The 57,671-nt window shown below is 45.3% G+C and carries 38 protein-coding genes and 3 pseudogenes (2 of these 41 only partly in view); all 41 read left to right on the plus strand.

The genetic code is table 11. The features are described from left to right. On the plus strand, window positions 1-257 hold the end of the coding sequence (locus PUR_RS07820) for an anti-phage-associated DUF3780 domain-containing protein (RefSeq protein ID WP_179034755.1). Its footprint begins 331 nt before the window's first position; 257 of the gene's 588 nt are visible here — the last part of the coding sequence; its start codon lies off the left edge, out of view; it ends in the stop codon at window positions 255-257. Continuing rightward, window positions 257-3,094 (plus strand): anti-phage-associated DUF1156 domain-containing protein, encoded by a 2,838-nt coding sequence (locus PUR_RS07825; RefSeq protein ID WP_179034756.1) that lies wholly within the window; start codon window positions 257-259, stop codon window positions 3,092-3,094. Before PUR_RS07820 ends, PUR_RS07825 begins: the two co-directional genes overlap by 1 nt. 3 nt (window positions 3,095-3,097) lie before the next feature. Then, complete coding sequence (locus PUR_RS07830) at window positions 3,098-5,815, plus strand: phospholipase D-like domain-containing anti-phage protein (protein ID WP_179034757.1); 2,718 nt, start codon at window positions 3,098-3,100, stop codon at window positions 5,813-5,815. Between the two features lie 131 nt (window positions 5,816-5,946). Next, window positions 5,947-6,156, plus strand: a pseudogene (locus PUR_RS07835) (IS256 family transposase); the annotation flags it as partial. Between the two features lie 304 nt (window positions 6,157-6,460). Further along, window positions 6,461-7,657 carry an exonuclease SbcCD subunit D gene (locus tag PUR_RS07840; RefSeq protein WP_179034758.1) on the plus strand — a complete coding sequence of 399 codons (1,197 nt, stop codon included), beginning with the start codon at window positions 6,461-6,463 and terminating at the stop codon, window positions 7,655-7,657. Next, entirely contained in the window at window positions 7,614-10,706 is a 3,093-nt protein-coding gene (locus PUR_RS07845; RefSeq protein WP_179034759.1) for an AAA family ATPase, read from the plus strand. Before PUR_RS07840 ends, PUR_RS07845 begins: the two co-directional genes overlap by 44 nt. A 1,067-nt stretch (window positions 10,707-11,773) precedes the next feature. Continuing rightward, window positions 11,774-15,340 (plus strand): annotated as a pseudogene (locus PUR_RS07850) (AAA domain-containing protein); the annotation flags it as partial. Window positions 15,341-15,709: 369 nt separating this feature from the next. Further along, window positions 15,710-15,934 (plus strand): YdbC family protein, encoded by a 225-nt coding sequence (locus PUR_RS25995; RefSeq protein WP_232101859.1) that lies wholly within the window; start codon window positions 15,710-15,712, stop codon window positions 15,932-15,934. Between the two features lie 156 nt (window positions 15,935-16,090). Continuing rightward, window positions 16,091-17,704: a hypothetical protein gene (locus PUR_RS07855; RefSeq protein WP_179034761.1), complete on the plus strand. Its 1,614-nt coding sequence runs from the start codon at window positions 16,091-16,093 to the stop codon at window positions 17,702-17,704. A gap of 62 nt (window positions 17,705-17,766) precedes the next feature. After that, window positions 17,767-20,010: an McrB family protein gene (locus PUR_RS07860; protein WP_179034762.1), complete on the plus strand. Its 2,244-nt coding sequence runs from the start codon at window positions 17,767-17,769 to the stop codon at window positions 20,008-20,010. Further along, window positions 19,985-21,469, plus strand: a complete 1,485-nt coding sequence (locus tag PUR_RS07865) for a DUF2357 domain-containing protein (protein WP_179034763.1) — start codon at window positions 19,985-19,987, stop codon at window positions 21,467-21,469. The genes PUR_RS07860 and PUR_RS07865 overlap by 26 nt, the downstream gene beginning before the upstream one ends. Window positions 21,470-21,518: 49 nt before the next feature. Continuing rightward, window positions 21,519-21,938 (plus strand): hypothetical protein, encoded by a 420-nt coding sequence (locus tag PUR_RS07870; protein WP_179034764.1) that lies wholly within the window; start codon window positions 21,519-21,521, stop codon window positions 21,936-21,938. Between the two features lie 144 nt (window positions 21,939-22,082). Further along, entirely contained in the window at window positions 22,083-23,144 is a 1,062-nt protein-coding gene (locus PUR_RS07875) for a restriction endonuclease-related protein (protein ID WP_179034765.1), read from the plus strand. Continuing rightward, on the plus strand, window positions 23,141-26,224 hold the full coding sequence (locus tag PUR_RS07880) for a pPIWI_RE_Z domain-containing protein (RefSeq protein ID WP_179034766.1): 3,084 nt from the start codon (window positions 23,141-23,143) through the stop codon (window positions 26,222-26,224). The genes PUR_RS07875 and PUR_RS07880 overlap by 4 nt, the downstream gene beginning before the upstream one ends. Beyond that, complete coding sequence (locus PUR_RS07885) at window positions 26,221-28,716, plus strand: pPIWI_RE module domain-containing protein (protein ID WP_179034767.1); 2,496 nt, start codon at window positions 26,221-26,223, stop codon at window positions 28,714-28,716. The genes PUR_RS07880 and PUR_RS07885 overlap by 4 nt, the downstream gene beginning before the upstream one ends. Before the next feature lie 158 nt (window positions 28,717-28,874). After that, window positions 28,875-30,737, plus strand: coding sequence for a DUF262 domain-containing protein (locus PUR_RS07890; protein ID WP_179034768.1), 1,863 nt, complete (start codon window positions 28,875-28,877; stop codon window positions 30,735-30,737). A 20-nt stretch (window positions 30,738-30,757) separates the two neighbouring features. Continuing rightward, window positions 30,758-31,420: a hypothetical protein gene (locus tag PUR_RS07895; protein ID WP_179034769.1), complete on the plus strand. Its 663-nt coding sequence runs from the start codon at window positions 30,758-30,760 to the stop codon at window positions 31,418-31,420. 433 nt (window positions 31,421-31,853) lie between these two features. Beyond that, window positions 31,854-33,347, plus strand: coding sequence for a dynamin family protein (locus PUR_RS07900; RefSeq protein ID WP_179034770.1), 1,494 nt, complete (start codon window positions 31,854-31,856; stop codon window positions 33,345-33,347). Between the two features lie 15 nt (window positions 33,348-33,362). Then, window positions 33,363-35,612, plus strand: a complete 2,250-nt coding sequence (locus PUR_RS07905; RefSeq protein WP_179034771.1) for a dynamin family protein — start codon at window positions 33,363-33,365, stop codon at window positions 35,610-35,612. 19 nt (window positions 35,613-35,631) lie between these two features. After that, the gene (locus PUR_RS07910; protein WP_179034772.1) at window positions 35,632-36,156 is read left to right on the plus strand and encodes a hypothetical protein; all 525 of its coding nucleotides are present in this window, start codon (window positions 35,632-35,634) and stop codon (window positions 36,154-36,156) included. Between the two features lie 59 nt (window positions 36,157-36,215). After that, window positions 36,216-36,473 carry a hypothetical protein gene (locus PUR_RS07915; RefSeq protein WP_179034773.1) on the plus strand — a complete coding sequence of 86 codons (258 nt, stop codon included), beginning with the start codon at window positions 36,216-36,218 and terminating at the stop codon, window positions 36,471-36,473. Between the two features lie 13 nt (window positions 36,474-36,486). Then, window positions 36,487-39,747 carry an ATP-binding protein gene (locus tag PUR_RS07920; RefSeq protein WP_232101759.1) on the plus strand — a complete coding sequence of 1,087 codons (3,261 nt, stop codon included), beginning with the start codon at window positions 36,487-36,489 and terminating at the stop codon, window positions 39,745-39,747. Further along, complete coding sequence (locus PUR_RS07925) at window positions 39,741-40,298, plus strand: HNH endonuclease (protein WP_179034774.1); 558 nt, start codon at window positions 39,741-39,743, stop codon at window positions 40,296-40,298. The genes PUR_RS07920 and PUR_RS07925 overlap by 7 nt, the downstream gene beginning before the upstream one ends. 20 nt (window positions 40,299-40,318) lie before the next feature. Beyond that, the gene (locus tag PUR_RS07930) at window positions 40,319-40,768 is read left to right on the plus strand and encodes an SMI1/KNR4 family protein (protein WP_179034775.1); all 450 of its coding nucleotides are present in this window, start codon (window positions 40,319-40,321) and stop codon (window positions 40,766-40,768) included. 617 nt (window positions 40,769-41,385) lie between these two features. Next, the gene (locus PUR_RS07935) at window positions 41,386-42,891 is read left to right on the plus strand and encodes a recombinase family protein (protein WP_179034776.1); all 1,506 of its coding nucleotides are present in this window, start codon (window positions 41,386-41,388) and stop codon (window positions 42,889-42,891) included. A gap of 18 nt (window positions 42,892-42,909) precedes the next feature. Further along, window positions 42,910-43,283, plus strand: a pseudogene (locus PUR_RS07940) (sigma-70 family RNA polymerase sigma factor); the annotation flags it as partial. A gap of 479 nt (window positions 43,284-43,762) precedes the next feature. Further along, window positions 43,763-45,154 carry a CpaE/TadZ family protein gene (locus PUR_RS07945; protein ID WP_179034777.1) on the plus strand — a complete coding sequence of 464 codons (1,392 nt, stop codon included), beginning with the start codon at window positions 43,763-43,765 and terminating at the stop codon, window positions 45,152-45,154. Further along, complete coding sequence (locus tag PUR_RS07950) at window positions 45,155-46,036, plus strand: CpaB family protein (protein ID WP_179034778.1); 882 nt, start codon at window positions 45,155-45,157, stop codon at window positions 46,034-46,036. Then, window positions 46,015-46,842, plus strand: a complete 828-nt coding sequence (locus PUR_RS07955) for a CpaE/TadZ family protein (RefSeq protein ID WP_179034779.1) — start codon at window positions 46,015-46,017, stop codon at window positions 46,840-46,842. The genes PUR_RS07950 and PUR_RS07955 overlap by 22 nt, the downstream gene beginning before the upstream one ends. Before the next feature lie 14 nt (window positions 46,843-46,856). After that, complete coding sequence (locus tag PUR_RS07960; RefSeq protein WP_179034780.1) at window positions 46,857-48,329, plus strand: TadA family conjugal transfer-associated ATPase; 1,473 nt, start codon at window positions 46,857-46,859, stop codon at window positions 48,327-48,329. Beyond that, complete coding sequence (locus PUR_RS07965; protein WP_179034781.1) at window positions 48,307-49,290, plus strand: hypothetical protein; 984 nt, start codon at window positions 48,307-48,309, stop codon at window positions 49,288-49,290. Before PUR_RS07960 ends, PUR_RS07965 begins: the two co-directional genes overlap by 23 nt. Then, the gene (locus PUR_RS07970) at window positions 49,287-50,168 is read left to right on the plus strand and encodes a hypothetical protein (protein ID WP_179034782.1); all 882 of its coding nucleotides are present in this window, start codon (window positions 49,287-49,289) and stop codon (window positions 50,166-50,168) included. Before PUR_RS07965 ends, PUR_RS07970 begins: the two co-directional genes overlap by 4 nt. 51 nt (window positions 50,169-50,219) lie before the next feature. Further along, entirely contained in the window at window positions 50,220-50,480 is a 261-nt protein-coding gene (locus tag PUR_RS07975; protein WP_179034783.1) for a hypothetical protein, read from the plus strand. Between the two features lie 15 nt (window positions 50,481-50,495). Beyond that, entirely contained in the window at window positions 50,496-50,975 is a 480-nt protein-coding gene (locus PUR_RS07980; RefSeq protein WP_179034784.1) for a hypothetical protein, read from the plus strand. Window positions 50,976-50,990: 15 nt separating this feature from the next. After that, the gene (locus tag PUR_RS07985) at window positions 50,991-51,485 is read left to right on the plus strand and encodes a hypothetical protein (protein ID WP_179034785.1); all 495 of its coding nucleotides are present in this window, start codon (window positions 50,991-50,993) and stop codon (window positions 51,483-51,485) included. 20 nt (window positions 51,486-51,505) lie between these two features. Further along, on the plus strand, window positions 51,506-51,736 hold the full coding sequence (locus PUR_RS07990; RefSeq protein WP_179034786.1) for an EsaB/YukD family protein: 231 nt from the start codon (window positions 51,506-51,508) through the stop codon (window positions 51,734-51,736). 15 nt (window positions 51,737-51,751) lie between these two features. Then, window positions 51,752-52,591: a DUF5050 domain-containing protein gene (locus PUR_RS07995; protein ID WP_179034787.1), complete on the plus strand. Its 840-nt coding sequence runs from the start codon at window positions 51,752-51,754 to the stop codon at window positions 52,589-52,591. Continuing rightward, complete coding sequence (gene essC, locus PUR_RS08000; RefSeq protein WP_179034788.1) at window positions 52,581-56,438, plus strand: type VII secretion protein EssC; 3,858 nt, start codon at window positions 52,581-52,583, stop codon at window positions 56,436-56,438. The genes PUR_RS07995 and essC overlap by 11 nt, the downstream gene beginning before the upstream one ends. Window positions 56,439-56,479: 41 nt before the next feature. Continuing rightward, window positions 56,480-56,815, plus strand: coding sequence for a WXG100 family type VII secretion target (locus tag PUR_RS08005; RefSeq protein ID WP_179034789.1), 336 nt, complete (start codon window positions 56,480-56,482; stop codon window positions 56,813-56,815). A gap of 66 nt (window positions 56,816-56,881) precedes the next feature. Beyond that, window positions 56,882-57,181, plus strand: a complete 300-nt coding sequence (locus PUR_RS08010) for a WXG100 family type VII secretion target (RefSeq protein ID WP_179034790.1) — start codon at window positions 56,882-56,884, stop codon at window positions 57,179-57,181. Window positions 57,182-57,286: 105 nt separating this feature from the next. Further along, window positions 57,287-57,671: the 5' end (the start) of a hypothetical protein gene (locus PUR_RS08015; protein WP_179034791.1), read on the plus strand. It continues 860 nt past the right edge of the window; 385 of the gene's 1,245 nt are visible here — the first part of the coding sequence; it begins with the start codon at window positions 57,287-57,289; the stop codon falls past the right edge of the window.

Raw genomic sequence — 57,671 nt, forward strand, 5'->3', positions numbered from 1 at the left:
CTGATGAGTGCCTTGTCATATGCCAAAAGTGGCTAGCATTGCGTCCCGAGGAACGCTGGTGGCTTTACAGCAAAACTGCCTCAGAGGCAGGGCATGAAAATCAATCAGGGCACGGCTGGCGCAAAGCACTCTACTGCGCATTGTCTGACGGTTCGAATATTAAGCTTGAACCCAAAAAGAAGCCAAAGAAAAAACAGAAACCAGAAGAACAGGAGCCCCTGACTCTTTTTGATTTCATAGAAAAGGGAGATATCTAATGGCACTAGCACCATTTGAATGGAAAGACAGACCGTCACTGATTGAACATCTGTTTCCAGTTCAGAAAATATCTGCTGAAAGTTTTAAGGAACAGGAAGCTCGTCAAAGTAAAACACTAACTCCGCTCGGCAGTTATTGGAAGGGCAGAAAACCTCTTGTACTGAATAAAGCGTGTATTTTGGGGTCACTACTTCCTGCCACAGAAGATCGTCTTAAAGATCTAGAAATCTTTGAACTATTGATGGGGATGGATTCTAGATCCATGCAAAAACGTATTGTAGCAGCTCTGCCAACTTCAAAACAAAGTACTGTCGGTGAATATTTAGTTTTACCGTACAATGAACAGGTGAAGAACGCAAAAAGACCTGAAGAGATAGGGGATTCACTTTTCACCCATGTTTGGACAAAAGTGAACAACTACCTTGGCACTTCGGCTACCTCCTTTCCAGAATTAATAGAACAAATCGGGATAGCACGCTTTGGGCGACGCCCGAGAGTTGCAGATGTTTTTAGTGGTAGTGGTCAAATCCCTTTTGAAGCTGCCCGTCTTGGTTGTGATGTTTATGCTTCGGATTTAAACCCTTTAGCATGTATGTTGACTTGGGGGGCTCTGAACATTGTTGGAGGACGATCTATAGATACAAATCGTGACTTTCGTCAAGAGCAGTTAACAGTATTGGAAAAAGTCCGTTGTGATTTGGATGCGTTAGGTGTTGAGAATGACGGAAACGGGTGGTATGCCAAAGCATTTTTATACTGTGTAGAGGTCAAGTGTCCTGAAACAGGTTGGCTAGTCCCTCTTTTACCTAACCTCGTAAGTTTAGGGCATTCTGTTATTGCTCGATTAATACCCGACCCAACTAATAAGCGGTATGATATTGCCATTGAGTATGTTGATGAATTGGATTCAGAATATATAAGCACAGGAAGTATTCGTTCAGATGGTCCAAGGCAAGATTCATATGTATATCACATTGTGGATGGTAAAGAGTACCGAATCAAAATTCCAACAATTCGAGGAGATAATAGAGACGGCACAAATAATTTAAGGCTTTGGGAGAAAAATGACATTATTCCTAGAGAAGATGATGTTTTCGGGGAACGACTGTATGCTATTCTATGGACTAACTCGAAAAATAACTCTCGAAGCGCTAGGCAGGAATTTCGTTCGGTCACTGGTGAAGATTTGGTAAGAGAGCAAAAGGTTGTTAATTATGTTGCCGAACATCTGAAAGAGTGGCAAGAAAAGGGCTACATCCCCGATATGGTAATTGAAAAGGGATATAATACTGATCAGCCAATTCGTGAGAGAGGCTGGACCCATTGGCACCATTTGTTTAATCCAAGACAGCTGTTGGTTAATGGATTAATCAACAAACATACTTCAGCTAATTTCAAATTTGCTTTTACACAAGTCTTAAATAATAATTCGAGACTTAGTCGATGGAATTCCAGAAGTGGTGTAGGTCAAACCGCAAGTGTATTTGACAATCAGGCCTTAAACACCCTCTATAATTACGGTTGCCGTGGTTTCTCCTTTTTAGATAGCCTTTTATCGCCAGCATATAAGTCTTACAGGGTTCCAGATGAAATAAGTATAAGCATCAACTCTCAGCCTGCCCAGAATATTGATAGTGTTAATGATCTCTATATCACTGATCCGCCCTATGGAGATGCGGTGAAATATGAAGAAATCACCGAATTCTTTATCGCATGGCTTCGTAAGAATCCTCCTCAGGAGTTTGCCCACTGGACTTGGGATAGTCGACGTTCAATCGCAATCAAAGGCGAGGACGAAAGTTTCCGCCAAGGGATGGTGGCAGCATATAGGAAAATGGCTCAATACATGCCGGATAATGGAATTCAAATTTTAATGTTTACCCACCAAAGCGGTACTATTTGGGCTGATATGGCGAATATTGTATGGGCGAGTGGTCTGCAGGTAACCGCCGCTTGGTATGTGGTCACAGAAACGGATTCAACCTTACGTGATGGTGCCTATGTAACTGGCACAATCATGCTTGTCCTACGAAAGCGAAAAGAAAATCTCGAAACATTTCGGGACGACCTCGGTTGGGAAATAGAGGATGCCGTTAGAGAACAAGTTGAATCCCTTGTTGGATTAGATAGATCTATTAGAGCTCAAGGATCAGAAGGACTCTACAATGATGCTGACTTACAGATGGCTGGATATGCAGCCGCTTTGAAAGTTCTAACAGCTTACTCCCTTATTGACGGTAAGGACATGGTCACCGAGGCAGAAGCGCCTCGTCAAAAAGGTAAAAAGACCTTTGTGGATGAATTGATCGAATTTGCAGTTCAGACAGCCGTCCAATTCCTTGTCCCGTTGGGCTTTGAAAAAGGGGAATGGCAGAAGCTGCAAGCCGTAGAGCGGTTTTATCTTAAGATGGTGGAAATGGAGCATCAGGGTGCCAATACTCTGGATAATTACCAGAACTTTGCCAAGGCCTTTAAAGTCCATCACTTTGATCAGTTGATGAGTGACGGATCCAAAGCCAATTCCGCACGTTTGAAACTCTCGGCTCAGTTCAAAGGCGCGATGATGTCTGAAGACACTGAATTTGGGAAGACGCCATTGCGGGCTTTACTTTACGCTCTCTATGAACTCTACAAAGAGGTGGAAGTAGAAGACGTGCTCTTGCACCTGATGGACAATTGTCCTAATTATTTACCCAACAAGACCTTACTCTCCAAAATGGCAGATTATTTGGCGGAAAAACGTGAAGGTCTGAAAGGCACAAAAACCTTCAAACCCGATGTTGAGGCGAGCTGTGCACGCATACTTTCGGAGGCAATAAGAAACCAGAGGTTATAAGATATGACGTTAAAGCGGTTTTCATCACGAACGGAACGGTTGGATACAGATTTTTTGGCCGAAACTCTTAGAGGCGCATCTAAGTACTTCCGAATTGCGGGCTATTTTAGGAGTTCAATCTTTGAGCTGGTTGGCGAGGAAATCTCTAAAATTCCTGAAGTAAAGATTATTTGTAATTCTGAACTGGACCTGGCTGATTTTCAGATGGCAACAAGGCGGAGTACGGCCCTTAAAGAGCATTGGAACGAAATAGATGTTGAAGCGGAAGCGCTCCTAAAAAAGGAGCGCTATCAAATCCTAGATAAGCTATTGCAGTCTGGAAATGTGGAAATAAGGGTTGTGCCGCGAGAGCGCCTGTTCCTTCATGGAAAAGCAGGATCTATACATTATCCTGATGGTAGTCGCAAGTCTTTCATTGGTTCTGTTAATGAGTCGAAAAGTGCCTTTGCCCATAACTATGAACTGGTATGGCAGGATGACGATGAGGAAAGCGCTGATTGGGTAGAGAGGGAGTTCGGGGCCTTGTGGAACGACGGTGTTCCTCTGCCGGAAGCCATACTTGCAGAAATCAATCGTGTGGCTAATCGTCGGGAGGTCACGGTAGAAGTATTGAAGCCGTCTGAGGTCCCGGCTGCTGCAATGGCTGAAGCTCCGATATATCGGGGCGGAGAACAATTGCAGCCCTGGCAGCGCTCCTTTGTAACCATGTTTTTGGAGCATCGAGAGACTTACGGTAAAGCCCGCTTACTTTTAGCTGACGAGGTCGGGGTTGGTAAAACGCTCTCCATGGCTACTAGTGCTCTGGTGAGTGCTCTTCTTGAAGATGGTCCCGTTCTCATTCTTGCTCCGTCCACGTTAACAATTCAATGGCAAATTGAGATGATGGATAAGCTGGGGGTTCCCGCGGCTGTCTGGTCTTCTCAAAAAAAGGTGTGGCTTGGTGCTGAAGGGCAAATTTTATCTCCCCGCGGAGATGCATCTTCAATAAAAAAGTGTCCTTATAAAATTGCTATCATATCGACTGGATTAATCATGCACCAGCGGGAGAGGTCTGAGTTCGTCAAAGAAGCAGGAATGCTCCTTAAGAATCGATTCGGGACAGTCATTCTGGATGAAGCACACAAAGCACGGGCAAGAGGTGGGCTGGGCGATAAAGCAGCTGAACCGAATAATCTTCTTGCTTTCATGCATCAAATTGGAAAGCGTACTCGGCATTTGATTCTCGGTACTGCAACCCCTATCCAGACAGACGTGCGGGAGTTATGGGATCTTTTGGGGATATTAAATAGTGGAGCAGAGTTTGTTCTTGGTGATTCATTATCCCCTTGGCGAGACCATGAACAAGCGATCCCGTTAGTAACTGGGAAAAGTCTGGTCGCTTCCGAGAGAGAGGCTTGGCAGTGGTTGAGCAATCCACTGCCTCCATCTAATGAACATCATATAGTCCAGCAGATTCGAGACCATTTATCAATAGATACCCATTCTTTCTTTAGCGCTCACCGGTTTGAAGACCTGGACTACATGATTCAGAACATTTGGCTTTCTGAATGTTTGGACCCCAGATTTTTCAAAGAAAATAACCCTGTATTGCGTCACACCGTTTTAAGAAAGCGAAAACAGCTTGAAGACGATGGCCTGTTAGAAAAAGTCGGCGTTAATACGCATCCGATAACCCGAAACCTGGCACAATATCAGTCTCGCTTTGTCGGCTTGGGGATTCCAACAAACACACCCTTTCAGGTAGCATATGAAAAAGCCGAAGAGTTTTGCAAGCTTCTTCAATCCAGAACCAAAGCTGGCGGCTTCATGAAATCCCTGATGCTACAGCGTATTTGTTCGAGCTTTGCATCTGGGTTGAAAACTGCACAGAAAATGCTTAAGCATTCTATTTCGAATGAAGATGAGGACCATACTGAAGAGGTAGAACATATTCTTTCTGAAATGACGCCTGCAGAAGTTGCCTGTCTCAAAGCAATAGAAACACAGCTATCACGTGCTGAAGCAGTAGATTCTAAACTCAATACCGTGAAGTGGTTCTTAACTGAATTCAGGACAGACGGGAAGACATGGCTTGAACATGGATGTATTATTTTCAGCCAGTACTACGATACGGCGGAATGGATTGCCAAAGAACTTGCCAAATCTTTCAAAGGTGAAGTTGTGGCCGTATATGCAGGGGTAGGGAAGAGTGGACTTTTTCGGGGCGAGCAATTTAACAATGTTGAACGTGAAGTCATTAAGGCTGCTGTTAGAACCCGCGAAATTCGGTTGGTAATAGCAACCGATGCGGCATGTGAGGGTTTGAACCTTCAAACATTAGGTACCTTGATTAACATCGATCTTCCGTGGAATCCATCTCGACTGGAACAGCGACTGGGTAGAATCAAGAGGTTCGGACAGGCTCGTAAGTTCGTTGACATGCTCAATCTTGTTTACAGTGAAACACAGGATGAGAAGGTCTATAATGTTTTATCTGAACGGCTGCGCGACACCTACGACATATTTGGCAGCCTTCCTGACACCATCTATGATGAATGGATTGAGAACGAAGAAGAGCTTAAGGAACGAATGAACGAATACTTGCACGAAAGAAAAAAGGCTCAGGATGCTTTTTCAGTAAAGTATCGTGGAACCTTAGATCCTGCGGCACATTTATGGGAACGATGTGCTTCTGTTTTATCTCGTCGGGACATTGTAAATAAACTTAGTGAGCCTTGGTGATAAGATCCGTATCCGCACGTTCTGTGCTCAGGAGGTGGGACACTGGAATTTTCAAAAAACTGAAACGAAACGGGCGCGGTACTGCCTATAATAGCAAGTAAATGCTCCACTTCGTTTCACTCAAATTGGGAATGAACAAGGAAATCCGGAAGCGACTGAAGCCGATGAATAGCCTCACCAATATGGACGCTGTAGAGAAAATTGTCTACCTCGACTTCACAGACTACAACGAGCGTTTTGCCGAACGAGTCACTCGCGACTTTGGTGATGCTGAAGTCAAAAAGAAACTGAACGCGATGTTTGAAGCACGATATCCCGTTTCGCCCATGCAAGAAGAGTAACTTTTGCTCTGGGTTCTTTAGGGTGGGGCCCTCCACCCAAAGAACCTTCATACCAATGCATGACACCAAAGAAATATGTATAAAGAATTTGATCATATATTTCCTTATTATGCTATAAGATTAAAGGAGCACATGGGAACTAAACAACTATCAGCATAATTTTCACAAATAAATACACCATAAGAACAAAAGTTCGCTGACAACCCTTTGTCAGCGAACTTTTGCTAATAATAGAGTTACATTATAACAAGGAAACTAGTCACGGCTAAGTTTGGTATAAGACTATCCGAAAGGACGAGAAACGATGAAAATTTTCCACACGGCAGACTGGCATCTCGGCAAGCTGGTACAAGGCATCTATATGACGGAGGACCAGCAATATATCCTTGAACAGTTTATCATGGATATTGAAACAGAGCAGCCCGATGTCATCATTATCGCAGGGGATCTATACGATCGTGCGGTTCCGCCGACGGAGGCAGTACAACTGCTTGATAAGGTACTGGAAACTATCATATTACAGTTGAAAATCCCTGTGCTGGCGGTCGCGGGTAATCACGATAGTCCGAGTCGGCTTGATTTCGGCAGCAGCATTATGAAAGCATCGGGGCTACATATCGCAGGAGAACTTACCAATCCTATGGAGTCCGTGGTCTTAAGTGATGAGAATGGTGAAGTTCACTTCCATCTCATTCCTTATGCAGAGCCGGGGAAAGTACGTTTTTTACTTGGTGATGAGAGTATTAGAACTCATAATGATGCCATGCAGAAGATCACGGACAATATTAAAAGAACGATGGATCCGAGCGCACGCCATATTTTTGTTGGACATGCTTTTGTAACGCCTGGGGGTGTAGCTCAGGATAATACAAGTGACTCTGAACGGCCGCTGTCAATTGGTGGGGCTGAGCATGTGAGCTCCGAATATTTTAACGGATTCCACTACACAGCATTAGGTCACTTGCACCAAGCTCATTATGTAGGCAACGAAACGGTACGATATGCCGGCTCGCCTCTGAAGTATTCCATTTCGGAAGAAACTCATAACAAGGGATATTTGATTGTTCATCTGGATGAACACGGAAACACAACGATTGAGAAAAGATTGCTGACACCGCGACGCGACATGCGGACAGTCGAAGGCCTGATCGCAGATATTGAGCGGCATGCAATCAATGAAGATTTTGTGTTCGTTCGCTTGCTGGATGAAGTATTGGTGTCATCGCCAATGGAACGGGTACGCTCGGTCTATCCAAATGCAATGCATGTTGAACGGAAGATGACTATCTCAGGGTTGATTAGGGAGTCACAGGCGGTTGATGGACGAGCAAAGATGGATGGACTGTCGCTGTTCAAAGCTTTTTATCAAGACGTAAAAGGAACAGAACTATCGTCAGAAACAGAGAAGTTGTTTATCGAAACGCTGCAGGAAATCCTGGAGAAAGAAGGTGAGCGTTATGAGACCGTTGAAGCTGACAATGACGGCGTTCGGGCCGTATAAAGATACAGAGGTTATTGATTTCTCCGAGCTTAAAGAGCACCGCTTGTTTGTGGTATCTGGAAATACGGGTGCAGGGAAAACTTCTATTTTTGATGCAATCTGTTTTGCTCTGTATGGAGATGCAAGTGGTGAAGATAGAAATGATAACAAGATGCTCCGCAGTCATTTTGCCGATGATCAGACACACACTTCTGTTGATTTGGAATTTGAACTAAAAGGTCGGATATATCGTGTATTTCGGCAGTTGGCCCATGTGAAGTCCGGAAACAAAGGTGCGACAGGCGATAGCTATGAATTATACGAAATCAACAGTGGACAGGCTGTCCCGATTGTCGATCGCTTTATTGTATCGCAGGTGGATGAGAAGATTCGCGGACTCATAGGACTCACCAAGGAGCAGTTTAGCCAGATCGTTATGCTGCCACAGGGTGAATTCCGCAAGCTGCTCACCTCAGAGACTGAGAATAAGGAGGAGATCTTGCGCCGGATTTTCAAAACCGGATTATATAAACAGGTCACCGACCATTTAAATGAACAACGTAAGGAGATGCAGCAAATCTGCTCGGAGCAGGCAAAAATGTTGGAATATCATATCGGCAATGTGAAGGGTTCTCTTGGCGGACGTGAAGACTCTGACCTGTACAAGGTATTTGAGCAGGAGAACCACAATACTTTTCAAGTACTTGAAGCATTAGATAAAGAGATCGAATATTATACTGTACAACTGAAAGAAAAGAAGCTGCTGCTGCAAGCTGAAATGACCAAGTTCCAAGAACATACGGCAGTCTATCATCAAGCTCAAACCGTGAATGGGCAATTTGATCTTTTGGATCAGAAATCTGAGGCAAAACAACAGCTAGTCGCGCAAGAGGATGTTATCATGCAGCAAACGGTGCAGCTTTCACTCGCAGAGCAAGCGGTTCATCTTCAGGTCTATGAACGGCATAATATTGAAATGACGGATGAACTAAGCCGTAAAAGCCAGTTACTCGAAGCTGCGCTTGCAGAATGTCTTCAGGCTGAAACTGCTCTCAATACGGCTACTGCTCTCTATAAGCAGGAAGAGGGAAAGGAAGAATTACGGAATCAATCTTTACGTGAACTGGATCGGCTTCAAGGATATTTGCCAGTAGTAAAAGAGATTGATCAGAGACAGCAACGAGACACGAAGCTTGCGATAGAAGTGGAGGCCTTGTCTAAGCAGTTGAATAATGCAATTGATGAGCTGGAGATCAAGCAAAACGAACGATCGTCTAAGGCAGCACAAGTTAAGGAATTTGAAGAAAAGGTTCTTCATTTGCCGGCAAAGACAGAGAAGCTTAACCTTTTAAGACAGCAGGCTGTAACTATGCAAGAATATCTGGGCCTTTTAGAAAAACTTACAAAGGAACAAACAGAGGAAAAAGGGAATAAAGAGTCATTTGAACAAGCAGATCAGGCGTATTTTGCAATTGAGGAACGCTGGATTGAAGGACAAGCAGGATTACTCGCAAGCCATCTTCATGACGGTGAGTTATGTCCGGTCTGCGGAAGTCTTGATCATCCCCAAAAAGCGGCAGCCACCGGCGACATTCCTACCAAAGATGAGCTTGAACGGATGCGTATGGAGAAATCTTCATTTGAAAAAAAATACCTCGAGGTAAAAGCGAAACTCACAACTACTGAACAGCAGATTCAAGAGAAGCAGCAACAGTTGCTGGAACAGGGGTATCCTTTAGAAGAGATTCAGGCTATTTACGCCGATCTGCTAATAGAGGTAAAAGTGCTGGCTGAAGAGGAAAAGCAACTGAAGGAATTTAATTCTATTTTGGTTCCACTTAAGCAAGCATTAGATACATTGGATAGCAAATTGGAGGAGTTACGCAAACACAAGGAACATACTCAAAATTTGTTCAATAACAAAAATACGGAACATGTAACTGAGAAAGCGCTATATGATCAATCGTTATCTAACTTGCCAGAAGATGTGCGTAGTCTCGAGAAACTAGAGCAGCATATCAAGATTACAGAGGTTAACAAAAGGCAACTGGAGGGCGCATGGAAGCAAGCACAGAGTCAATACCAGGAGGCGAATGAACGGAACATCAAGGCATCTGCAAGCCGAGTCAATGCTGAGAATATGAAGAGAGAAGCAATTGCCAACAAGGAAAAAGCTCTTCAAAGTTACCTCGGAGCGTTAGAACAGGCCGGGTTCGCTTCAGAAGAAAGCTATAAAGCAGCGAAGATGAGCGATGAAGCTCAAGCTGAGCTGAGGAAACAAATTGAAATGCACAAGGCCTCCTTGGCATCGGTAACCAAGCAAATTGAGGAATTAACTTTAATATTGGAAGGGAAAGAACGTCAAGATCTTGCCGTACTGCTGCAGAGCCTTAAAGAGCTGGAGCAATCTATTGATATCGTGCGTGGAGAGTATTTACAAGCTGAGAATAACTTTGATAAAGGTACGGAATTTAAGACGAATATTCTTATGGCCGAGCGTAGCTGTCAGAATGCAGAACGTGAACACCAACTCGTGAAAGATTTGTATGATGTTGTGCGAGGAGAGAATAGTAGAAAGATCTCTTTTGAGCGCTATCTGCAAATTGAGTTTTTGGACAAGATTATATACAATGCAAACCATCGCTTACAGAAGATGTCGGGAGGACAATACTACCTTATCCGCAGTGACCGTATGGAGAAACGCGGCAAGCAAAGTGGTCTAGGATTTGATGTGTATGACAATTACACCGCTCAGCTGAGGGATGTGAAGACATTATCCGGCGGAGAGAAATTTAATGCTTCGCTGTGTCTAGCGCTAGGAATGGCAGATGTTATTCAAGCCTATGATGGCGGTGTTTCACTAGAAACCATGTTTATCGACGAGGGTTTTGGTTCGCTGGACGAAGAGTCCCTGAACAAGGCCATTGATACTCTGATTGACTTGCAACAGTCCGGCCGAATGATTGGTGTGATTTCACATGTCCAGGAGCTGAAGCAAGCGATACCGGCGATCTTAGAGGTTAAGAAGACAAGAGAAGGGTATAGTTATACTAATTTTTATGTGAGTTAGATGCTATTAATGTATTTGCAGTATTATATCTACCTCCCTCATCCTCCCCATCAGGAGGATTTTTTATGCGAACATACACTCGCTGACAGATTATTGCTTTTTCAATGATGTACAATAGTGGAAAATAAGTGTCGAAAAAAGGGATATTTATCCGAATTATTGAATAAGTCTATTAGACTATATATTGAGATTCCTCAACATCGGAGGTGTTTATCATTCTGGAGCAAACCGGTCAACAAGAGCTCATTAGAGATCGCTCAATTCGATTATTTAGCTATTTGAAAGAGCTAACTCTTCTACGCACACCTGTTATTTACGATGTTCGGTCCTATGAGAAAGTGTTTTGGTTTCATGAAATTCCCGAGGAGCCCGAATGTTTACTATTTTTACGCGGCAAAGAATACCGGGAAGATGATACGTGGCTTGAAATTCGGAAGCCGAATATTCCTGAACTTCCCCATGTACCTAAGGAGATGGGAAATTGGGTCATACCGCATGAGTTGAAGAAACCCAGTGGTGAGGTACCTAATCTTAAAGAACAGTTGCCTAATCCTGAATATCAGAATGATACGAAACTAGAAGATACTGAAGAAGAGAATGATGAAGAGGTTGATGAAGAGATTAAAGATGTACCCCCATTGATCTATTTCATTGATCAGATAGAACTTCAGAACATATGGACGGATTACATTGAGCAAGTATGGAAGCCTTGGTTCACTGAATATAAACGTAGCAAAAAAGTCCAAGAACAGTATGAAAAGTTATTCTCAATTTACCAACTGCAGAAGAAGCTGGGTGAGCAGTATGAGCTTGTTGTAGCAAGTGGCTTCCTCAGCTGGAAGGGACCCATTGTTAATTCTATTACTCGTCATTTACTTACAGGCAGAGCAGAATTAACGATGGATACAAACACAGGGACCTTTACACTTCGAGCTTCTTCAGAAGGAACTAAGCCTTTCTTAGAGCAGGATATGTTGGAAGTTGACCAGAGACCTAATCGCGATGCGATACAATCCATCGAATTATCATTAGAGAGCTTGGAAGATGATTTTTGGAATGAAGAGCAAATGGGGTACATACTTAGGACATGGGTGAATTCTGTATCAGCAGAAGGGAACTTCGAGAACACGCTGGAGGTTTCTTTTGATCCCAAGCCGAATCCTGTCGTCTCCTTCAGTCCCGCACTGATATTACGAAAGAGAACTGAACGGGGATATATACAAGCTTACTCTACGATCATTGAACAGCTTAAACTGAAAGATAACTTGGTTCCTAAAGGTATTCACCGGGTAGTAGAAACAGTGGATGAGGACTATCGAGATACTTATGTAGACCAAGAAGACTCCTCTCGTTTCCGGAATGCTACTGATTATGAAGTTCAAGAAATCTATTTTCCCAAGCCAGCTAACGAAGCACAGCGAAAAATTGTTGAGACACTAAATAGACAAGATGGTGTCATTGTTCAAGGCCCACCAGGCACAGGGAAAAGCCATACCATTGCAAATCTGATTTCTCATTTACTGGCCTCAGGTCAAAAAATCTTAGTTACCAGTCAAACTCCAAGGGCGTTAAAAGTATTGAAGGGAAAACTACCCAGCGAAATACAAGCTCTATGCGTAAATCTTCTGGGAAGCGATGATGGTACTTTTCAAGATCTTGAAAAAGTTGTTCAAGGGATGACTTATCGCAGAGATTTATGGAGCTCTTCTGAAAGTAAATTGAGAATTAAGGAATTCGAGACAGAACTTTTTGAACTTCGCAAGAAAAAAGCAGAAACTGAGAAGATACTGCGTTCAGTGCGTGAACAGGAAACTTACACACACTATTTGCTCAATGGGGAATATCAAGGAACTGCTTCCAAACTGGCGAACCGAATTCGTTCAGAGCAAGAGTCTTATGGTTGGGTGAAGGATCAAGTTGCACTTGAGGATAAAATACCACTAACCAGCGATGAGGCATTGGAATTACACTCTTTGCTTCATGTCATTACTAATGAAATGACTCAGGAATTGGGGCAAAGTTTCCCGCAAACATTTGATTTGATGGAAGTGAAGTCATTTCATAATCTGGTGGAGGAGGAAGAGCGACTCCATTCTGATCTAGGAAAGTATACGGATGCTCACGGGTCTGAGCTACACTTAAGTCTTTCGGTCTTGGGTGAAGAAGCTATTACTGTTTTTAAAATTTGCTTGGAGAAAATCGAGCGCATTTACTATGTGTTATTGGAAAGCGGTGAAGAATGGATCGAAAAGACCCTTATGGATATTCATTGCAACCAAGATGTCACTTGGAGAGAATTGCTTCAGGTGATTACAGGACAGACTGAACGGTTGCTAGAAGATGCAAGAAGATATGATATCTTGGATGTTCAAATCCCAGATACTTTATTTGTAAGACAACTTCTACAAGACAGTAAGGTTCTGAGGAGTTATTTAGAGAACGGGGGTTCATTGCGATTCCCTTTGTTACTGAAGAAAAACATTCGTGATGTATTGTACATTACGAAGTCAGTAGCATTAAATGGACAATTATGCAGTAATATAGACGAACTCCAGACCGTTATTCAATATCTTGAATTTGTGCTGCGAATAGATAAGATATCTGACTTAATGAAATCATATATGAATCTACCTAATAGGTCCGGTAGCTATTCGATTTATACAGCTCAGCTTCTTAGAAATATTAAGATGCTAGAACAGTGCATTCAATACTCAGATCATCTAAAAGAAGTTCATGAACTCTTAAGAAGCTCCGGAATTTCGTATTCAATACGTCAATCTGATCAGCTTGATGAGCTTGCGTATGTTGTGGATTCTTGCTTAATATTGGGGCGGAAGAAGAAGCTTGTTAAGGAATTTGATTCATTACGACTTATGGTAACTCAGCCAGATCAAAATAAGCAGGACGGTAAGTCTTTTCACCCGATATGTGTAGATTTTATCCAGGCGATTGAATCGAGAGATGTTCAGAAATATGAGTCTTTACTGACCGAACTACAATCACTTCACCAACGCAACTTGAAATATGCAAGGTTTCAGGAGCTGCAAGAAAAATTCAAACAGCTTTCTCTTACTTACCAAGACTTATTGGAAAGTCAACATAATGGAGCATGGCCAGAGCTGTTTAAGAAGATGGATCAGGCCTTTCAATGGGCACAAGCCAATACATGGTTGAAAGAATATTTAAGCCATTCAGAAGAAGATTTAAATGAAGTATTAGAGGGTCTGGATAAACGGATTCAAGAAATATTAGGCGAAATTGGTGCCTTGAAAGCATGGGAATATTGTTTTATGCGATTAACTGCATCTGAACAACAGCATCTTGTTGCCTGGAGCCTTGCGATTCGGAATGTGGGGAAGGATACAGGTAAACATGCTGAAAAACATAAGCGAGATGCAAAATACCATATGGAACATTGCAGATCTGCAATACCTGCTTGGATTATGCCACTTTACCGAGTTGTAGAGTCGTTCGATCCCTCACAAGGTTTATTTGACGTAGTCATCATAGATGAAGCCAGCCAATCCGGGCCTGAGGCTGTCCTTCTTAAGTACATAACCAAAAAAGTCATTGTTGTAGGAGACGACAAGCAAATAAGCCCCGAACATGTGGGGATTTCTCGTGAGCATGTGGATCAGCTGCGTAGACTTCACTTATATGATTTTCCGCATGGTGAATTGCTCGGACTGGATAATTCATTTTTCGATTTAGCGAATGTACTGTTCGGAGGACGAATCGTGCTTCGGGAGCATTTCAGATGTATGCCCGAAATTATCCAATTCAGTAATCAACTTTGTTATTCCAACACGCCGTTGATTCCGCTTCGTCAGTATCCACCCAATAGGCTCGAGCCTGTTAAATCAGTTTATGTTACGGGTGGATTCAGACAGGGGATGGGTCAGAAAGTGCAAAATCGCCCAGAAGCGATAGCAATCGTTGATACTATCAAACAATGTATGCAAGATTCCCGCTATGATGGATTGTCGATGGGGGTTATAACCCTTCTTGGAGGTTTTCAACATCAGTTAATTGAATCATTGCTTTTAACGGAGATTGGACCGGAAGAAATGGAACGTAGGAACCTTGTCTGCGGTGATGCCTATGCATTTCAAGGGGATGAACGCGATGTAATCTTCTTAAGCTTAGTGGCTTCACCGGGCGAGACGACTATGAGGGCTTTAGCTAGTGAGAAAGACAAACGGAGGTTTAATGTAGCTGCCAGTCGCTCTAGGGATCAGTTATGGCTCTTCCATAGTTCGACGTTAAACGATATTAAGAATCAAAGCTGCCTTCGCTATCAGTTAATCTCTTATTGCCAAAACCCTACCTTGCAAGAACTTGAAGGATCACGAGATAAATGTGAATCGGAGTTCGAAAAGCATGTTTACGATAGAATCGTTGCACGAGGATTTCGCGTCATAACACAGTATGAGTTTGGCGGCAATCGGATCGATATGGTAATCCAAGGAATGAATGGTCAACTTGCTGTAGAATGCGACGGGGATTATTGGCATGGGCCTGAGCAATATGAAGATGACATGGCAAGACAGCGTGTACTGGAGCGGTGCGGCTGGAGCTTCTGGCGAGTTCGAGGCAGCGAATTTTATTATGATCCAGAAAAAGCAATGCAATCTCTTTGGGATCTGCTAAAGTTATACCAGATCTCCCCGAATGAATTGAAAGTGATAACTAACAATAATTTCATTCAACAAGAACTGCAGGAACCCGTCGCACCAGAAAAGACTACAATTATAACTGAAAAGAATGAGAAGAAAGACTCGGAAGAACAAATGGATATAAGCTCTTATGAAGGTATTGAAGATGGGCAGCAGGAATTTGACTTCTGGGGTGCTGGAAGGTCAGAACTTGATGAGAAGCCTGAACCTGAAGAGCTTTTAGGTTATGAAGATAGCATTAAATCAGTAATCGTTAGCGTCGTTAAGGATAAACAGTTGGAAAAATCACTGAAACAAAACGAGCAGTCGGGAAAGGAGAAACGGGAGATGTCGGATTCATTAAAGTTTGAAATTCGTCAAAACCTAGGAAGTATATCAGAAACCACTACAGGCTGGAAGAAAGAGTTAAATCTGATCAGTTGGAACGGCCGGGAGCCAAAATACGATCTAAGAGACTGGTCAGCCGATCACAAAAAGATGGGCAAAGGAGTAACCTTGTCCTTAGAAGAATTAAGAGAATTAAAGAAACTGTTGAATACAATGGGTATCTGATGCTGTGGTAGAGGATAACATCTGATAATGCAAACTTATCGGATGTTATTTTTATATAGCTGAATACAGAAAGTTAAACTACTATGCATATTTTTCATCCGCTTTTATAACGATGACTAAAGGGGTATCAATTTTTTCTATTTTATGGAGGCGCCCATGAATGATTTTGAAAATAAAGCGAACTTCTATCTAGGCCTTAACTCAGTCCGCAGCACTTTTATACAGTTGGAAGAATGGTACGGGAAAGTGGAATCTGAAAATAAGATTCTGTGGGAGGTTATTCTTGAGAGAGGAAACGAGGTTATATGGGAGAAGCTGTTCAATGAGCTGACGGATGAATATAATGATAGTGCTGCGATTGTCATCAGAAAAATTGGAGAATTACTTGAACACAACAAATATTCATTGGCTATGCTAGGTTTAAATCACCTTTTGATAATACCAAATAATGAAGAATCCTTGGAATTCGTTGGATTTTCTATTTCACCTATTCTTGATCTAATGTTTTTAATAAACATATCCGACCTCGATGAAATGGATAGAGTGCTCATTGATATCATGGTATGGATGAAAAAGGCGTCAAGGTCAAAATTACGAGATAATGTTCATGAATATCTGAGTGACAATCATGTTAAATTGAACCAATTGATCGCCGATACGAATTCTCCCGATCTTATTTTAGCTTATTTGTACGCCTTACTGGCCTTCGATTGCTACTCTACTATGAGAGACATGATGGAGTATCTTTTGGATAAAGAGTGGCCTTTTCTAGATGCGAAACTTCAGGAGGAGCAGTTTGCTCATTTTTTATGGGTGACTTTTTATCTTTCTTTGGATGATGTTTTATTAGAAACCTCGAAGCTAAGTGGTCGTTTCATCGAGCAAGCACAGCTTCCAGAAATCATCCTTTATAAAAAGTATAATGCGGCAAAAATCAATAGGGAGCATGATAATCAGATATTGGAGGATATTTTTGCTTTAATGTCTCAAAGCCTAATATTTGAGGAGCAAGAGAAAGCAAAGCTGTGGGAAGAAGTCATTAGGTTTTTGCAAACTAGAATTGAAGCCTCACCTACTCTAGAATTACAAACCAATATTAAGAAAGCAAATCATATTTGGCAGATAAAGAATAAAACTGATCATTGTCCTCATTGCAGCCAGATCAAATTGGTTAAGGAACAGGTCTTAGTGGATGGATTCAAAAAACACTCGGATCAAGCACAAAAACAAGTTGTTTTTGAACTGCTTATTTGCGAGCGCTGCGAAAGAGTCTACACGTATGACAGTTTAAATAAGGAACTAAACCGCGCCCTAGAACCTTGTAGATGCAAAGTTAAATTAGATCCACTTGATTATCCTCCAAAAGAGGCAGCATCTAAACTTATGAAGTCCATTTCAAAAAAAGTAGTGATAACGCCAACAGTTCCAACAACGAATGGGTACTTCGTGTGGCCAAGTACGGAAGCAAATGAATCGCAGGGACAATCGGATAGGGAGGGTAATTTTAGAGAGGAAACAGATCTTCATCGTTTAGGTTATAGAATTACTGGTCTCAATCGAAGTCAGCGATGGGACGTATTAATGCGTAAAGCACTTCCTAAATTGACTCTTAAAGAAATCGTTTATACAATCGCGCGTAATGTTCGTCTACGCAAATCTCAGGCAGACGGGAAAACAAAATTTGCTTACGCAATTGCAGAGTGGGAGCATGACCTGAAACGACTAAAACAGGAATATTACAAATCAAATTTTACATGGCCTCAATATTAAGGGGGGAGTTCATTAAGAAAAAAGTAATATAAGAGAAATCGTAAAATCAAAGGAGCCCTGATATGATCAACTTATCTCAATACCAGGAAATATTCGATATTGAAAACACTGCAGAACGATGCAAAAAGGTTAACGATATCATGGATCAACTGTGGAAATCGAATTTGGACCAATTAGCCGGAGAAGTACTTGGGAGCGACTATAGAATTGCTACATATGGTCAAACGCTTGTGACCACTTATCATGACTCACTAAATCCCAAGTATGCGGAACAAAAGAAAGACTCGAGTATTGGAAAAAAATACTTTGCTCAAATAACACACAAAATAGGCGATAAGGAGACTAATCTTCTAACGCTTGAGTTTAACGGTGTTGAGCAAAAGATGTATGTCTATATAGATCTTAGCTTCTATCAAGTCTATGAGTTGATAAAAAATGAGCGTCTGAATGCGATGTTGGGAGAACTGAATTCTGAGATCCGAACGTTCACTAGAACTGGATCATTTACGAGAAACGAAATTGATCGCATTGCTCTCGAACAAACACTCGTTGATATGATCAAGCCGAGAATTAGACCATGGATTTACATAGGACTGGAACTTCCCTTGAAAGGGGAGTATGAAGCAAAAGCAATTATTGATTTATTAAGACAAACCTGGGAGCAGACTTCCGCATTTCGAAAGTATTTGTTGGAGTACAGTGAGCAATGTGCAAGAGCCGCAAATATTATGAATCTGCTCGGATCCGTTGAATCAACTTATTCAGCAACACTGTTCGGGAGGCCCTACCAGATTCAATATGGCGTTATGGGGAATGAGAAGTCAGGCCAACGGGAACAAGAGTTTTCTCTAAAACGGGATGGACAAACCATAGTACAAGGCTGTTTGTATTATAGAGAGTATGAGACGAGAAATGCCTCATCTAGGCCGATGCTTGCTATTGATGTAGAGAAACATAATCACATCTATACGAATGTTGAGGTATTACTTGGTAGTGGCCTTAAAGAATGGTGGTTAGCGAAAGCGTTTCGCACAACTAACCAAAACAATGAAGAATTAAAGCAAGAAGCCATGGACTTTCTTGGTCAGCATGGTATTGAGGTACGTAATAATGAGTATCGGATCGGTACGTATAACAATACTGAACAGCGATTTGAAGAAGAAATAGGAGAAATTAAGGGGAGACTAGCGTGTGCTGCATTATTGTTTGCCCATGTAGCTGGTCGCGGTAAATTCAAATTGCTCGAAGCGGATGCTCCAAGTGATGGATTTGTCATTGATAACATAGATGAAGATTCTAAAGAAACTATGGAATACAACAGCAATTTTGATTTTACAGTTATTTATGAGGCGATTCAGAATAGTTCTTTGACATTTGATAAAGATTTGATCAGAGATTTACATCTGAACTTGACGGCTCTGGATGATAAGCATTTTGTTATCCTAAGCGGTATCTCGGGAACTGGTAAAACTCAACTAGCCAAACTCTATGCAAATGCAGTATATGGTTTATCTTATGAAGCTGAAAATCCATATTTGTCTATTATTCCTGTTCGGCCGGATTGGACGGATGGAACCGCTTTGTTTGGGTACTATAGTTCATTCGAGCACCAATATATGATGACTGAATTTCTGAAGGTACTGATACATGCTCATGAGGAACGCGAGAAGCCTCATTTTATCGTGCTAGACGAAATGAACCTCGCCCGAGTTGAGTATTATTTAAGTGACTATCTTAGCGGAGTAGAGTCACACAAGGACATTCCACTGCATAACCGAGCTGACCTTGATGAAATACCAGCTAAGATCAGTATCCCGCCAAATGTATATCTCATTGGAACAATTAATGTAGACGAAACAACACACAGTATTTCGGACAAAGTACTCGATCGTGCATTCGTTATGACTTTAAGCGATGTGGATCTGGAAACTTTCTGGAGTCGTGTAGATGATGGTATTAGAGAGGGACTTCAAGATGAATTCATCTTTTTGAAGAGATTGCATAGTTTATTAACTCCGTATAATCTGCACTTCGGATATCGGACGATGAAGGAAATGGTTCAGAAGATGAGCCACCACCTTACCTTAGATGTAGAGTATCAGGCATCGAGAACAGATATGCTGGATCGAGTGATTTCAGAAAAAGTCCTTCCTAAACTCAAAGGTGATGATCGGATAGGTGGGCTGCTTGTGGAATTGAAAGAAGATTTCGCCAGACATCTAGGTGAAGGCTCAACAAGTCTCGGACACATTGTTCGAATGGAGAAGGAGCTTCTTAGATATGGAACAACACAATTCTGGAGGTAAGTTCTGGTTGCGATCAGCCGATGAAGCGTGGAATGTTCTGGAGGAGGCTTACCTGACAGAGGCTTCTACCTACGAATGGAAGTACGTAATGGATGGAATAGAGCAGACTCCATTAATCCATTTTTGTGGCTTACTTCATCTTCCGCATCGAGTGGAGGAAGGAGAAGCTTATGGTCAACTGACCACTCCCTTTTTCAGCGGCCAGGTTTCTTTTGATATAAATGGGATGAAACTTGATTCCTATATCTATCCGGATGCTCGCAAAATGACACAGGAGCAATACCACCTCATGTTGAGTGATATTTTGCAGGAAGCTCCGCTTTGCTTCGAGAGCTCGAATATTGAGACTGGGATTACAGCGGACCAGCATTCGCTTGAGCTTTCTTTGGCACAATGGAGCTACATCGAAGTCTCGTTCTCTTCACTTAGAAATATAATACGGCAATTAATAGATCATCCAACTCGAGTGCTTCAAGCACATGAACAGCAAATGCGGCGAGAACAAGTCAAAACGGTGGATATTAAAACATTAGCCTGGATCGAACGAAACAGTCGCAGCACAGCTGAAACCATCCCTGAAACGGTGAAATCTTCGGTCTGTGAGGATAGTTATAACACATATGAAAACAGTCTATTAAAGCGGAGGCTCTTAGAACTGAGGCACCTGTTGAAGCTGTACGGGAAATCCGGCCGGGGAGAATACATGATAAGGGCCGAAGCTTACGCGGACAAAGTTGGGCATTGGCTGAGGGATTCTTTTTTCAGGCAAGTTACTCCCTACCAAGGAGTGATACATATATCGCAAGTATTTCGAAAGCATCCTGTATACCGGCAGTGCTACCAATGGTTTGACCGTTTGTATAAGCATGGGAATGAGCGGATTGGGATGAGCTATAATTATCCCCTGCGGGAAACGTTCGCGCTATATGAAATTTGGTGCTATATGCAGCTTGTGAAGATTTTTCGGGAAAAGGGCCTGCTAAAAGACAGTGGTGGGCTATTTCGAACAACAAGGGAAGGACTCTTTCTTCATTTTGCAGAGCATAAAGAGAGTATTGTGGAATTGAAAAATGGTATGCGTATATCTTATCAGCGGGTGTTTCAAAATGATTCATCGCCCTTTTACACTTTTACACAGAGGATGATACCAGACATTGTGATTGAAGCAGGTGATCGTTTATATATTTTCGATCCCAAATACCGGATTGTAAGCAACTTGGGGACAGCACTTGGAGAAATGCACAAGTACAAGGACGGCATATTGCTTTGCCGTAATGACGAAAGAGCAGTTCAGAATGTATTTATTTTGACACCTGTTCAGAGTGATGAGCTTCGCTATTTCAAGGCGGAGTTTCATGATAGATATAATATGGGGGCTATAGCGCTCACGCCGGGTGAAGACTTGAGTTCATTGAGGGATTGGGTAGATAAACTGATGGCACATGTGGAGGCCAAATAGCTTACTGTTTGAAATCGCAAGAAAATTGAAAAGACCAGGAGGATTGAATATGTCAGTTCCAGATAAGGGTAAAATAATTGAATTTCTGAGTAATAAATACAGTTGTAAATTCACAACCATGGCAAGAAAACAAATCATGTTCGAGGGTAGCACCAATAGGGAACGTATTGTTGTATGTACTCCGAGCTCTAAAATACACAAAAAGGGTAGCGGATGGTTCGATTTAAAAATGGCTCAAGTTGAAATTTTGGATGATGCTAATATTTCGATTTTGGCAGTAAGACTTGAAGGAAATAAAGTTTATTTAATTGATTTCAAAGAGCTTAGAAAATTGATGACTTCTGATTATATTGTATTTACACCTCTTATAGGTGAACACTGGAAATTTTTTGTTTGGGAGTCTCAAATCGAGATTCAAGGAAATCGAAATAAATATTATGTTCAGCCTGAATTGGGTTCTTGGATTTAAAGTGTATGGAAATTAGGCCAGCCCAATGATAAGGCGACTTCACAAATTCGGAAATTCAATTCGAACATACATTCCCTGACAACTTTTAGACACCCCCATAGTTTATCCTATACCTAACCTACTCTTCTAATAGGATGGTGCTCTATGGCTAAAATACATGACACTCTTCTGTCCTTAATAACAGGCATTAACAAATGGCAAGACAACTACGAAAAAATTCCGGATGAGCTTTACAAGGGAATGCTGCTTTTCATTGAGCAGACGGCTACTTCTAAAGCTCAACCTCCGGTTGATCTGTTTCATTTGCTGCAAATTCTTCATCGCCCCTCAAGAGAATGGGGAATCTCTGACCTCCAAGACTATTACCCCGAAGATGCTCCCTTATTAAAAGAATTCATTGGTCTGACGCCAGATGCCGATGAGTTTCTGAATCGCCATATTTCCCCGCAGGATGCTGAGCAACAGTATATGTATGAGATTCTTATGTACTGCAGAGAGGAAGGTCGGCAACTGGGGCAGGAGTATACTCGCATCCGCACATTCCTATCCAATCCACAAAATGCCGTAATTACTTCCTTTCAATTATCCGAGTTTGCCGAGATATTCCCTGATCTTCATTTAACTAACTTGATTAAACAATGCTATGAGGAAATAACGCCTGTAGTGGCTAACTATAGGAAATGCCCGCACTGTGGCTGGACCCTGGAATATATGAATAACCGTTGGCGCTGTAATAAGGAAGACATTTGCCATCTGCTTGCTGATTTTGAGAGTCTAAGTTCCTATGATTTTGGGAAGGAGAGGGTGCTACGTCTACTGCCCGGAATCCAGAGGTTTGTACTGTTACCTGGAATGTCCGAACTGCGAATAGCGCAACATTTGATCCGAAAAGGGTATGAAGTTGAACTCTATCCCAATGTGGATGAATATGATCTCTCGGTATCACAAGACGGCAAAAGGATATTTCTTGACGTTAAGGATTTTAGAGATCCACGCACACTTGCCAATTTTTTTAATCACCAAAACTTTGCCTATTTGGAAAAGTATAAGAACCAGTGTCTGATCGTTGTTCCACAGTATCGCAGCCAGCTCTTTGCTTCTTATCGTGAGAGAAGTATGGCTCTATTGAACGAAACGGCTCGGGAGTATATAGAAATGATCATGGAGAACGAAATTGAATCCACGTTGAAGAAGGTGTTCCTGTGAGACAGACTTACTGGGATCTTTCAGAAGATATGATCAAGGACTTTGAATCACTTCAGCTCCGCAAATCGGAGATTAACGTACTGCTGAGTATGGAGCTATTCATCACAGGCTGCCGTCTGCTCGATTCTAAGCTTTCCATCGATCAGGCATGGGCAGTTCTAATTGGTTATAATGAGCCCTTTCTGAAGAGCATGACCCGTATGGATATTGTAACCAGGCTGAGGATACTATTTCCCGAATTGCGAACCAAGAAGAATCTGCTTAAACGTATCGAAGCATACGGGGAACTAGATCGTGATTATCGGTTATTCGAAATTAGAGAGGACGGTGAGGCTGTCCGAATTGCTCCGCGTTTTGTAACAGACCGAGCTTCTATCTATCAGAGCATTCTCGAACATCCTGTTCCACGTAAGGCGAATACGAGTTCCTTTGCTAGCGAAGAAGAATTTACTTACTCCCGAAGGATTCGGGGCGGACAATCGATCACTTTTCGTGGGACAATACCTGTATCTCTGCTTTCTAACGAACCAAAATTATTACCAGCGTACCGCCCAAAAACAATACACAAGTTCTCGATGCCTTATAGTGGCTCGGAATTAGCAAAAGAAATGGATCAACTCCTTGGAACGTCGACGATGTGGATAAGTAGAGCCAAAGCTGTGATTCTGGAGTCGCTTAATGATATGGATCTGGAATTCGTATATCAAGGGAATAGACATATTGGTGGTGGACTCGGAGCAGGGAAGTCTACCTTTATGATGATGGAGACTTATCGGCTGGTCAAACAACATGGGGCCAGGGTAGGATTCATCGAAGGAAGTGTAGCTCAAGCTCTCGAACGCGTCAAAGAATTGCGTAAGCTTGGCATTCATGCCGTTCCTGTTATTGGTAGATCCTCAAGGGAAGAGCATCTCAATAACTATCTATTTGCCAATAGCAGCAACATTCAAGAGGTTAGCGATTGGCAGAGCGAGCAGTATGAGTCACTCATTCACTTGTCTGATGTCTGTATCATTAAAGCTTTGGCTCAAGACTATGAACGAAATAATCGATATCCATGTATCCAGTTGCAGCAAAACAATACATCTGTGAAATGCCCCCTTGCAAATGCCTGTGGTGTTTTTAAAGATCTATCTACCCTACGGAATGCAGAAGTATGGGTAGCGACTGCGCCAAGTGTTCTGAAGACACGTATTTCAGCGGTCATTGATCCTTTAGAGAGAACCATTTATGAAGCAATGTATGATCTATTGGATGTTGTGTTTGTGGATGAGGCCGATCAGGTGCAGAAGCAGTTCGATGAAACGTTTTTGACGGAATATAATGTGTTCGGAGCAGTAGACGATATCTTCGAGAAGTTAAGATATGAATCCAACGAACTGACTAGAGGGCGCTATGGTCAATATGCCGGTGATCCTGCGATTAATGAATGGAACGACAGACTTCGCATGCTGGATCAGATGATTTGGCGTATTTACAATAAGCTGGAACTGTCCCAAACTTTGCGTAAGAACATCAGGAATAATCTGATCCGGGTGGCAGCACTGGCAGGTACACTTAGTGAAAAACTTTCTGACAGCTCGCAACTGCAGACAAGGATATTTAAAAGATTCAGCGAATATGCTTCAGATCCATACAGGGATCCCTCGCTATCAAGAATTGTCGATGAAATAGTAGAAACTGAGAGCCATGAACAGAAACTGAAACTCATGGATCAAATCATAGCCAGGGTTAATGGAGTCACCAAACCAAGAATCAAAAAAGATCTGCTGCATGCTCAGCTTGAATTCTTCCTGTACTTATGTAGGGCGGAGGAGAGTATCAAATACATTTTAACTACGTTTCCAATGATTCAAGCTAAACTGGGCCTATCGATTGATTTCTCCCCATTGTTTACTATGCAGAAGGATTACCAGGCATTTATGAAAGAAGCGATGACCGGGATAACTCTGGGATATAAATATGACCTACCTGACAATGACAAGACCGGAAAGTTCAAACTTATTGAATACACTGCTGTGGGGCGTTTGTTGTTGCACGATTGGCATAATCTTTACAAAGAATGTGATGGAAAGGAAGGTCCTGCGGTTGTTTTTCTTTCCGGAACTAGTCATGCTCCGAAGTCGGCTCATTACGACCTAAAGACTCCATCTGAATGGCTGCTTAGAGCTGGACGTCAAAGTTCAGTAATTCAAATGAGTTATAAACCCATACTTGATGTGGTCCGTGGAGAATTTTATGCGGTGTCGGGTATTCGTGAATCGGAGCAGAGAGATCAATGTCTACGTGGTATGGTACAGCAATTGAAAGCGGATATTGAATATGAATTGAATCATTGGAGGACTACTGGCAACCACAGGAGAGTATTGCTGGTTGTGAATTCATATGATGATGTCGACACAGTCCGTAGTGTTTTTCAGAATGATCGAGGTTGGAGTGGTAGATATAAATCGCTTTCTAGAGATGCTGCTTCCAATGAAGACCAGTACTCCAGACTGCTGGTTGAATCCTTTTATCAAGATCGGGCGGAAGTGTTAATTGTACCTTTATTGTCTGTTGGGAGGGGTTATAACATATTGGATGAGCGTGGAGAGGCGCTCTTCGGTTCCGTATTCTTTCTGGTTCGCCCCTACCCTATACCGAATGACTTAAATTATCTTGTTCAAATTCTGCATGCTTATTTTCCGGAATATTCGCGCAGGGTTCGAGGGCAGAACCTCTTCTACGATAAGGCGGTAAATAAATTGCGGCAGATCAGCAGTGCAAAGCTTGAGAGTATGTACCTGAAGCCGGACTTCTGGTCTATCTTAAGTCCAAAAGAGCAGGAGATTATGGGCTGGTACACTTTTGTTCCGGTATGGCAGATGATTGGCCGTCTGCTGCGCGGGGGCAGAGATGCTCGAGTTTACTTCTGTGATTCCAAATTTAATGCTAAACCGGCAGGTAATGCAGAAGGCTATTCCATGCTTGAAGTATGGGCGGCGATTATGCGCAAAAACAAAAAGGATGCCTTATTCCAAAGCTTATATGGCCCCTTTAGCGAAGCTATTAATAATTTGAATATGGGAGGTAGTATATGAACAGAATGGAGCTTTTTGCATTGGAAGCAAACGAGGCGGTGTTCTATCATGAGACGATTCATGTGATGCATATGCCTACAAGCTGGCGGAATTTCTTCAATACGCAAACAACAACTCAAAACTATAAGCTCTCTTATAAGGTTGAGCCTCTTGGCAAGAAGCTGAAGAGTATTTTCCCTGAGATTGTATATGCAGATCTGAGTTATAAAATTTTGCAAAAAGATTTACCGTGGATTGTTTCCACTGTTAAGATTCCAGAGGCTCATATTAAGAAGCTCACACTAGGCTGGTTTGCGTATTTGAAAGGATATACAGTGGCGGAACTCCCAGAGGAAATTAGGGATGCCGAGCTAGTATGGGTGACTTCAAATTTTGGTGATCTTCATGAATCTATTGATAAATATCAGTGGCTTCCCGGTTTGGCAGCTCACAAATTTTGCGAAGAATCGAGAACGATTGAGTTAGGTCAAGGCATCGTGGAGGAACTTCAGTTCCATCATACGATTTTTAATAATCAGCATGAATGTGTATCTACTCCGATCAGGAAATCACCGAAACACGATCCATTTTCTTATGTGCTGAAGGTCGAACTGAAGAATCGTGGTGGGGATGCCGAGAGATCACTTATTCTTGTAACTGTAGGTACACGGCGGTATTTGAAGAACGCACAAATTAAGGAAGGTTCCTGTTACTTAAAAGCAGATCATAGCTGTTCAGTCCTGGTGTCAGTCCGTAATCCGTATACATTAGAGGAGAAGCGTTCATTCTCGCAGCTTAAGTTTGAGCGTCGTGCTGGCAGCGGAAGTAATACGACTTCTTTTGCAGTCTGGAAAACAGCTTTGGACGGCTTGTATTGGGATGCTTTGTATGGAGAGTCCTTCGAACCGGACATGCTGCTCTCTAATCCTATTGCATATCTGGACGGGAATGGTGAGATTACTGCATATGTAGTTAATCATCATTCGTTCAATGGCAAAGGTAACTTTGTGAAGTCAGGACTCGGGCTGTCGGAGAAAAGTGGTTTGTTTAGTAAATTCAATGAAGTGCTTGCTAAGTATCATCTAGCGCCGTTATTACATATTCCGGGTATTCCTCGTAAGCGTATGAATGATATTCGGTTTCCAATCGTTGCGCATCAAGCCGAACGAATTATTATAGAGGTCTACAGCGGTGAAGCAATGTTTAATGCAATGAAGGAAGTTTATACAACTGAACAGAAATCATTGGAAAATAAATCGGTAATCTTTAACCGTCAAATCTCAGAGAATGTATTTGGCCTCAATTGCGATAGAGATGTAACTGTAGAATTCGTACGTTGTAGTCCTGATGAGATTGTAAGCGAGCTGGAAGTCGGAACATATCAAGCCGATATTGCCCATACAAAGCGGGTTAATCAAATTAATAAGAAGCTTAAGGGATCGAGTTCTCAGGGGGATAAGCGAACATTGGCATTGATAGAAATTGAGCCCAAAGAATGCTGGAGCAGAGATGGTGATCCCAAGAATGCAGTAAGAGAAGGGATGAAAAAGGCGGGACGTCTTACACAGTTCATACATCCGTTGACTGTTGGTAATGAAGATAACAAGGCAGATACAGCTCGTATGATTAACGCTTTGCTTGATTTGCTTAACGATGCAGGATTCCTAAGTCACAATATAACGAAGGTTGATACGTACGGCCTAATCCTGTCTTTCAATATTTTAAAAGTGGAAAACAAGTATTTACCTGTCATTTCAAAAATGGATGGTACTGAGGTAACTCTTAAGATATTTGGAATAGAGTCCTGGTTGCCTTTAGGGGAGGCGCCTTTTTATCTGGAACAGGCCAAGTTGTTGGATAACCCAAAGGCAGGGAATCAAAGCATGCAGGTTTTTCTGGATTTTATGATCAGAACTATTGAGAATGAGCTTGTTCAAGATGCAAGACAACTAACAGTAATGATAAATGCTACGCTTAGAAATGGTTGGCTTCCTGCTATTCGAAATATAGATCTTCAATACGATAAGATTCCTTATCTGAGTGAGCGTCTGGCCAATGAATCGCGTCTTAAGTTTATCCGTATCAATACGACAAATGAGGTGCCTCAGTATCGGATTATAGAAGATGATGCTGAAGATGAATACAACAAGGCTTCGGGAATATTTAAAGATCCGCTTGGGATTTATTACGGTGTTGGCGGAAGGCCGATGGCGTGGTCTGGTGTAAGAAACGAGGATATTAAGTATGTGTCTCCCAGCAAAATGCTGCTACAGCAAAAAGCGGTTGAGTACATCCCTCTTGGTGCACAGGATGAAGCTGCGCGTGATGATCTGGCTAATCTGGTCGACCAATTACGAAGAATAGGTCTGAATTACGATAAGCATACGATTTATCCGTATACAATGCGAGTCATGAACATTTTGTCCAAATATTTAACTGGGGAAGAGAAAGATTATGATCCAGAATTTGATGAAGAAGTGGAGTTGATGGAGGAGGCTGAGGAGTTGGTTTAGTCTGTATTTATCCAGGAAATATGCTGAGATTATACTAGATGACTTCTTGTGGTCTAATTGTTCCTACAAGGACTTCAGACCTAGGATGTCGAAATATAATGAATAAACAAGAGAATATTTCCAAACAATCAAGTCATTACTAACCGAGGAGGTTCAGGATGCAACATCTTCAATCTGTACAAGATATTTTTCAGCATAAGCTCTTCCGCATTCCCGATTACCAGCGCGGCTATGCTTGGGAAGAGGAGCAGTGGCTCGACCTGCTGGAGGACCTCGAACTGCTTGAGGACGACCAGGAACACTATACTGGAACGCTTGTCATTCATGAAGCTCATGACGAAGGCGATATTAATGACGACGAAGGTAGCACTTTACGGGTATACGATGTCGTGGACGGGCAACAGCGGCTTACGACTTTATCCATTCTTCTATATGAAATTTCCGCTCAATTTAGAACAATTGAGGGTAAGAAAGGCTTTGCCGACGGAATTTACAAGAAATACATTGCCACTACCAAGAATGATGATACGCTACCCAAGTTGTCGCTTAATCGCGATACGAACGTATTTTATAAACAGACTATCATTTCTGCTCAGAGAGCCATAACATCCACCAAGATAGCATCAGAGCAGAGACTGTTTGATGCCAAACACTATTTTGAACAGTATTTTGCACATAAGTCGGAAGATCTGGGGGAGGACTATTCGGCATGGCTGAGCAAGACCTACAACAAGATCAGCAACAAGATGAAACTGACCGTTTATTTAGTCCCCAAGGCAACTGATGTCGGCGTGATCTTCGAAGTCATGAACAATCGCGGCAAGAAGCTGACTGAAATGGAGAAGGCAAAAAACTATTTACTCTACCTGTCATCCAAATTAACGTGCGAAGGCGGCAAGGAGCTAGGTGAAGATATTAATCGGACCTGGACTTATATCTACGAAAGTCTGATGTCGGCGAAGGCCGAGGATTCGGATGAGAACCAGCTGCTCCGAAGCTGCTGGCTGATGTATCATGACTACAACTCTAAGCAATGGGACGGCAGTAATTCGATCAAGAAGGCATTCAATCTGAAGGATTATCAGGGATGGCATCCTCAACTGCGCAATGACCTAAGAGTTTATGTCAATACACTTAAGGAATGCTGCACGGTCTACTGTGATCTGATTCATGCCAATAGGCCTGGAGCTTTCTTTGGCGCGAAGAATGAAGCCATAAGGAAAGCGTTAGTGGAGTATACGAGTAAGCTGCAGCGCATCGGTGTCATGGCCTCGTTCTTTCCGTTGTTAATGGCTACCAGGCTGAGGTACAGCGATAATCTGGACATTTATCTCGATCTTCTAAAATTGTGCGAGAAGTTTGCATTTCGTGTATACCGTTACGAACGCAAACGCTCCAATGCCGGACAATCGAGTTTATTTAAGCTCGGGTTTGATGTGTATCATGAAAAGATAACACATCAGGAGGCTTATATCGATGTCCACAAATTATTATTGCTTTACTCCCCGAATAAGGAATTTATTAAGGATGCAAAAGCAGAAGTCGACTGGTATGGATGGTACGGTCTCAAATATTTATTGTACGAATATGAGCTTTATTTGGCGGCGGGCAAGCCAGTGCTCATGGACTGGGTCTATTTGCAGAAGAAGGACAAGCAGGATTCGGTCGAACATATATTACCGCAGACTCCAACCCAGCCCTACTGGCAGTCTAGATGGACGAAAGAACAGATCGAGGAAGCCACACACGATATTGGTAATCTAGTGATTACCTTTGATAACAGTACATATAGCAATAAGGGCTTTGACAAGAAAAGAGGGGTTGCTGGACAAAAAGGTTGCTATGCCGGATCGAGCTTGTTTGCTGAGCGTGAGTTGGCTTGTTATGACGATTGGTCCTATAAGGAGTTCGTGAAGCGAAAGCAGAAGCTTACAGATTGGATCATACAACGTTGGCACGTGGAGGACATTGGAGCTGCCTTAACGGTCATAGAAGATGAAACAGAGGATGAAGAGATTTAGAAAGAAGGGGGTGATCGTTGATGAGGGAGCCTTATGACGGCATAGTGGAATTAGCCTATCAGAAGATGAAGCTGCGTAATCAGGCTAATGATGATGAGGCAAAAGAGGCTCTTCAACAATTTTATAATCAAATAGAGAAGTGGGATGGAACTGTTAGTCGCTTGTCGTTCATTGAAGACTACTTAGTTGGAGCTCATATGAACAAAATTATTGCTAAGGGGATGGCTCAGGCGAGTCCGGAGGGATTCGTTCGTATAATGACACAGGAACCCTCTATCCTGGAGAAGGTAACCCAGCTGTTGCTGCTCCGAAAATCAGGTCCTGTTGATGAACGGCTGACTAACCGAATTAAGGATGTGCAATTCGAACGCGCCATTAAAATACATCCAAGCCTTCATGGTACGGCACCGGATCAGTATATCCATCGATTTTTATGCTGCTTGTTTATGGAGTTCATGACGCCAGTTGCGAACAAAAATGATTTGAAAAAAATCGCAAAGATTCTTGACGTTGGTGACCCTAATGTATCGTTCATCCATCTGCAGGTCAGAGTCCGGGGAAAAGTTGAGGGCGCACTGCAAAGGCTGAAACTTGACCATGAAGTGAGTAAGCTAGATGTATTCCGAAGAGCAGTAATTGCTTATCATATTCTTGAAGCGAATAAAGAACTAAACGTTAAGTAGCCGAAGCTTGCTTCGGCTTAATTACTTTGTTTTTTTACAAAGGGGATCAAGATTGTTGCTCTGTGTTCTTGCGAAAAAATACAAATTCCCATAAATGGTGCACATCTAAATTGACATAGATGAAACAAGTACAAAAAGAAACCGTTTATTTTAGGAATTATGGTACGTATATTCACATTTAAGAACATACATTCCGTGACAACAAGATGGCTTATTCCTATGATTAAATAGTAACAAGACTATTTTAGGTTAAGATTTTTCAATCTCGGCAATTCGTTGTTATGACTTATTTACTAATAAAGCAGGAAAAAGGAGATATTTAGTCGAAATAATAAGACTAAAGTCTCATTTAGAGGATATGTCTTGATTGTTTTTGGTATCTAGGTCACTTCTTGTAGAATCCTTCGCTTTAAACTGGAGGTAAAGTTCATAAATGAATATAGGTGCTTTTAACTATAAAGTAGAAAAAATTATTGGATTCCTGGATTTGGAGAAGCATCCAGTAATAAGGCGAAGTTATGATTTTAGATTTGCCTATATCTCATTCCTAAGCGCTGCTTTGCGGATGGGAGCAAGGAATAAGGAGCAAGTTAACGATGTATTAAGTACATATAAACAGCGATTACTTATTAAAGACAGTGATTTTTATGATTTGCAAAATATCGGGTTTAACGGGGGGGAAGAACTTTTTGGCACCATACTTCGAATGTTGGACTATTCCAGTAATCCATTAAAAAGCAGGAAATTCAAAGAGTCCTCTTACAGTAAACTTCTATTGGGAGAGATGCTGCTAATTGAATTGAACAGTTCTAATGAATTCAATTCTAATCCTATATTCCGCTTGTATGCTAATTATTTTGAACTTCCGATAACTGTTGAAGATGAAATTAAGTCTGTACTGATTAAAATTGTCTCAAATGAAGACGTTAAAGGCTTGCTCAAATTAAAAAGAATGGAGTTGTTTAAATATTTTCATGATTCCGCGAAAGCATATTGGGTACAGGAAAAGACAAACTCTACTAATGTTACAGTGGTTGCAACAATGAGCTCAGGTAAATCGACACTATTGAATGCACTATTAGGAAAGAAAGTCTTCCCTTCGGAAAACAAAGCATGTACCTCAAAGTATTTGAAGTTTACGAATAAGCCCAAAATACGGAGAGAGACAGGGATAGCCGCCGGTAAGCATTCGGATACCCGCTGGAACCTCACGTATGAGGATATTACAAGATGGAATAATGATTCTGATATTGAGCGGATTGAAATGGAAGGTAAAATGAATTCTTTTTCAATGCTGAAGAAGTTCAACATTTCTTTTATTGATACGCCCGGAACAAATAATTCCAGAAATAGACAGCATGAAACAGTTACGCAAGAGATACTGGAGCAAAAGAACAGCGATGTAATCTTGTATGTACTTAACGCTACAAATCTTGCTTCAGACGATGATAAAACTTTACTAAGACAAGTTGTGAAGAAATTAGGGAATCAAAGAATCATTTTTCTGTTAAATAAGACGGATCAATTGGATCTGGATGCAGATGACAGTATTACTGATTCCTTAACTATTGCAAGAGAATATGTGATGGAGCATGGGATAGTTTCACCAATAATCATCCCTATATCTTCGTATGCAGCCGGATTGTTTAGGTGCATTTTGGATAACAGGCCCTTAACGAAGCGAGAAAAAAGAGATGCTCTTACATTACTAGAGTTGTTCCGAATCCCGCAATACGATATGAACAGATATATCGACAGGAACCTGATTAAGTCTCTGCCGCAATCCGCGATTAATGTAAGATTACATAGAAATATACAGATAGACAATGAATCAATCAGTTCAAGGGAAATATATGAAGCCATGAAGAAGACAGGTATTCATATTTTAGAGCGATTATTACTGCAAAGTACAAAGTATACCCGATAATGGAAGGGGATTTACATGACAGAAGTTTTTATCCGCTATAACCCGTATAAAGTTGAAACACAGATCCTTTATGACAATGAAGAAATCAGTCAAGAGAGTCAATTAGCCAAGTTTAAAAATGAAAGACTGCAGGTCTGGCTGGATCAGTTAATTGATATTTTAATAGATGAGCTTAATGAGACGGAGTTCAAACTTGTGTTTCAAGGTACGCTTCCCGATTATGACGATGTATCCGAGGCTTGTGGAAAATACAATCAGAGCAAGGCTACAAATATTCAACTAGCCCATATTCCAGCTGAAGGAAAAGACGATAAAATCAACGAGCTCACGCAGCTTGTAAATGAAATGCAACACGGCCCGTTCGAAGAGCTCCGAAGTGATGCAATAAAGAAGAACTTTGAAAAAGCACTAAGTTCAGACTTTGAGATCGCTGTGATTGCGACGATGAGCTCAGGGAAATCAACATTGATCAATTCGTTGCTGGGAAAAGAATTTATGCCATCTAAGCAAGCCGCTTGTACCGCAACAATTGCAAGCATAAAAAATGTGCCAAGCCGAAATGAATTTATCGGCCGCTGTTACGATCAAGAGGGCAATGAAATTGAGCCGCTCCAGCCTTTAGACAGTGACCGAATGAAAGAATTTAATAACAATGAAGAGGTTTCACATATTGAAATTGAAGGGAATATTCCTTACATTTCTTCAAAAAGTATGAATCTGATTCTGGTAGATACTCCTGGACCTAACAATTCCAGAAATAGTGCCCATAAAGACCACACCTACCGCGTTATTAAAAATGAATCCAAGCCACTAGTGCTTTATGTACTGAATTCAACCCAGCTCAGCACGGATGATGATAATAATTTGCTGTCAATTGTTGCTGAACAGATGAAAAGCGGGGGGAAACAGTCCAAAGACCGGTTTATTTTTGCGGTTAACAAAATCGATCTTTTCGATCCTGAACGGGAAACCATTGATGATACCTTAAAAGATGTTAAGGAATACCTGCAAGATAAAGGGATTATGAATCCTAATATTTTCCCGGTTTCTGCTGAGACTGCAAAGTTGATCCGGATGGATCGAAATGGGGATACCCTTACCCGCAAGCAGATGCAGACGTTAAATGCTCATGACTTTTTTATTGAAGAACCGCAGATGCACTTAGTTAAATATGCTCCATTGAGTAACACGAAGAAGCGTAAGCTGTTAAATAATATAGAAAAAGCCCGAAGAGAAAACGATACATATGCAGAAGCATTGATACACTCCGGTGTTCCGTCTATTGAAGAAGCCATAAACGAATACCTGGATAAATATGCAGTAACCTCAAAAATTACAGCGGCTGTAAACTCATTCAAAGATATTGTCGAAGGCAAAAAAATGGAACAGCAGCTGCAGGAACAAATGTCGAGCAACGAAGAGCTGCGTAAAAATATTAATTTGCAGATGAAACGTATTCAAGAGGAAATCTCAAAGGGACAGAAAGCAAACGCATTTAAAGAGCGGATCAACAAAAAGAAATATGACGTTCGTTCTGTAATGAGACATGTTGAAGGGAAGGTTCATACCAAGATTGATGATTTTGCGGCTGTTTTTAATAGTGAAGGCAGTATTGAAGTATCCAGGGCAAATAAAATTATATCGAAATTAAAAGAAGACATCTCCTCCTTGCAGAGCGATATTAAGACTGACCTGGAAATCATTATTCTGGCGACAATGCAAAATGATGCCGACCAATTGCTGGAAGAGTACCGCGGTTATGTAAAGGGTCTAATCGAAGTAAGCGGTGATGGCATCCAAAAAGACGAGTTCCGGATTTTTGCCGCCGACATACCCGATGCTGAAACGCTGGTAGACAATTTGAAATATAATAAAGATGTAGCGGATGGAGAGCGGTGGGTGAAAACTTGGAAGTTGTGGAAGCCATCTACTTGGGGAACCGGATATTACGAGACCACATATATTACCAAGACCTTTGTAGATGTCGATAGAATCGCTGAAGAGGTAATCAATCCTGCTAAGCAGAATTTGTTGGATAATGTAAATCAGGCACAGCAATACCTTGACAATGAAGTGACCAAGCTGAAAGAGTTTTTCAATTCGGAAATTAATCGTCTGGAGAAGCTATTATTATTCAAAGTCAATGAAATCGAAAAGCTGTCAGGGGATAATGAAATTCTCAATTCTAAGATAAGAGCAGATCTTGAGAAAAGTAAATGGCTTGATAACTTCGTTGTAGGTCTGGAACGAGTTTTAGAAATTTAAAAAGGATGTGATCGGCATTATGTTTCAACCACAGAATTTCCTAGTAGAAGCTGTAAATAATCGTGATATTGAACAAGTAAGAGTAGCCTTAAGCACGTATCTTTCAAAAAATCCGACAAATGAACAAAATGAAGTAACACAGGCGGCAGAATATGCTGAAAGCCGCTTGTCTGAACCGCTTTGGGTAGAGCATGACGATATGTACATCGAAAAAGACTCCAGTAAGTGGACTACAGATTATCTGGGACAATTGAAGAGCGACCTTAGATATAATTTTTCCAAGGAACGGTTTTTGTTTATCATTGAGGTCGGTAAAAAAGTCCGGCCGTTTAAAGGGAAAATAAATCCGGTACAAACAACCGTACAAACAATTAGAAAGCCGGATACACAATCCTCATCACAAGCAGCAACTAAAGAAACACCTGTATCTACGAGGGTAACTGATCCGGGAAAGCCGAATACAAAATGGCTAGTGATAGCGGGACTGGGAGGACTGGCCATACTGGGGGTAGCTCTGTTTCTGTTGGCAAAAAACCACAAATAGAAACAGCTCAAGAGAAGAATAGTTCACCGTCCGCAGGACCGAAAACAAATAACGAGACTGTGAAAGAGAGTATAGGCATTAAGGGCAGTTCCGATACTACTGGTCATATTGCACCGGATAAGGAAACTGCCCGCCATAATGTTGAACAGAAAATAGCTGCAGAGAAGGATACCGTAAGGAATAAACCTATTAACGGTAGCATTAGTGCAGATGTTCCACCTTACAAAATCATAATCAAAGAGAAAGAAAGATTTACGGATAGATTTAGAAGAGATTACAACGCTCAAAGTAAAAAATCAAAACGCAATTTAAAATAGAAGGTGATTGGGAATGAACAATATTTCTGATATGGTTGAGATAGATGGAAGGGATTTCCGGGATTTGGATGAAGCATTTGAAGCTTCACTTGATTTTGTACAAAAGAATTATTTAGATGAGCTCCATCTCCGCAATGTTGTTCCTGTCCCCAAGCATATCAGCGAACTGACTACGAGGAACAACATTAGGCTTTTTAAGATGAACAAATTGGTTTTTGACAAGAAGGAAAATAATCTTGATAAGATCATGAGTGTATACAACACATTGGGGAATGTATATGGTTCCCTTGTCATGATCATTAATAGTGACGGTAACCGTACTGATCTTTACCTGGGAACCCGGACTAATTCTAAAGAGCACGATGTAAATTCGTCGAAGGAAGCACTGAAAAAAAGCTTTGAAGGGAACTTCCCTGGAAGTGATATCGAGAACTTAACAAACAACGAAATTGAGAAGGTGATATCTTCCATATTCACTTCGGAGCTGTCACAGAATGAAAATAGTGTTTCATCCGTATCCGGAGTACCCTCTCTGAAGGATCAGGATAAAGCAAAATTTGTTCAAGGGTTGGAGAAACTTGTTGATGCGATGAAGGGCGAAGAATTCTCTGCCATTTTTATTGCAGACCCGGTTTCTCATAGGAATATTGAAGAGATAAAGCTCGGCTACGAAAATCTATATTCACAATTGGTGCCATTCGCTAAAAGTGACTTGAGCTTCAATTCCAGTGATAGTATTGCGATTTCAGAAGGGATTACTAAGGGAGTCACAGAGACGATAAACGAGAGCCTGACCAAAACGCAAAGCTATACCCAAGGATCATCTGAAGCGGAAAGTCACACTGAGTCCCATTCAAAAACAACAAATTGGGGAGGTGCACTTGCCGGAATAGGAGCAGCAGGCGGATTTTTGATCGGCGGACCCATGGGTGCTGTTGTTGCGGGTGGGGTTTCTGGTGCTGTTGGATCATTGATAGGCAGTTCGACAGATGGTTCCACTCATGCTCATTCAAAGACAACAAATCAATCAAAAACTGATGGAGAGTCGGAAATGCGTGGAAGATCAGACTCAACATCCACACAAGAAAGTTCATCTGAGGTACAAACTATTGGCAATTCAAGAAATCTTCAAATACAATTTGAAAATAAAACCGTAACTAATTTACTGCAAAAGATCGATGAGCAATTACTTCGTTTGAAGAGCTCCGAAGATTTCGGCATGTGGACCTGTGCCTGCTATTTCATTGCACCAAGTGTTCAAACATCCCGGGTAGCTGCAAGCACCTATAAAGCGATAATGCGCGGTGAGAACTCAGCAATTGAAAATTCATTTATTAATACATGGGACAACAACAATAAAGCAAATTTATTGGAAGTTGGAAAGTATTTAAAGAAATTTAATCATCCGCTAATTGAAATGAAAGTGAATACAGGGCTAAATTTGCCACATATTTCTCCGGGTTCATTGATTAATGGAAAAGAGCTTGCGATTCAACTGGGATTTCCCCAAAAATCGCTAAGCGGGCTCCCCGTTATTGAAACAGCGGAATTTGGCAGAAATATCGTTACCTATGATCTAGCCGAAGGCAATAGGGCTTCCTTTAAGCTTGGCAACGTATTTCATATGGGTAAATCAGAAGATACAAGTGTAGAAATTGATGTTAACAGCCTTGCCATGCATACATTTGTTACCGGGTCTACAGGATCAGGTAAGTCAAATACGATTTATCAGATGATGAATGAGCTTGTTAGAAAAAATATTCATTTCCTTGTTATAGAGCCGGCAAAAGGTGAATATAAAAATATTTTTGGCGGCCGTAAAGATGTATCTGTGTTTGGCACAAATTCGAATTTTACTGATTTACTTCGGATAAATCCATTCCGCTTCCCGCTGCATGTACATGTGTTAGAACACATTGATCGAATAATTGAGATATTTAATGCATGCTGGCCGATGTACGCTGCTATGCCAGCAGTGCTAAAGGAAGCAATCGAAAGAACATACATCTCTATAGGATGGGATATAGAAGACTCTTTTTATTTCGGAGACGAAATTCAATATCCAACATTCTATGATTTGTTGACTATACTACCTGTTGTAATTAAAGAATCCGCATATTCCGAAGAGGTGAAAAGCAATTATATTGGTGCACTTGTTACTAGAGTGAAATCAATGACAAACGGCTTGTTCGGGAAAATATTCACTGATGATGAAATTGAAAGTGAAGTTTTATTCGACAAAAATTGTATTATCGATTTAAGCCGTGTGGGTTCCATTGAGACAAAAGCACTTATTATGGGGATTCTTTTCATGAGGCTACAAGAGTATAGAATGTCAAATGACAATCCTATAAACAGCGATTTGAAGCATGTTACTGTTATTGAAGAGGCGCATCATTTGTTGCGCCGCGTTTCTTCAGAGCAAAGCCAGGAAGGGGCCAATTTACAAGGTAAATCGGTTGAAATGATCGCAAATGCAATTGCTGAAATGAGAACCTATGGAGAAGGTTTCATCATTGCAGACCAAGCACCCAATTTATTGGACCGATCAGTCATTAGAAATACAAATACCAAAATCATACTAAGATTGCCGGATGAATTGGACCGGTCCGAAGTAGGTAAGACTGCAAATTTAAATGAAAATCAAATGAATGAACTCCCTAAATTACGTACTGGCGTTGCTGCAGTATATCAAAACAACTGGCTGCAGCCGGTACTGTGCGAAGTCAATGAATTCAATAACTATCAGCCGTATTCGCTAGAAAAAAAGACAAGAACCATAGTGCAGCCGACGAATAGAGAAATGCTGAGCAATCTGTTGGAACTATTGCTTGTAGAAAGGGTTTCGGAAAAAAACCGGAAAATTTTGAATTCATATGAATCTGATCGTTTGAAAAAATGGCTTTTAGGTTTTCCTGTAAGTCATTCTATTAAACAATCTCTTATACACGATCTGGATTACTTTGAGTCAAATAATAAAATGCAATTATGGGAACAAAAAAACTTTGTTGAATTGTCTAAAATCGTTTCTTCGCTGATACCTCAAAGATTAGGACTCATTCAATATGCTAAAAATGCTGCCAATCTTGAGGAATGGAACAGAAGATTTACTGAAGGTCTCAGAAAGTATATTACGTTCAAAAATCCGGAAGAATACGAGCTTGCTGTTATGCAATGTTTGCTTCAAGATAAAGCACAAGAGGATGCAGGGTTTAGAGATTTCTATTATCTATGGGTCGAAGAGTGTAAAGAGGGGGGGAAGAGCGTATGTTAGAAACGCTTTCATCCTTAAGTGTGAATTTGGATACAGTGAAGGAAGGGTTAAATAACATCTCTTCTGACATTCCTAATTTCGCAAAGGATCTGAGACCGAATTTCATTACCAGTTTTGACGAGGCAAACGAACCGCTGTATATTAAAACCAGGAATGAGGGGTTGGCCGGGGAGTGTCATCCCGAGACCAATGTGCCGTTTCAAGAAAAAACAATACAAACAACGGATGGAACCTTTACTGGTGTTTTTCCTGAGTTCACGGTTACATACGAAATGAAATTAGATGAGTCGTTATATCTGGAATCGGATGCCAAGCAATTTAAAGCAGCTACGCAATCACTAAGCGAAGCCATCAACAATGACCCTGACTTGAAAGCAAAGTTTGATGAAAGGCAAATTGAACAGATCAATAATGGCAAGGTTCCGGAAGGATATGTCTGGCATCACAATGAGGAACCAGGCGTTATGCAGCTTGTTGATCGTTCACTTCACGAAACTACTGCACATACAGGTGGAAGGGCCATTTGGGGCGGAGGTTCGGATAATAGATAAATTTTTGAGGAGGCTTGCAAATGGAACAAGCTAATAATGTAAAGTGGATCCTTGCAAAAGATGAGCTCTCTCGGGAGGACGTATTGAAAGTGGAAGAAGCGCTAGGCGTTTCTTTTCCCTCCGATTATGTGGATTGCGTTGTATTGAATAATGGCGGACAGCCTGTTCCTGATACATTTGATTTTAAAGGAAGAAGTGAAGCCGTTTTTAATTCTTTAATTGATCTTAACGTTAGGGAAAACAGAAATATTATAGGGGTTTATAATAATTTGAAGAACCGCCTTCCGGGCAGTGTTTATCCTTTTGCGGATGATCCCTTTGGTAACTATCTGTGTTTTGATTACCATGAAGGAAATGAGCCTTCAATTGTATTCTGGGATCATGAAAAAGCTAACTTAGATAAAAATTTAGCTATAGATTATATATGTAGTTCATTTAACGTACTAATAGACAAATTACATAAATCATAATTACTTCACTGTGAGCAATGGGGGCGGGGGACTTATGAATCAGGCACATGGATACGATTATAGTCTAATTTTGGATAACCTGCTTTATCAATCTTTGGACATTATGCATTGCTATTAACACTAATGCGATCTTAGACATATTACCTATCTGAGATCGCTTTTATTTTTCAAGTGCCCAAGCTGAGCTAGCATATCATTATGAAAGTAGAGAACACTGGTCGCCTGTAAAGTTAATCTTCTGGAGGAGAAATATGATTACGATAAACACTTCGGTCAGCTGCTACGGAGGTGCATAATGCTCAGAAGCTGGTGGTAGTTCTCAATTGTATTTGTGGTGTAGATGAGCATTCGGCGAGTATTTGAGGGATTCATTTTTCTCATTATCTTCTTTGCTTCCTGATAATAGCCAATCTCTTTAATCCTCATCAGTCATACTCCGGCCTCTTCTGATTGCAGATTTGACGTTCACACTTTTTATCAAGTGTCCAAGCAGAACCCGAATATCCTTCTACAAGGAGGGGATGCCGGGTGCATGTGAAACTTGTGGTAGGCGATTCCAATGACAGAGCACATATTGCCTGTTATGATACCTTCTAGAGAAGTCAGGAGGGAGAAAAGTGATAGCTGTATATGCCAGAGTGAGTACGGAGGAGCAGGCGAAGCACGGGTTCAGCCTGAACGATCAAATTCGTCAATGCCGTCAGAAAGCGGGAACGAATAAGGTGAAGGAATATGTGGATGATGGGGTATCCGGTGAATTTTTGGATAGACCGGCATTAACCAAATTACGGGATGATATTCGAGAAGGAATTATTACTAAGATTATTTGTCTTGACCCGGATAGATTGTCTAGAAAGTTAATGAACCAACTTATCATAACTGATGAATTTGATCGGCGAGGGATAGAACTTGTTTTTGTTAATGGTGAATATTCTAAAACTCCTGAAGGGAATTTGTTTTATTCTATGCGTGGAGCTATAGCGGAGTTTGAGAAGTCAAAGATAACAGAACGTATGAGCCGGGGGAGAAAAGAAAAAGCAAGGCAAGGAAGAGTACTGCGTGATTTTCAAGTTTACGGCTACAGTTATGATAAGGAATCAGAACAGTTTCTTGTTGATGAAGATGAGGCTGCAATAGTCAGACTAATTTTTGATTTGTTTACGCAACCCAATACAATTGTTCAAGGACTGAATGGTATAGCGTTATACTTAACCAGTAAAGGAGTACCCACAAAAAGAGGGGCTTCGATGTGGCATCGCCAAGTAGTAAGACAAATTATTATGAACAGAGCCTATATCGGTGAATTTTATCAAAATCGCTGGAATACAGAAGGTATGTTAGGGAATAAGCACAGGAACGATGAAGAAAAGATTCCTATGAAAGAGAGACCTAAAGCCGAATGGATTCTTCTTCCGTGTCCTCCTCTAATAGACGAAGCTCAATTCGAACATGCACAAATATTATTATCGGAGTCTAGAAGGAGATGGGCTCAAAAAAGCAAACACCCATATTTATTAAGCGGTTTGTTAAGATGTGGGGACTGCGGCAATACCATGACGGGACGATTGTCAAACAATTGGGGAAAGAAAGTACCGGAATACACAGATATTAAGAACACTGCGGGAGCCAAATCAAAGGGATGTGGACGAAGAATTAAGGCTCATCTAATAGAAGAACAGGTTTGGGACCAAGTGACAACCTGGTTAAACAAACCCGATGAAATCGCTGCAGCTTTGCAGGAAGAGAAGACTAAGGAGCCTTTTGAAACTGCTGAGATTATGAGGATTGAAAAGGAAATTGAGAAAACCAAAAATGCACGAAAGAAGCTAATTAAACTCTTTGCTGTTAGTGAAGACGGTATTGCTGAAGAAGATATTCGTCAAGAATTGAAGGAGCTTACGCAGAAAGAAGAAGGTCTAAATGCTCAATTTATTGAACTTAGCCATATGTTAAATACTGCTCAAAATACAGAGTACAACATTCATGTCTTGATGGAAGCTGTTCAACATTACTTATCTAAAGGTCAGGCAGAACTTACTTTTGAAGAGAAGCGTGATTTGATTCGTCAGGTCGTTAGAGAAATCAGGGTCTACGAAGACTCGGTCGAGATATTTACGTTTTAAAATATGCGCACTAATGACATCGAGAAAGAAATTCTGATGCATCTGCGCTCGCTTAAAAAGACCCGCAAGGACGTGTCACTACATGATCCCATCGGGAGCGATAAAGAGGGCAACGAAATCACCTTGATCGATATCCTAGGGTCCGATACGGACGATGTTATCAAGGAAGTCGATCTCAAGATTGAGAAGAGCAAGATCTACCGCAACCTTGACATCCTGGATGATCGGGAAAAGAGGTGGTGGTCGGCCGATTCGGCCTCGACACCGGAGGCGAGGAGCGGACACAGCGCGAAATCGCCAAGGAGCTGGGCATCAGCCGCAGCTACGTGTCGCGGATCGAGAAGCGGGCTCTCATGAAGCTATATCATGAATTTTATAAAGCGAAGAGATAGAGAGCGGGGGATGCCTCGACAACAGATCTCAAGGCTTATCTGATAAGGGGCGTTCTTGCTGCCGTTTTACGGCCGGCGGGAAGCCCCTTGCGTCTGTAATATGACTAGTACAAACAGCCTGCGAGGCTGCATTGCCGGAATGCGGTTTAGGTCTTTTACCTCTCATACGAAAGAACCGGCGTTTTCCAGTTGTACGACGGAAATGCGCAATGGTTCGAAAGCCTTTGAAGCGTCTGTGGAATCGTTTTTTTGCCATGTTAAACGTCCTGATGGTATGGAATTTTTATAACCATAGTCTCAAATCAAAATAATGCTAAAGTAATTTGTTTCCATATAACCAAAGCGGTTTAATATAAGAAGATTCAGCAACTTCCATTATTTCTCAGTCCCGACCTATACATCTCCCGCCTAGGGCCATGAATGTGGTTCCTACAAGTGGACTAGCCGCAGCTTCTTGCCTATTACATAAGGAGGACCCCGTGAGACTGTTATTAATCGCAGGCGGTTACGGAGCCGTCGCACGCCAGTACATAACAAGCATGACCGAAGTGATTAACGACGAGGAGCTTATACTCGGTAGCGCGGCCCGGTATATCACGGAATCCGCACCGGAGCCGGATGGCATCCTGGTCACCGATGAAGCGTTGACTATGAACACAGAGAAGGACAGGCGCGATCTGGAGGCCCTTATATCCGGACTCGCCGCCTATCGGCCGTCTCCCGTACCGGTGGTTCTTGTGACCGCCGACAGCTGGAAGCTCAAGGAATGGGAAGGTCTCTGCGCCAAGTATCCCCAGATTAGGATCGTTGTCAGCGACTACATACGGGTAACGCCGGAGCTGGTCGGTCAAGGAATAAGCCTGGCCGGCTCAGCAGGAGCCCGATCGGCCGGAGCCGCGCGCATGGGAGAGCGCGAGACCACCGCCGGACGGGACGCAGTAAAAGGAAAGGAGCCGGAAGCCTCCCCTTCCCGGAAATCTTTTCTCGACCGCTTCCGGCCAAAGCCGAAAGAACGGAATACGCCGGAGCCGACGGACGCGTTGACGCGGGAAATTAACCGGATCAGCCTGGGCATTAGCCGGGTCGTTGCTGTAATCGGGCATCGCGGCAGCGGGGTGACGAGCACCGCCGTCAACTTGGCCAGCGAAGCTGGCAGGCGGGGATTAACCGCGCTGATCGTCGATCTGGATATCGACTACCGGAGCACGAACATGTACTTCGGAAGCTTCCATGAAACGACGAAGCGGGACGAGGACATCAACGCTTCCCTGATCCGGACGCTGGCCCGGCCGCAGGATTATGCGGCGACGGCTTTTCCGATTAATGCAAACGTTTGGCTGACCGGACTGGGATACGGATTCGACGATTCGAGACTGATCGGCCAGTTTGTGACCGAAGCCCGGTTGACCGGCCTTTTATCCCTGCTGCGGAACCGGTTCAACCTGATCGTGCTTGATCTGCCGCTCGACCTGCTGGGACAGTACAGCGAAATCATGATACATGCCGACAGCTTTGGGTTATGCGTGCCCAATGATTTGTATTCTGTGCTGAGCACGCTGCGAAATGTGGAGAACGGGCTGCACAAGGAACAGGCGGCCTATCTCAATGCGAAGTCGAAGCTCGTGGTCACCAAATATAACGACAGGTCCCGTTTTCAGGGAGGGATTTTTACGCCGGAGTCGGTGTGCCGGGTGCTCACCTCGGGGCTGATGGACAGCTTTACGTATGAGATGAAAGTGGCGGGTCACGTCCCTTACAGCAGCGACTTCGACTCGCAGATCGAGTCCGATGTGCCGCTTGTGTACACCAGTGCCCATTACGAGCGCGCCTACGGAAACATTCTGCTTAGATTACTGGAGGGAACGGGATAAATGGATTTGAGCGGTCTCAAGAATGCGGCTCCGAACAGACAGCTGTTCAAGCGGGGGGCGGCTCTGCTTTTCAGCCTGATCATCATCGTGGTTTCCTATCTTGCCATCACTAAGGCCAGCAAGGACGCCAACGATGTCGTCGCGGTGCTCCGGGTCAAGCCGAGCGAGGGCATTCCCGCCTTTGCCCAGCTGAACGACAACCTGATCGAGAAATACAGCATTATCCGAAAGGAATACACCGACGATATGGTGCTGGCGGAGGATCTAGACGAGGTCAAGGGTAAGCTTACGGCCAATTTTCTCCGGAAAAACACAGTGCTCTACAAGGACCAGCTGATCGACGAGAAGCCGCAAAAGAACGAGTGGCTGTACCAGGTGCAGGACGACAACGAGGTGCTGACCCTGCCGTACAACTTTCTGGAAGTCGGAGGCGACATCCTGATGCCGGGCGACCGGGTGCGGATCCGGGTGACCTATGACGTCGATTCGGCCGGCGGAAGCGGCGGCAATCCGAATGCCGTGTATTCGCAGTCTCCGAACAAGGTGAAGAAGACGGAGGTTCTGTTCGACAGCATCGTCGTCAAGGACATGCTGAACGTGAACAGCCACTCCATTTACGAAGTGTATAAGGAAGTCCAGAAGCTGGACGAGAACAAGAAGCAGGATGTGATGAAGAGCAAGGAATTTCTGAAGAACATTCAACCGCGGGCGCTGCTGCTGGAAGGAACGACCGAACAGATCAACAAGTTCGCCAAATATAAGGGACTGGACGGCAACTCCTTCCTGATTACAATACTAAGCCGGAAGGACAGTGATGTCATCGTCGATCAGCTGCCCACCTTGGAGAAAGAGGTGGAGTCATGGATCGGAAGCGACGAATAGGGCTGGATAGCATTTTTCAGAAAATATCGTCCAAAGACCTTGTCGGCGCGGAGCTCCAGGAGAGCAGCCTGATTTACAGCGTGGTGGGCTTTGTTCCTGCGACCGACTTCGTCGACAACGCGCTGCTGATCAGTAATCTTGCGTATCTGGTTTCGCAGAAAGGCCTGAATACGTGCGTGGTCGACCTGAAGGTATTCTATCCGAATCTATATCAGCATCTCGATAGCGCCCCTCCCAAAAAAGGGAGCGGATTGATCAAGGTGCTCAAGAGCGACAAGGTCGATTTCCGGGACGAGCTGATCACTACCAAATACGAAAGGCTGTATCTACTGTCCCCCAGCCCGCAGGATTTAATGGAGGAATATTTCGACTTTGAGTTCGGCCACCTGGAGCGCGTCATCGACACGCTGAAAGGTATGTTCGATATCGTGCTGATCGATATCCCGAACAACCCGCCGCTGGAGTTCTGCCTGGGCGCGATGAAGTACTGCCATATCGGGTATTTTACGGCCGCCGAGCGGATGGAAGCCACGGTCAATATGGTCAAGCTGCTGGATTTCGCCCAGTCGGTCGGCATCAGCACCGCCAAATTCATGAGCGTCATTATGATGAACCTGCAGAACCTCGAGTTCGATTACAAGGTGATGAGGGAGATGGGCTTTCATATCGCCGCTGCTCTTCCGCTGGTGAAGGATGCCACCGTCTGCGCCCATGAAGGCAGGCTGTATATCAAGGACAGTGCGATCGTCAACAAATTCTTCAAGAAGGATATTCAGAAACTGGCCGACCGGCTGGCGGACCAATAAAGGGAGAGAGAGCCTTGCTGACACGCGGGAAAATCAGCGATATGCAGCAAAAGGTGCTGCACCAGGTCCAACCGAAGGAGAACCTGGAGGAACTGGCCAGCAAGTATACGACCATTAGCTTTGAGGAAGCGCTCGAGCTGTGCCAGAAATACATCACGAAAATTACGACCCACGCCTACCGGCGCGAAACCGATCCGGCCCGCAAGCGGGAGATGACGAAGGCCTATATCAACGAATTCGTGGATTCGCAGATGCCTTCGGTCGAAGGGTATCGCGAGCTGCCGCAGCTCAAGAGCGCGCTGATCAACGAGATTACACATTACGGCCCGATCACTGAAGCGATGGAGGACCCGTCGATCGATGAGATCCGTGCCAACGGCCCGGACCAGATCTTCGTGGAGAGCGGGGGTAAATCAATCCCGTGGGATCAGCATTTTACCGACCGGGAGCACATGGAGCGGATTATCGCCAAGCTGATCGGCGTTTCGAAGATGCGGCTGATTCCGAAGATTCCGATGGTCAACGCCAGAACGATCGAAGGCTACCGCGTCAATGCGACCCATGCCGAGATTTCGCCGTACGGGCAGCCGGCCTTTGTAATCCGGAAATTCAGTAAGAAAAGCATTAATCCGAAAATGCTTGTCGAGAGCGAATCGTTCTCCGCCAATATGTACAAGCTGCTATCGCTTATCCCCAAATCGGATTTGTCCTGGATCACGGTGGGACCGACCGGCAGCGGAAAAACAACCTTGAACGAAATTCTGGTCAAGGAAATCAACCCGATGCAGCGCATCATCACGATTGAAAATCCCTCGGAAATGCGCCTCATCCAACGGGAAGGCGGCAGCGAGCACGGGCGGGTACTCAATGATGTACTTCAATACGAATCGGTGCCGGAGGACGATGACGCAAGCCCGGCGACGATGGAGAATCTGCTCATCAACGCGATGCGGCAGTCGCCGCACTGGATCGGTCCGGGAGAGCTGCGGACGCCGGGAGAATTTGCCACGGCGCTGCGGGCCGCCCAGACGGGGCATTACTTCTTCTCGACGCTTCACGCGGAGGGCGACAAGGAGGCGATTTACCGCTTCCTGACCGCATACCTGATGGCCTCCAACGAACCGGCGGAGCTGGCGCTCCGCAACATCTGCAGCGCCGTCAAATTCGTTATTTTTCAGGAGAAGCTGGCGGACGGCACCCGTAAGGTCACTTCGATTTCCGAGGTACTGGGCGCCGACGGGCTGAACCCGGTCATTAACCAGATCTACCGGTTCGAGTACGACGACGTCATCGAGGAATGGGCCGGGGATAAGAAAATCATCCGCATTTCCGGACGGCACCGCCGGGTCGGCAAACTGTCGGAGAAGGTTCAGCAGCTGATGATCAAGGCCGGGATTAAGCGCAGCCGGTTCGAGCTGTTTACGACCGATCCGGCGAGGGATGAAACGGAGGTGTACTCCTTAAGTGAATACGCCTTTAGTCACTAGCCTAATGCTCGGCCTCGCGGGATTTATCCTGTTCAACGCCGTCTTCGGCGTGAAATTCTTTCAGGGACTGGGAGGCTATATTCTGGAGCAGGTGGATACACTCGCCGAATATCTGGGCCGCTACAACACGAAACGTTATGTCGACCGGGTCAAGCGGGAACGGATCGTCAAGCGCAAGGAAAACATTTACGCCAAGTACAACCGGCTGGTCGAAGGGCTCATTCTCGATTTCAACATGCCGTTCACGCTGGAGAGCTTCACCTCGATTCTCTGCATCTGTTTTGCCATCGTGATGCTGTTAATCGTCCTGTTTATGAAAAGCGTAACGCTGTCGGTTCTAATCACCGTCTCGATTTTTATCGGATTGCTCACCTTCTTCGTAATGCAGTCGAGGGCGATCCAGGCCGAGCGGCTCGAACAGATTATGGACGCGGAGGACGTCATCTGTCCCCTGGCCCGCGAAGGCGTGCTGGTGGCGATCAAAAAGGTAATGGAGAACGACGAATATATCAGTCCCGCGCTCCGGCCTTATTTTCAGCAGTTTATCGACAACTGCGAGAACAACGGATATTCCTTCAAGCAGGCGATTCAGCTGCTGAACCGGCAGCTCGGGCCCAAATTCGACAACTTCGCCAAGAAGGCGATTGTCTTTGAATATAACGAGCGGAAAGGGATGGCGGACATTTTCCTCGACATCGTCGACGAGAACGCCGTGCTTCGGGAGATCAACATGAAGAAGGAAACGATCTTCCGCAAAATGAACCGGAGTTTTCTGATGAAGACGGCGGTCATCGTACTGTTCTTCCTGTACGCACTGACGGTTCAGGATTTCCGGGAATTTATGCTTTACACCGACGCCGGCAAAATGATTAATACGGTCATGATCAGCGTCGTCTGTCTGTGCTTTGCCAGAAGCCAGGTGCTCCAGAGCAGCATGGGCGGCGGAGGCGACAAGAAATGATCCTACTAGCCAAACTTGGCGCCATGCTGTCGATCCTGTACCTGGTCAAAACGCTGTTTTACCCGATGATGCGGACGGTCAGCCGGAGCCAGAAAAAGCGTGCCCGCCAGTATATCAAGCAGCGCAAGAACGAGAAGTTCAGGCAGACGATGAGACGCTACAAGCTGAGATTCGCGCGAAAGTACGCCGGCGGGCTGCTCAGCGCCACCGAAAGACTGAGATTCAAGAAGATGATCGACCGTCTCGATCTCGGTAAAAGTCCGGAGGAAATCCGGACGGAGCAAATTCTGTATCTGGTCGGCGGGCTGCTGCTGACGCTGCTGATGCTGAAGGTCAATACGATTCTCGGTTACTTATCGGCGATCTTTATCATCCTCGGGTGGCTGTACCCGGTATCGGAACTGGAGAAGGCGATCGAGCGCAAGAACAGGAACATCGCGCTGGACTTTCCGGCCTTTTACAGCATGGTGTATTACCAGTACATCAAGTCGGTCAATATCCACCTGGCCGATGTGCTGCGGGACTACATCCCGAATGCCAACCCCGATATCGGCGAAGAGCTCGGGGTCATGCTGGACAATACGGAGTACGGCGAGGAGTTCGCGCTTAAGCAGCTGAAGAAACGGGTTCCGCTGCATTACGTCATCAAGTTCTGCGACATTATGGAGACCCGGCTGAAGGGGTATGACAACGTCTCCCAGATGGCCTATCTCAAGAACGAGCTGGACGGCTTCCGGGTCAAAGCGCTTGAAGAAGAGCTGGAGCGGAGGGAGCGCAGCGGGGCGCGGATTCAAATGCTTTTGATTCTTGTGCTGGCGGCCTATATCCTGATTTATTACCTGTTTACAATTCTGGATTCGATCAAAATGTTCCAATAGAGTATGGGCAAAGGTTCAATGATTATTCAATAGCATTAGGAGGAGAAAAAGATGAAGAAACTGATGGATTTGAATACCCGGTCAGGACAAGCGGAGATGAAAGGGAAGGTACAGCAAGGCGGAGCATCGAAAGTGAAGGCCTTCCTGGCCGACGAGCGCGGCGCGGTGGGCGTCAAGGAAATCGCCATTACGGTGGCGGTAATCGTCATTATCGGCGCGGTGGTTTCGCTGATTACGGACTCCTTTTTAAATACATGGATTTCTGAAGTGTGGGAATTTTTTATGACTCAAATCGAAAAAATGACAACCTAATCCGGAGGCTTTAATATGCGCGGTGTTGCGAAGGCGGTGCTCGGCGTCATTTTATCCTCGGTCGCCATCCTGCTTCTGCTGAATCTCGCCTTCTTTTTTCCCTGGTATCTGACGCTGATCTCTGAGACGTACAACGTCGCCCAGGTTGTCGCCGGGGATAATTATATGAAGGAACTTTATTACGAGGATGCGATGAACCGGCTGCGGGAGCGTCCGATTTTCCGGGACAAGGAAGACAAGATTGAGATTTCGGTCACCAACGCGGACGGCCGCAGCGCGATCGGCGACGACGACGAGACGATTTATTACGACAGACCCGAGAACGAGAAGCCCTACCTGCAAAGGGGGGAGCCGCTTGAGGTGGAGATCAAGGCGGTGTATCCCTTTACCGTCACCTTATGGGGCGAAAAGCTGGAAAGGGAGCTCCCCGTCTCGTTCAAATTGTCGACCACGGGCCTGAAGCATTACAAGGATCTGGACTACTACACGGACTGATGGGAAGGAAAGCCAGTGAGAAATATAGCCGTCGCCATTCTCGTCGTCATTATGGCCTCTATCATCATTGAACCGCTTGTGGAGCTCGCCAATGTGTTCAGGGAAAAGATTACAGTCGGCTCGGCCGTCTCGGGCGCCCTTCGGGCGGCCAGAGACCGCAGTCTCGAAGACGAGCTGCTGCGCGAGCTGGACGCCAGGGTGGACGAGGAGCGTTTCAAGGAGTATTTTGCCGACTCGTTCGGGGATGCTCTTCATGTCAGCGAATCGAACGACGCCGGCGACGAGGTAACGTTCACCTCCGATGACGGAAAATTCAATCCCTTCACCGTCAGCTTCGTCTTTGACGAATATACGGACCTGAAGGGCCGGATCGTAACCCAGGTCATCGTCAAGGCGGAGTCCAAATACAAGTTCAAAACGAAGTACCTGAAGCTGGCCGAGGCAGCCGGCAGTTCCGGCGAATACAAGCTGGTCAGCGAGCAGAAATACCTGCTCTCTGTAAGGAACTAGACAGAAGGGAGGGGGTTCTTGTGGATTATATCATGGTTACCCTGCAGACCGGGGGCGACCGGCAGACCGATCTGAATGTGCCGGCATTCGTGCCGGTTGGCGACCTGCTGGATATGCTCGCCGAGGCGCTTCATCTGGAGAAAGGGCCTGAGACCCGGCTGCAGGCCGAGCCGCTCGGCCGGATTCTGCAGGTCGGCCGCACGCTGGAGGAGCAAGGCGTATGCCACGGCGCGCTGCTGACCGTCATCTAAAGAAGGAGCGATACCATGAACGGCAACTTGTACAACGGAGGACTGGTTCACAGGGACGGGGAGTCGCTGCTCGTCACCGACATCAAATGGTACTCCGGCACTTATCTGATACATAACGAGACCAGCTTCGACATTTTCACGGACAATCTGATGTGGTTTATGAACGGCGGCGAATCCGGGATTCTGTACAGCGACCAGCGCAGAGGGAACCGGCTGTTCCGTTCCGCTCCGGCCTCACGCGAAGAGGATCTCGTGCTAGACAAGCCGTGCGCGCAGCCGGTTCTCCGCGGTGGTCTGATCTACTACATGGATGAGCGGGACAGCGGCCTGTACTGCTGCGTGGAAGACGGCCGCTATGACCGCAGGCTGACCGCGGATAAGGTGAGCGGCTTTCTCCTGCTGGACGACGAATCGATCGTATGCGCCACGGCCCAGGGCATTAAGCTGGCCGGCGCCGGCGGGCGCGGGGCCGAGACGGTCAGCCCGGCGACCGCAGGCCGGATGGTTCAGGCGGGCGATGTGCTCGCGTTCGCCGATCATGGTCGGGATCTCGCCTTGACGCTGCTGGACCTTGGCAGCGGGGAAACAACGGCGGTGGACGGCATCGCCGCGTCCTGGATCAACACGGACGGACGCTACCTGTACTGTTCAAACCGGCGCAACGGCGGCAGCCTGTATCGGGTCGATCCGGGGACGGGAACGGGCATCCGGATGAGCAGCGAAAGCGCCGATTATCTGCACGTGCTTGACGGCGATATCTATTTCAGCCGCGGCCGGGAATGGTACCGGCTGCCGCTGGCGGGCGGCGAAGCGGAGAAGCTTCCGGCCCCGGGAGGCATCGGCCATGCAGACTGAATTCAGCCGCCAGCCAAGGTTCCTGCCCGACATCCCGCACGGCGAGGTGGAAGTGCCGAACCCGCCGATGCTGCAGGAGAGGCCGGAAATTTCCTGGTACGGCATTCTGCTTCCCCCGATCGTCATGCTTGTCATTACCGTGCTGATCGCGATGACGTCGCAGTCTCTCTTCCTGCTGATCTCGGTCGCCACGACTGTGATGACTCTGATCGGCTCGCTGGGAGGGGCGGTGACGCAGATCCGCAAATACACCCGCAAGAAGAAGGAGCGGGAGCAGAGATATCTCCAGTTCATCACCGATACGCGCAGCGACCTGTCGGTAGCGAGAGAGCAGCAGAGCGCCGCCATGAACGAAATGTTTCCGGAGCCTGCGGAATGCGTGCGCCGGATTATGGAAACCGACAGCCGGCTGTGGGAGAAGACGCCGGTGCATAACGATTTTCTGGCCGTGCGCGTCGGCGTTGGCAGCGCTGCGCTGGAAATGGAGATCCGCTATACGAAGCAGGCGATCGTCATGGAGAGCGATCCGCTGCTGATGGAGCCGCAGCGGCTGGCGATGGATTACGCCAAGGTGCCGGGCGTTCCGATTACAGTCAATCTGCTGGAGGCGGAAATCTGCGGCCTAGCCGGAGATGCGGCCAAGACGGCGGAGCTACTGAAATCGATGCTGCTCCAGGTCGTTACCCATCAGGGCTACGACGACATGCGCATCGTGCTGCTGACTGAGGGAGACGGACTGGATCGATGGAGCTGGCTGAAGTTTCTGCCGCATCTGTGGGATGACGGGATGAATGTCCGCTTCCTGCTATGCGGCAGGGCGCTCGCCCATCAGGTGCTGTCCGAGATGTACGGCCTGCTCAAGGACCGGGAGCTCCGGACGGCGGGCGGCGGCGCGCTGCCGCACTACCTGTTCGTTGTAGAGGACGCAACGCTTCTGGAGAACGAGCCGATCAGCAAATATCTGTATAACGGCAGCTCGAAGCTTGGTGTGTCGACGATATTCGTCGCGCCAAACGCCGCTTATCTGCCGATGAACTGCAAGGTAGTTATCGGCTTGCAGGGTCAGCACGGGGAGATGGCTAGCCGCGTCACCGGAGAGAAGACGGCGTTTACGCCGGATCAGGCCGATCTCAAGGAGCTCGATCTAGCGGCCAGAAAGCTGGCCCCGCTGCGGATCAAGCACGCGAACGCCGGCTTCGCCCTTCCGTCCTCGATTTCGCTGTTGGACATGCTGGAGGCGGAGAAGGTGACCGATACCGATGTCCTGCTGAACTGGATGCGGAACAAGACCTACATGGGCATGAGCGTGCCGATCGGAGCACGCGCCGGAGGAGAGCCGCTCATTCTCGACATGCACGAGACGGGCTACGGGCCGCACGGCTTGGTGGCTGGAACGACGGGCTCCGGCAAGAGCGAGCTGCTTCAGAGCATTATCGTCTCGCAGGCGATCCACTACCATCCGCATGACATCGCGTTTGTTCTGATCGACTATAAGGGCGGCGGCATGGCGGACGCCTTTAAGGGTATGCCCCATCTCGTCGGGACGATCACGAACCTGGACGGCAACCAGACGACCCGGGCGCTGCTCTCCATCAAGAGCGAGCTGATGCGCAGGCAGCGTGTGTTCTCGGAGTACGGGGTCAACAGCATCGACAAATACCAGAAGCTGTATTACAGCCGCTCTGGAGGAGCGGATATGCCGGCCATTCCCCACCTGATCATGATCGCCGACGAGTTCGCCGAGCTGAAACAGGACCAGCCGGATTTTATGAAGGAGCTGGTTAGCACGGCGCGGGTCGGCCGAAGCCTCGGGGTTCACCTGATCCTGGCGACGCAGAAGCCGGCCGGGGTCGTGGACGACCAGATCTGGAGCAACTCGAAGTTCAAAATCTGCCTCAAGGTTCAGGACGAAGCGGACAGCCGGGACGTTATCAAGCGGCCCGACGCGGCGATGATCAAGGAGCCCGGGCGCGCCTATATTCAGGTGGGCAACGACGAAATTTTCGAACTGTTCCAGTCCGCCTATTCGGGCGCGGATTATGATCCTCAGGGCGAGCTGCAGAAGCTGGAGAACAAAACAAAACGCATCTACAAGGTGTCCGTGACCGGCCGGAGCGAGCGGATTTATCCGCTGGAAGAAGAGAAAATCGCCCGTCACGAGGTGCCTTCCCAGCTGCAGGCGATGGTGGAGCATATCACCCGAATGGCGGAGCAGATCGATATCAAGCCGGTCAAAGGCCCTTGGCTGCCGCCGCTGCCGGACACCGTCTTCCTGGACGATCTGGTTGACGCGGCATGCGCGGACGGCATATGGCCTCGCCGGGAATCGCTGCTCAGCATCCCCGCGGGACTGCTGGATGATCCGAGAGGGCAAAGGCAGGAGGCGCTTGAGTTCGATTTTGCGGGTGAGGGCAATCTGTTCGTTTACGGCGCTCCCGGAACGGGCAAAACGGTGCTGCTGCGTACGCTCCTGCTGTCCGCCGCTCTGCTGTATACGCCGGAGGAGGTCCATTTCTATATGATGGATTTCGGCGGCGGCTCGCTGAAATCGCTGGAGCGGCTTCCCCATGTCGGCGGCGTCATGACGCTGGAGCAGGAGGAGAAGATCGATCAGTTCATGCGGTTCGTATTCCGGATCATGGAGGAGCGCCGGGCGCTATTCGAGGAAACGGGCAGCGAAGGCTTAGCCGATTACCGTGCGGACGGCCGGGATATGCCGGCGGTGATGCTGATGATCGACAACTATTTCGCGCTGTCGGAAACGTACGAGGACATCGACGCCCAGATGGTCGTGCTCGCCCGCGAAGGCTTCAAATACGGCATCTATCTCGTCGCCACGGCGACGAGCAGTGCGCTGGTCCGCTACAAATTTTCGGTCAACTTCAAAATGGCCGTCAGCCTGCAGATGACCGAGAAAAATGAGTACGATGGCATCGTCGGCCGCACCGAAGGGCTGGAGCCGGCCAAGACGGCCGGCCGCGGCCTTGTCCGGGGCAAGCCGCCGCTGGAATTCCAGACCGCGCTGCCCGAATTCAGGGAGCTTCGGACGGATGCGCTGATCGAACGGCTCGAACGGCGGTTCGATACCCGTGCGGTGCCGATTCCGGTCATGCCGGTGTCCATTGATCTGCGCGCGATTGCGGCGGAAGGAAGCCGGCTGGCGATCGGACTGGCGAGCAACAATCTGCAGCCGGTCCATATCGATCTTCAGTCCTCTCCGGTCTTCATGGTGGCGGGGGACGTCATGTCCGGCAAGAGCACGTTGCTGGTCTCCTGGATTACGCTGCTCCAGGAGCAGCAGGAGGGTCTGGAGGTCTACGCGCTGGACTCCTCGGGTATGGGCATTTACGAGCTGATGAGCCGGCCGTACGTCACCGACCTGTCGGGCGTGGACGATATGTTCGGCTTCTCGGATACCTTGAAAGAGAAGCTCGATGCGCGGCGGGCCGAACTGCTCACCTGCCGGATGGCCGGCGGAGACGCAGCGGCTCTCACCGCCGGCTGGAACCCTATTCTTTTCGTCATTGACAAGCTGAGTGAATTTACCGGCAATGACATGTATGCCCTGCACGAGCTGCTGGAGCGGGTAATCCGCCAGGATCGGGGACTGAAGATCTCGATTCTCGCGGCCGACAACACGGCCGACCTCGCCTCCAACTGGGACAGCCTCGGCAAGCTGATCCGCGAGGAGCAGACGGGTGTCCTGCTGGGACGGATCAAGGAACAGAATTTGTACTCGGTATCCCACCCTTACGGTTCCCAGGAACGAAATATGGAGCAGGGCGACGGTTACCTGATCGTGAAGAACAGGTACACCGGCATGCGGTGCGCCATGCTGAAGAAATAAAACACCGTCAGGTTAGACATTTTCGCAGATGAGGTGAGACCATGTCCATCAGTCCATCCGAAATCAGAAGACACGCCGCGCGCATCAACGGCCTGACAGGCGACGTGCGGCGGATCTCCATCGAGCTTCAGGATCAGTACCGCCAGGTCGGCCAATACTGGACAGGCACGGCGTCCAAGTCGCTGATCAGCGACTACCAGTCTCTGGACAGCGAGATGAGAGCGCTGCTGCGCAGCCTGGATCAGCTGGAAAGCGGCGTCGAGCGCATTGCGTCCCAGGTGCAGCGAGCCGAACAGGAACGCGCCGAGAAGAAGCGGCTGGCCGAGAAGAAGGAGAGAGAACGTAGGGAACGGGAGCGGGCCCGCAACGGCCATTAATTCGTCCGTATGTCCGGTCCATTAAACCGCTTCAGGCAACAGGCCCTCGAAAGGAGGTGAATAACAATGGCGGGAAACAATTTGACATTTAGCCCCGATCAGGCGATGAGCGTCGCCAAATCGATCAGCGGCAAAGCAAACAATGCTCAAACGCTTATCAACCAGCTTCAAAAGGAAATTCATGCGGTAAGCGGCTGGTGGCAAGGTGAGTCCCAAAGCGCCTTCGTAGAGCAGTTCGACGGACTTGTGCCTAGTTTCAAAGAGCTGGTTACTTGTGTAGAAAATATCAGCAAGAACCTTACGCAAATCGCGAACATCAAACAGCAGGCCGAGAAGGAAATGGCCAGCAAGCTGCGCGGAAGATAATTGGCGTTTCCAGGCATGGCAAGCCGGCCGGACGATTCGGTCTGGCTGCCCTGCCATGATTTATTTAATGAGGATCCCATACATAGAATCTGGAGGGAGCTTTACGTGAAGCTGACCGATAGGGAATATTTGACGCTGGCCTCTATTACGCTGCCCGTGCATGACGATGGAAAGACGGAAATGACGGTCTGCGAACTGCTCGGCCACAGCGCGGCGGAGGCGGAAGCCGGCACCCCGGCGGACCGTAGGCTGTATGACCTGAAGCTGACGTCCCGGTGGAACGTGCCGGACGCAGCGGGTTATGCCTTTAAAAACGAACACGACGATAGATGGTTTATCTTTTCATATACACCGGATTCCTCATTAAAGGATTTGAAAACACTACTTTCCGGCGAGAGCCCGGTGCTAAGGCAGGCCGCGGAATTCCTCCGCGCCTGCCGGGGAGGCGGCTCCTGCTTCGTGACCGGCCTCGGACTCGGCGGAGCGCTGG

The organism is Paenibacillus sp. URB8-2 (genome assembly GCF_013393385.1).
GTDB lineage: Bacteria > Bacillota > Bacilli > Paenibacillales > Paenibacillaceae > Paenibacillus_AQ.

What these genes read in the sequence shown, in the direction of transcription:
- PUR_RS07825 (WP_179034756.1), top strand. Translation starts at nt 257, where the DNA reads ATGGCACTAGCACCATTTGAATGGAAAGACAGACCGTCACTGATTGAA.
- PUR_RS07830 (WP_179034757.1), top strand. Translation starts at nt 3,098, where the DNA reads ATGACGTTAAAGCGGTTTTCATCACGAACGGAACGGTTGGATACAGAT.
- PUR_RS07840 (WP_179034758.1), top strand. Translation starts at nt 6,461, where the DNA reads ATGAAAATTTTCCACACGGCAGACTGGCATCTCGGCAAGCTGGTACAA.
- PUR_RS07845 (WP_179034759.1), top strand. Translation starts at nt 7,614, where the DNA reads ATGAGACCGTTGAAGCTGACAATGACGGCGTTCGGGCCGTATAAAGAT.
- PUR_RS25995 (WP_232101859.1), top strand. Translation starts at nt 15,710, where the DNA reads ATGTCGGATTCATTAAAGTTTGAAATTCGTCAAAACCTAGGAAGTATA.
- PUR_RS07855 (WP_179034761.1), top strand. Translation starts at nt 16,091, where the DNA reads ATGAATGATTTTGAAAATAAAGCGAACTTCTATCTAGGCCTTAACTCA.
- PUR_RS07860 (WP_179034762.1), top strand. Translation starts at nt 17,767, where the DNA reads ATGATCAACTTATCTCAATACCAGGAAATATTCGATATTGAAAACACT.
- PUR_RS07865 (WP_179034763.1), top strand. Translation starts at nt 19,985, where the DNA reads ATGGAACAACACAATTCTGGAGGTAAGTTCTGGTTGCGATCAGCCGAT.
- PUR_RS07870 (WP_179034764.1), top strand. Translation starts at nt 21,519, where the DNA reads ATGTCAGTTCCAGATAAGGGTAAAATAATTGAATTTCTGAGTAATAAA.
- PUR_RS07875 (WP_179034765.1), top strand. Translation starts at nt 22,083, where the DNA reads ATGGCTAAAATACATGACACTCTTCTGTCCTTAATAACAGGCATTAAC.
- PUR_RS07885 (WP_179034767.1), top strand. Translation starts at nt 26,221, where the DNA reads ATGAACAGAATGGAGCTTTTTGCATTGGAAGCAAACGAGGCGGTGTTC.
- PUR_RS07890 (WP_179034768.1), top strand. Translation starts at nt 28,875, where the DNA reads ATGCAACATCTTCAATCTGTACAAGATATTTTTCAGCATAAGCTCTTC.
- PUR_RS07895 (WP_179034769.1), top strand. Translation starts at nt 30,758, where the DNA reads ATGAGGGAGCCTTATGACGGCATAGTGGAATTAGCCTATCAGAAGATG.
- PUR_RS07900 (WP_179034770.1), top strand. Translation starts at nt 31,854, where the DNA reads ATGAATATAGGTGCTTTTAACTATAAAGTAGAAAAAATTATTGGATTC.
- PUR_RS07905 (WP_179034771.1), top strand. Translation starts at nt 33,363, where the DNA reads ATGACAGAAGTTTTTATCCGCTATAACCCGTATAAAGTTGAAACACAG.
- PUR_RS07910 (WP_179034772.1), top strand. Translation starts at nt 35,632, where the DNA reads ATGTTTCAACCACAGAATTTCCTAGTAGAAGCTGTAAATAATCGTGAT.
- PUR_RS07920 (WP_232101759.1), top strand. Translation starts at nt 36,487, where the DNA reads ATGAACAATATTTCTGATATGGTTGAGATAGATGGAAGGGATTTCCGG.
- PUR_RS07925 (WP_179034774.1), top strand. Translation starts at nt 39,741, where the DNA reads ATGTTAGAAACGCTTTCATCCTTAAGTGTGAATTTGGATACAGTGAAG.
- PUR_RS07930 (WP_179034775.1), top strand. Translation starts at nt 40,319, where the DNA reads ATGGAACAAGCTAATAATGTAAAGTGGATCCTTGCAAAAGATGAGCTC.
- PUR_RS07950 (WP_179034778.1), top strand. Translation starts at nt 45,155, where the DNA reads ATGGATTTGAGCGGTCTCAAGAATGCGGCTCCGAACAGACAGCTGTTC.
- PUR_RS07955 (WP_179034779.1), top strand. Translation starts at nt 46,015, where the DNA reads ATGGATCGGAAGCGACGAATAGGGCTGGATAGCATTTTTCAGAAAATA.
- PUR_RS07970 (WP_179034782.1), top strand. Translation starts at nt 49,287, where the DNA reads ATGATCCTACTAGCCAAACTTGGCGCCATGCTGTCGATCCTGTACCTG.
- PUR_RS07975 (WP_179034783.1), top strand. Translation starts at nt 50,220, where the DNA reads ATGAAGAAACTGATGGATTTGAATACCCGGTCAGGACAAGCGGAGATG.
- PUR_RS07980 (WP_179034784.1), top strand. Translation starts at nt 50,496, where the DNA reads ATGCGCGGTGTTGCGAAGGCGGTGCTCGGCGTCATTTTATCCTCGGTC.
- PUR_RS07995 (WP_179034787.1), top strand. Translation starts at nt 51,752, where the DNA reads ATGAACGGCAACTTGTACAACGGAGGACTGGTTCACAGGGACGGGGAG.
- essC (WP_179034788.1), top strand. Translation starts at nt 52,581, where the DNA reads ATGCAGACTGAATTCAGCCGCCAGCCAAGGTTCCTGCCCGACATCCCG.
- PUR_RS08005 (WP_179034789.1), top strand. Translation starts at nt 56,480, where the DNA reads ATGTCCATCAGTCCATCCGAAATCAGAAGACACGCCGCGCGCATCAAC.
- PUR_RS08010 (WP_179034790.1), top strand. Translation starts at nt 56,882, where the DNA reads ATGGCGGGAAACAATTTGACATTTAGCCCCGATCAGGCGATGAGCGTC.